Origin of the sequence: Lentzea nigeriaca (assembly GCF_016907955.1) — a bacterium.
GTDB lineage: Bacteria > Actinomycetota > Actinomycetes > Mycobacteriales > Pseudonocardiaceae > Lentzea > Lentzea nigeriaca.
The window spans coordinates 115,343-171,501 of record NZ_JAFBCX010000001.1; the positions used below are offsets into that span (position 1 = coordinate 115,343).

57 protein-coding genes (2 of these 57 running past the window's edge) are annotated in these 56,159 nt (G+C 70.1%); 39 read left to right on the forward strand and 18 right to left on the reverse strand.

Annotated features, from left to right (window positions below; all coding sequences use genetic code 11):
- The 3 genes in view from JOD27_RS00395 to JOD27_RS00405 are tightly spaced (each overlapping or abutting the next) and all read left to right on the forward strand, a layout consistent with a single transcriptional unit that may run on beyond the window.
- Positions 1-844: the 3' portion of an MBL fold metallo-hydrolase gene (locus JOD27_RS00395; protein ID WP_204760103.1), read on the forward strand. The gene continues 500 nt to the left of window position 1, outside the view; only the last 844 of its 1,344 coding nucleotides appear in the window; its start codon lies off the left edge, out of view; it ends in the stop codon at positions 842-844.
- Positions 841-2,079, forward strand: coding sequence for an MFS transporter (locus tag JOD27_RS00400; protein WP_204760104.1), 1,239 nt, complete (start codon positions 841-843; stop codon positions 2,077-2,079). Before JOD27_RS00395 ends, JOD27_RS00400 begins: the two co-directional genes overlap by 4 nt.
- Positions 2,076-3,224, forward strand: coding sequence for a cysteine desulfurase family protein (locus JOD27_RS00405; protein ID WP_204760105.1), 1,149 nt, complete (start codon positions 2,076-2,078; stop codon positions 3,222-3,224). Before JOD27_RS00400 ends, JOD27_RS00405 begins: the two co-directional genes overlap by 4 nt.
- Positions 3,225-3,233: 9 nt before the next feature.
- Here the strand turns inward: JOD27_RS00405 and JOD27_RS00410 are convergent, their stop codons facing one another.
- Positions 3,234-4,214 carry an AraC family transcriptional regulator gene (locus JOD27_RS00410; protein WP_204760106.1) on the reverse strand — a complete coding sequence of 327 codons (981 nt, stop codon included), beginning with the start codon at positions 4,212-4,214 and terminating at the stop codon, positions 3,234-3,236.
- 126 nt (positions 4,215-4,340) lie between these two features.
- Between JOD27_RS00410 and JOD27_RS00415 the strand changes: the two genes are divergently transcribed.
- From JOD27_RS00415 to JOD27_RS46355, 5 genes are all read left to right on the forward strand, one after another.
- Positions 4,341-5,156: a methyltransferase domain-containing protein gene (locus JOD27_RS00415; RefSeq protein WP_204760107.1), complete on the forward strand. Its 816-nt coding sequence runs from the start codon at positions 4,341-4,343 to the stop codon at positions 5,154-5,156.
- A 358-nt stretch (positions 5,157-5,514) separates the two neighbouring features.
- Positions 5,515-6,318, forward strand: a complete 804-nt coding sequence (locus JOD27_RS00420; protein ID WP_204760108.1) for an SDR family oxidoreductase — start codon at positions 5,515-5,517, stop codon at positions 6,316-6,318.
- 119 nt (positions 6,319-6,437) lie between these two features.
- Positions 6,438-7,328: a helix-turn-helix transcriptional regulator gene (locus JOD27_RS00425; protein WP_204760109.1), complete on the forward strand. Its 891-nt coding sequence runs from the start codon at positions 6,438-6,440 to the stop codon at positions 7,326-7,328.
- A gap of 341 nt (positions 7,329-7,669) precedes the next feature.
- Positions 7,670-8,797, forward strand: coding sequence for an MFS transporter (locus tag JOD27_RS46350; protein WP_307829772.1), 1,128 nt, complete (start codon positions 7,670-7,672; stop codon positions 8,795-8,797).
- Positions 8,797-9,594, forward strand: a complete 798-nt coding sequence (locus tag JOD27_RS46355; RefSeq protein ID WP_204760110.1) for a Dabb family protein — start codon at positions 8,797-8,799, stop codon at positions 9,592-9,594. The genes JOD27_RS46350 and JOD27_RS46355 overlap by 1 nt, the downstream gene beginning before the upstream one ends.
- Here JOD27_RS46355 and JOD27_RS00440 read toward each other — a convergent pair.
- Positions 9,587-12,196 carry a helix-turn-helix transcriptional regulator gene (locus tag JOD27_RS00440; protein WP_204760111.1) on the reverse strand — a complete coding sequence of 870 codons (2,610 nt, stop codon included), beginning with the start codon at positions 12,194-12,196 and terminating at the stop codon, positions 9,587-9,589. The genes JOD27_RS46355 and JOD27_RS00440 overlap by 8 nt on opposite strands.
- A 291-nt stretch (positions 12,197-12,487) precedes the next feature.
- On the opposite strand from JOD27_RS00440, the gene asnB reads away from it, so the two are divergent.
- Genes asnB through JOD27_RS00485 form a run of 9 tightly spaced genes read left to right on the forward strand, consistent with a single transcriptional unit; the run spans position 12,488 to position 22,390 of the window.
- Entirely contained in the window at positions 12,488-14,245 is a 1,758-nt protein-coding gene (asnB, locus tag JOD27_RS00445) for an asparagine synthase (glutamine-hydrolyzing) (protein WP_204760112.1), read from the forward strand.
- Positions 14,242-15,288 (forward strand): PrpF domain-containing protein, encoded by a 1,047-nt coding sequence (locus JOD27_RS00450; RefSeq protein ID WP_204760113.1) that lies wholly within the window; start codon positions 14,242-14,244, stop codon positions 15,286-15,288. The genes asnB and JOD27_RS00450 overlap by 4 nt, the downstream gene beginning before the upstream one ends.
- The gene (locus JOD27_RS00455) at positions 15,267-16,349 is read left to right on the forward strand and encodes an acyl-CoA dehydrogenase family protein (RefSeq protein WP_239566263.1); all 1,083 of its coding nucleotides are present in this window, start codon (positions 15,267-15,269) and stop codon (positions 16,347-16,349) included. Before JOD27_RS00450 ends, JOD27_RS00455 begins: the two co-directional genes overlap by 22 nt.
- Positions 16,337-17,758 carry a dihydroorotase gene (locus tag JOD27_RS00460; RefSeq protein ID WP_204760114.1) on the forward strand — a complete coding sequence of 474 codons (1,422 nt, stop codon included), beginning with the start codon at positions 16,337-16,339 and terminating at the stop codon, positions 17,756-17,758. The genes JOD27_RS00455 and JOD27_RS00460 overlap by 13 nt, the downstream gene beginning before the upstream one ends.
- Before the next feature lie 5 nt (positions 17,759-17,763).
- On the forward strand, positions 17,764-18,279 hold the full coding sequence (locus JOD27_RS46360) for a serine O-acetyltransferase (RefSeq protein WP_204760115.1): 516 nt from the start codon (positions 17,764-17,766) through the stop codon (positions 18,277-18,279).
- Positions 18,279-19,535 carry an ATP-grasp domain-containing protein gene (locus tag JOD27_RS00470; RefSeq protein ID WP_204760116.1) on the forward strand — a complete coding sequence of 419 codons (1,257 nt, stop codon included), beginning with the start codon at positions 18,279-18,281 and terminating at the stop codon, positions 19,533-19,535. Before JOD27_RS46360 ends, JOD27_RS00470 begins: the two co-directional genes overlap by 1 nt.
- The gene (locus tag JOD27_RS00475; protein ID WP_204760117.1) at positions 19,522-20,727 is read left to right on the forward strand and encodes an FAD-dependent monooxygenase; all 1,206 of its coding nucleotides are present in this window, start codon (positions 19,522-19,524) and stop codon (positions 20,725-20,727) included. The genes JOD27_RS00470 and JOD27_RS00475 overlap by 14 nt, the downstream gene beginning before the upstream one ends.
- Positions 20,724-21,680: a PLP-dependent cysteine synthase family protein gene (locus tag JOD27_RS00480; RefSeq protein ID WP_204760118.1), complete on the forward strand. Its 957-nt coding sequence runs from the start codon at positions 20,724-20,726 to the stop codon at positions 21,678-21,680. The genes JOD27_RS00475 and JOD27_RS00480 overlap by 4 nt, the downstream gene beginning before the upstream one ends.
- Entirely contained in the window at positions 21,677-22,390 is a 714-nt protein-coding gene (locus JOD27_RS00485; RefSeq protein WP_204760119.1) for a class I SAM-dependent methyltransferase, read from the forward strand. Before JOD27_RS00480 ends, JOD27_RS00485 begins: the two co-directional genes overlap by 4 nt.
- A gap of 57 nt (positions 22,391-22,447) precedes the next feature.
- Here the strand turns inward: JOD27_RS00485 and JOD27_RS00490 are convergent, their stop codons facing one another.
- Together JOD27_RS00490 and JOD27_RS00495 are read right to left on the reverse strand one after the other, a co-directional pair.
- Positions 22,448-23,161: a DUF4386 domain-containing protein gene (locus JOD27_RS00490; protein ID WP_204760120.1), complete on the reverse strand. Its 714-nt coding sequence runs from the start codon at positions 23,159-23,161 to the stop codon at positions 22,448-22,450.
- A 47-nt stretch (positions 23,162-23,208) separates the two neighbouring features.
- On the reverse strand, positions 23,209-24,072 hold the full coding sequence (locus JOD27_RS00495) for an LLM class flavin-dependent oxidoreductase (protein ID WP_204760121.1): 864 nt from the start codon (positions 24,070-24,072) through the stop codon (positions 23,209-23,211).
- A 118-nt stretch (positions 24,073-24,190) separates the two neighbouring features.
- On the opposite strand from JOD27_RS00495, the gene JOD27_RS00500 reads away from it, so the two are divergent.
- On the forward strand, positions 24,191-24,634 hold the full coding sequence (locus tag JOD27_RS00500) for a MarR family winged helix-turn-helix transcriptional regulator (RefSeq protein ID WP_204760122.1): 444 nt from the start codon (positions 24,191-24,193) through the stop codon (positions 24,632-24,634).
- A gap of 7 nt (positions 24,635-24,641) precedes the next feature.
- Here JOD27_RS00500 and JOD27_RS00505 read toward each other — a convergent pair whose 3' ends face one another.
- The 6 genes from JOD27_RS00505 to JOD27_RS00530 form a co-directional block, all read right to left on the reverse strand.
- The gene (locus JOD27_RS00505; RefSeq protein ID WP_239566264.1) at positions 24,642-26,273 is read right to left on the reverse strand and encodes an outer membrane protein assembly factor BamB family protein; all 1,632 of its coding nucleotides are present in this window, start codon (positions 26,271-26,273) and stop codon (positions 24,642-24,644) included.
- A 20-nt stretch (positions 26,274-26,293) separates the two neighbouring features.
- Complete coding sequence (locus tag JOD27_RS00510) at positions 26,294-26,923, reverse strand: NAD(P)-dependent oxidoreductase (RefSeq protein WP_204760123.1); 630 nt, start codon at positions 26,921-26,923, stop codon at positions 26,294-26,296.
- A complete protein-coding gene (locus tag JOD27_RS00515) occupies positions 26,920-28,344 on the reverse strand; it encodes an FAD-dependent oxidoreductase (RefSeq protein WP_239566265.1) in 1,425 nt (474 codons plus the stop codon). Before JOD27_RS00515 ends, JOD27_RS00510 begins: the two co-directional genes overlap by 4 nt.
- A gap of 28 nt (positions 28,345-28,372) precedes the next feature.
- The gene (locus JOD27_RS00520) at positions 28,373-28,768 is read right to left on the reverse strand and encodes a nuclear transport factor 2 family protein (protein ID WP_204760124.1); all 396 of its coding nucleotides are present in this window, start codon (positions 28,766-28,768) and stop codon (positions 28,373-28,375) included.
- Positions 28,765-29,787 carry an alpha-ketoacid dehydrogenase subunit beta gene (locus JOD27_RS00525; RefSeq protein WP_204760125.1) on the reverse strand — a complete coding sequence of 341 codons (1,023 nt, stop codon included), beginning with the start codon at positions 29,785-29,787 and terminating at the stop codon, positions 28,765-28,767. The genes JOD27_RS00520 and JOD27_RS00525 overlap by 4 nt, the downstream gene beginning before the upstream one ends.
- Before the next feature lie 122 nt (positions 29,788-29,909).
- Positions 29,910-30,893 carry a thiamine pyrophosphate-dependent dehydrogenase E1 component subunit alpha gene (locus JOD27_RS00530; protein ID WP_239566266.1) on the reverse strand — a complete coding sequence of 328 codons (984 nt, stop codon included), beginning with the start codon at positions 30,891-30,893 and terminating at the stop codon, positions 29,910-29,912.
- A gap of 694 nt (positions 30,894-31,587) precedes the next feature.
- On the opposite strand from JOD27_RS00530, the gene JOD27_RS00535 reads away from it, so the two are divergent.
- From JOD27_RS00535 to JOD27_RS00545, 3 genes are all read left to right on the forward strand, one after another.
- Entirely contained in the window at positions 31,588-32,349 is a 762-nt protein-coding gene (locus JOD27_RS00535) for a sensor histidine kinase (RefSeq protein ID WP_204760126.1), read from the forward strand.
- Between the two features lie 40 nt (positions 32,350-32,389).
- Positions 32,390-33,046 (forward strand): response regulator, encoded by a 657-nt coding sequence (locus tag JOD27_RS00540; protein WP_204760127.1) that lies wholly within the window; start codon positions 32,390-32,392, stop codon positions 33,044-33,046.
- Positions 33,047-33,145: 99 nt separating this feature from the next.
- Positions 33,146-33,283: a hypothetical protein gene (locus JOD27_RS00545; protein WP_204760128.1), complete on the forward strand. Its 138-nt coding sequence runs from the start codon at positions 33,146-33,148 to the stop codon at positions 33,281-33,283.
- A gap of 215 nt (positions 33,284-33,498) precedes the next feature.
- On the opposite strand, the gene JOD27_RS00550 is transcribed toward JOD27_RS00545, so the two are convergent.
- On the reverse strand, positions 33,499-33,978 hold the full coding sequence (locus JOD27_RS00550) for a nitroreductase family deazaflavin-dependent oxidoreductase (protein WP_204760129.1): 480 nt from the start codon (positions 33,976-33,978) through the stop codon (positions 33,499-33,501).
- A gap of 190 nt (positions 33,979-34,168) precedes the next feature.
- Here JOD27_RS00550 and JOD27_RS00555 point away from each other — a divergent pair, with 190 nt between their 5' ends.
- Genes JOD27_RS00555 through JOD27_RS00620 form a run of 14 tightly spaced genes read left to right on the forward strand, consistent with a single transcriptional unit; the run spans position 34,169 to position 44,942 of the window.
- Positions 34,169-34,489: a TcmI family type II polyketide cyclase gene (locus JOD27_RS00555; protein ID WP_204760130.1), complete on the forward strand. Its 321-nt coding sequence runs from the start codon at positions 34,169-34,171 to the stop codon at positions 34,487-34,489.
- Positions 34,486-36,117, forward strand: coding sequence for a carboxyl transferase domain-containing protein (locus tag JOD27_RS00560; RefSeq protein ID WP_307829776.1), 1,632 nt, complete (start codon positions 34,486-34,488; stop codon positions 36,115-36,117). Before JOD27_RS00555 ends, JOD27_RS00560 begins: the two co-directional genes overlap by 4 nt.
- Positions 36,110-36,562 (forward strand): acetyl-CoA carboxylase biotin carboxyl carrier protein, encoded by a 453-nt coding sequence (accB, locus tag JOD27_RS00565; protein WP_204760132.1) that lies wholly within the window; start codon positions 36,110-36,112, stop codon positions 36,560-36,562. The genes JOD27_RS00560 and accB overlap by 8 nt, the downstream gene beginning before the upstream one ends.
- Before the next feature lie 2 nt (positions 36,563-36,564).
- Positions 36,565-37,932 (forward strand): acetyl-CoA carboxylase biotin carboxylase subunit, encoded by a 1,368-nt coding sequence (locus tag JOD27_RS00570; RefSeq protein ID WP_204760133.1) that lies wholly within the window; start codon positions 36,565-36,567, stop codon positions 37,930-37,932.
- Positions 37,929-38,189, forward strand: a complete 261-nt coding sequence (locus JOD27_RS00575; protein WP_204760134.1) for an acyl carrier protein — start codon at positions 37,929-37,931, stop codon at positions 38,187-38,189. The genes JOD27_RS00570 and JOD27_RS00575 overlap by 4 nt, the downstream gene beginning before the upstream one ends.
- 1 nt (position 38,190) lies before the next feature.
- Positions 38,191-38,649 carry an SRPBCC family protein gene (locus tag JOD27_RS00580; RefSeq protein ID WP_204760135.1) on the forward strand — a complete coding sequence of 153 codons (459 nt, stop codon included), beginning with the start codon at positions 38,191-38,193 and terminating at the stop codon, positions 38,647-38,649.
- A gap of 36 nt (positions 38,650-38,685) precedes the next feature.
- Positions 38,686-39,102, forward strand: a complete 417-nt coding sequence (locus JOD27_RS00585) for a cupin domain-containing protein (RefSeq protein WP_204760136.1) — start codon at positions 38,686-38,688, stop codon at positions 39,100-39,102.
- Positions 39,099-40,361 (forward strand): beta-ketoacyl-[acyl-carrier-protein] synthase family protein, encoded by a 1,263-nt coding sequence (locus JOD27_RS00590; protein WP_204760137.1) that lies wholly within the window; start codon positions 39,099-39,101, stop codon positions 40,359-40,361. The genes JOD27_RS00585 and JOD27_RS00590 overlap by 4 nt, the downstream gene beginning before the upstream one ends.
- Complete coding sequence (locus JOD27_RS00595; protein ID WP_204760138.1) at positions 40,358-41,551, forward strand: beta-ketoacyl synthase N-terminal-like domain-containing protein; 1,194 nt, start codon at positions 40,358-40,360, stop codon at positions 41,549-41,551. Before JOD27_RS00590 ends, JOD27_RS00595 begins: the two co-directional genes overlap by 4 nt.
- The gene (locus tag JOD27_RS00600) at positions 41,548-41,874 is read left to right on the forward strand and encodes an antibiotic biosynthesis monooxygenase family protein (protein WP_204760139.1); all 327 of its coding nucleotides are present in this window, start codon (positions 41,548-41,550) and stop codon (positions 41,872-41,874) included. Before JOD27_RS00595 ends, JOD27_RS00600 begins: the two co-directional genes overlap by 4 nt.
- Positions 41,871-42,341 carry an anthrone oxygenase family protein gene (locus JOD27_RS00605; protein ID WP_204760140.1) on the forward strand — a complete coding sequence of 157 codons (471 nt, stop codon included), beginning with the start codon at positions 41,871-41,873 and terminating at the stop codon, positions 42,339-42,341. Before JOD27_RS00600 ends, JOD27_RS00605 begins: the two co-directional genes overlap by 4 nt.
- 12 nt (positions 42,342-42,353) lie before the next feature.
- Entirely contained in the window at positions 42,354-42,947 is a 594-nt protein-coding gene (locus tag JOD27_RS00610) for an NAD(P)-dependent oxidoreductase (protein WP_204760141.1), read from the forward strand.
- Positions 42,944-43,399 carry a hypothetical protein gene (locus tag JOD27_RS00615; RefSeq protein ID WP_204760142.1) on the forward strand — a complete coding sequence of 152 codons (456 nt, stop codon included), beginning with the start codon at positions 42,944-42,946 and terminating at the stop codon, positions 43,397-43,399. The genes JOD27_RS00610 and JOD27_RS00615 overlap by 4 nt, the downstream gene beginning before the upstream one ends.
- Positions 43,392-44,942 (forward strand): FAD-binding protein, encoded by a 1,551-nt coding sequence (locus JOD27_RS00620; RefSeq protein ID WP_307829779.1) that lies wholly within the window; start codon positions 43,392-43,394, stop codon positions 44,940-44,942. Before JOD27_RS00615 ends, JOD27_RS00620 begins: the two co-directional genes overlap by 8 nt.
- 76 nt (positions 44,943-45,018) lie before the next feature.
- Here JOD27_RS00620 and JOD27_RS00625 read toward each other — a convergent pair whose 3' ends face one another.
- The 6 genes from JOD27_RS00625 to JOD27_RS00650 are packed head-to-tail and all read right to left on the reverse strand — an operon-like array spanning position 45,019 to position 49,452.
- Positions 45,019-45,879: an LLM class flavin-dependent oxidoreductase gene (locus JOD27_RS00625; RefSeq protein ID WP_204760143.1), complete on the reverse strand. Its 861-nt coding sequence runs from the start codon at positions 45,877-45,879 to the stop codon at positions 45,019-45,021.
- 8 nt (positions 45,880-45,887) lie between these two features.
- A complete protein-coding gene (locus JOD27_RS00630; RefSeq protein WP_204760144.1) occupies positions 45,888-46,271 on the reverse strand; it encodes a SchA/CurD-like domain-containing protein in 384 nt (127 codons plus the stop codon).
- An 11-nt stretch (positions 46,272-46,282) separates the two neighbouring features.
- A complete protein-coding gene (locus JOD27_RS00635; protein ID WP_204760145.1) occupies positions 46,283-47,035 on the reverse strand; it encodes an SDR family NAD(P)-dependent oxidoreductase in 753 nt (250 codons plus the stop codon).
- Positions 47,032-47,961, reverse strand: coding sequence for an amidohydrolase family protein (locus JOD27_RS00640; RefSeq protein WP_204760146.1), 930 nt, complete (start codon positions 47,959-47,961; stop codon positions 47,032-47,034). The genes JOD27_RS00635 and JOD27_RS00640 overlap by 4 nt, the downstream gene beginning before the upstream one ends.
- 10 nt (positions 47,962-47,971) lie before the next feature.
- Positions 47,972-48,457 carry a cupin domain-containing protein gene (locus tag JOD27_RS00645; protein ID WP_204760147.1) on the reverse strand — a complete coding sequence of 162 codons (486 nt, stop codon included), beginning with the start codon at positions 48,455-48,457 and terminating at the stop codon, positions 47,972-47,974.
- A gap of 11 nt (positions 48,458-48,468) precedes the next feature.
- Positions 48,469-49,452, reverse strand: a complete 984-nt coding sequence (locus JOD27_RS00650; RefSeq protein ID WP_307829781.1) for a medium chain dehydrogenase/reductase family protein — start codon at positions 49,450-49,452, stop codon at positions 48,469-48,471.
- Between the two features lie 227 nt (positions 49,453-49,679).
- On the opposite strand from JOD27_RS00650, the gene JOD27_RS00655 reads away from it, so the two are divergent.
- Genes JOD27_RS00655 through JOD27_RS00665 form a run of 3 tightly spaced genes read left to right on the forward strand, consistent with a single transcriptional unit; the run spans position 49,680 to position 51,489 of the window.
- Entirely contained in the window at positions 49,680-50,108 is a 429-nt protein-coding gene (locus JOD27_RS00655) for an ester cyclase (protein WP_204760148.1), read from the forward strand.
- Complete coding sequence (locus JOD27_RS46365; RefSeq protein ID WP_307829783.1) at positions 50,105-50,980, forward strand: NAD(P)-dependent oxidoreductase; 876 nt, start codon at positions 50,105-50,107, stop codon at positions 50,978-50,980. The genes JOD27_RS00655 and JOD27_RS46365 overlap by 4 nt, the downstream gene beginning before the upstream one ends.
- A complete protein-coding gene (locus tag JOD27_RS00665; RefSeq protein WP_204760149.1) occupies positions 50,980-51,489 on the forward strand; it encodes a serine O-acetyltransferase in 510 nt (169 codons plus the stop codon). Before JOD27_RS46365 ends, JOD27_RS00665 begins: the two co-directional genes overlap by 1 nt.
- A gap of 261 nt (positions 51,490-51,750) precedes the next feature.
- On the opposite strand, the gene JOD27_RS46370 is transcribed toward JOD27_RS00665, so the two are convergent.
- Positions 51,751-52,587 (reverse strand): GNAT family N-acetyltransferase, encoded by an 837-nt coding sequence (locus tag JOD27_RS46370; protein WP_204760150.1) that lies wholly within the window; start codon positions 52,585-52,587, stop codon positions 51,751-51,753.
- Between the two features lie 183 nt (positions 52,588-52,770).
- On the opposite strand from JOD27_RS46370, the gene JOD27_RS00675 reads away from it, so the two are divergent.
- Positions 52,771-56,159, forward strand: partial view of a type I polyketide synthase gene (locus tag JOD27_RS00675; protein WP_307829784.1) — the 5' portion only. The gene runs 1,546 nt beyond the window's last position; the window shows 3,389 of its 4,935 coding nt (coding positions 1-3,389); its start codon is at positions 52,771-52,773; the stop codon falls past the right edge of the window.

A 56,159-nucleotide genomic window follows, 5' to 3' on the forward strand; every position in this document is an offset into this window, starting at 1 on the left:
CGAGCTACCGGATGACGTGGCCGTCTGGCCGACGCATGGTGCCGGATCCTTCTGTTCCGCCCCTCCTGGTGCGGACCGCACCAGCACGATCGGCCGGGAGAAAGCGAGCAATCCGTTGCTGCGCGCGCCCGACGAGGAGGCCTTCGTGAAGGAGCTGCTCGGATCGCTCGGCAGCTATCCGCCGTACTTCCGCCGGCTCGGCGAGATCAACCGCCACGGTGTCCTCACGGGGAGGCCTGGCCTGCCGCCCCTCGACGTCCGCGCGGCGCGGCGGCTTCTGGCCGACGGCGCGCGACTGATCGACGTGCGCCCTCTCAACGAGTTCGCCGCCGGCCACGTGCCTGGCGCGCTGTCGATCCCGCTGCGGCCGGTGTTCGCGTCATGGCTCGGCTGGCTGGCACCGCATGACCGACCGCTGATCGTCGTGCGTGGCGCCGACCAGGACTCGGCGGAGATCGCCTGGCAGGCCGCCAAGATCGGCTACTTCGACCTGGCCGAGCTCGACGGCGGGATGGACGCCTGGACCGCCGCGGAACTTCCCACCAGCACAATCAAGTTGGTCGGCCCAACCGAGGTACGCGGGCCGGTGCTGGACATCCGGCAAAGTGCCGAGTTCGCGTCCGGACATCTCCCCGGCGCACAGCACGTCGAACTCGGCGACCTGCCCGGCCGGGTCGACGACGTGCCGCAGGAGCCGCTCGTGGTGATGTGCGGCCACGGCGAACGAGCCATGGGCGCCGCCAGCCTCCTGGAGCAGGCTGGGCACAGCGACGTCGCCGTGCTCACCGGCGGACCCGACGACTGGGCCGCCGCGACGGGCGGACGCCTGGAGAGCGGCCGATGAGTCCGCAGCTCGGCCTGCGCGCGAATCTCGCCCAGTTCAGCCTGCTCGTCGCCGTCAACGCACTCGTCGGCGGCGTGCTCGGGCAGGAACGCGCGGTGCTGCCGCTGCTGGCCGAAGACGAGTTCGGGCTCACCGGCTACACGTTCGTGCTCACCTATGTGGTCGCGTTCGGGCTGACCAAGGCGGCCACCAACTACTTCGCGGGCACCTGGTCCGACCGCTTCGGCCGCCGCCCGGTGCTCCTGGCCGGGTGGCTCGCCGCGATCCCGGTGCCGCTGATGCTGATCTGGGCACCGTCCTGGGGCTGGGTGGTCACGGCGAACGTCCTGCTCGGCGTCAACCAGGGCCTGACCTGGTCCACCACCGTGATCATGAAGATCGACCTCGCCGGACCGTCCCGCCGGGGCCTCGCCATGGGACTCAACGAAGCCGCCGGCTACATCGCCGTCGCGGTCACCGCGCTCGCGACCGGCTACCTCGCCGCCCGCTACGGACTGCGCCCCGCCCCGTTCCTGCTCGGACTGTCCTATGTGGTCCTAGGCCTGGGGCTGACGGCGTTCGTCGTGCAGGAGACGCGTGGACATGCGCGGCTCGAAGCGACACAACATCCCGTCGCGGCTGGAGAAGTGCCGAGCGACCGCGAGATCTTCACCCGAACCAGCCTGCGGGAGCCCGCGCTATCGTCGGCGAGCCAGGCAGGAATGGTGAACAACCTCAACGACGGCCTGGCGTGGGGCCTGTTCCCGATCCTGTTCGCCACCGCCGGCCTCTCGATCACCAAGATCGGCATCCTGGCCGCCGTCTACCCGGCCGTGTGGGGCCTCGGCCAGCTCGTCACCGGGCCGCTCTCCGACCGCTGGGGCCGCAAGCACCTCATCACCAGCGGCATGCTCCTTCAAGCCGCCGCACTCGCCCTCGCCGCCCTGGCGGACGCCTTCACCGTCTGGTTGATCGCGGCCGTGCTGCTCGGCGCGGGCACCGCGATGGTCTACCCGACCCTGCTCGCCGTGATCGGCGACGTCGCCCACCCGGCATGGCGGGCACGGGCCGTCGGCGTCTACCGGCTCTGGCGCGACGGCGGCTTCGCAGTGGGCGCGCTGCTCGGAGGCATCGTCGCCGACCTCTGGGGCCTGCGAGCCGCGGTGTGGGTGGTCGCCGCACTCACCGCGTTGTCCGGAGTCGTGGTCGCCGTGCGGATGTACGAAACCCACTCCAACAGGAAGGTCAGCGTGTGACCGTCCCACGTGGACTCGTCGAGGGACCGATCTACCTCGACTACAACGCCACCACACCGATCGACCCGGCCGTGACCGAGGCGATGCTGCCGTACCTGACCGCGGAGTTCGGCAACCCTTCCAGCACCCACCACTACGGCCGGGAGTCGCGGGTGGCGCTCGACCATGCTCGTGACCAGGTCGCCGCTCTCCTCGGCACTTCAGCCGAGCGCATCGTGTTCACGGGATCTGGCTCCGAGGCGGACAACCTCGCCATCCGCGGCACCGTCCTGGCCTCGGGTGTGGACAGGCCGCACGTGATCACCCAACCCACCGAGCACCCCGCCGTCCTGCAGGCGTGCGAGGCGCTGCGCCGCTGGCACAACGCGGAAGTGACGTTCCTGCCTGTGGATGGCGACGGCCTGGTCGATCCGGACGACCTCGCCGCCGCGATCACCCCACGCACCGTCCTGGCGTCCGTCATGGCGGCGAACAACGAAACCGGTGCACTGCAACCGATCGACGACCTTGCTCACGTCGCCCGCGAGCACGGCGTGGTGTTCCACACCGACGCCGCCCAGGCCATCGGCAAGATGCCCTTCGACGCGACCGAGCACGACCTGGTGACCGTGGTGGGCCACAAGATGTACGCCCCCAAGGGAATCGGCGCACTCTGCATCCGGCTCGGCGTGACGCTGGAACCGCTGGTGTACGGCGGCGGCCAAGAGCACGGCCTGCGCGCCGGCACCGAAAACGTCGCACTCGCGGTCGCCCTCGGCACTGCCGCCGAACTCGCGGCCAAGGACCTCGCTTCCGGTAGCCACGACCGCATACGCGAGCTGCGCGACCGCCTTCACCACTTGCTCGACACAGCGCTACCGGGCCGAGTCCACCTCAATGGCCCTGAGAAGGCCCGGCTGCCGAACACCCTCAACATCAGCATCAATGGCATTATTGGTCACGAACTGCTCGACACCGCAACGGAAATCGCCGCGTCCACCGGCTCAGCCTGCCACAGCGGACAACACGAGCCCTCTCCGGTGCTCACCGCCATGGGATTGCCCTCTGGTCGTCGACTGGGCGCATTGCGACTGTCGCTGGGCCGCTGGACCACCACCGAGCAGATCGACCAAGCCGCACACGACATCGTCGAGGCAGCAAACTGACGCCTCCGGCTACGCGCCGGCCGACCGCCTTGCCCGCCAAGCACTGGGGGACAGTGCATTGGCCTGCTTGAACGCTCGGCTGAACGCTTCCTCGGACTCGTACTCGATGCGCCTCGCGACCGCGGCGACCGTCATTTCGGTGGTGGCGAGCAGGTCCTGAGCGACGCGCATGCGCCACTCGTTGACGTAGCGGATCGGCGACAGGCCGAGGACTTCGCGGAAACGAGCGTCGAGCGATGATCGCGAGACCGCCGTCAGCCTGGCGAGGTCCTCGACGGTCCACCTGCGTCCAGGCTGCCCGTGGATGGCCTTCATCGCCGGGGCGAGCACCGGGTCGCGCACGGCCGCGAGCCAGCCCCGGTCAGCCCCAGGCGCGGTTGCCAGGTAGAGGCGCAGCACCTCGATGATCAGCATCTCGGGCAGCTTCGTCCGTCGAATTCCCCCGCCACCGGGAGCTTGCTCGAGGGCGTAGGCGATGCTGGCGTCGAACCACGATCGCGCGGGGCCGTCGGCAGCACGCACGACGAACGCGGGAGGGAATGCCTTCAGGTCAGGGTCGAACAGCGGGTCCTCGGAGTACAGGCACCCGCACACGATGTCCGTCCGGGAGCCGCCCTCGCCGTGGCGCAGCGTCGGCATCTCGTTCCACGGTGGCGGCGGGACGACGGTCATGACCGACACCGGTTCGACCGGGTCCTCGCCGCCAACACGGAATTCGTCGCCGTACGGGAGCACGATCACTTCGCCGGCGTTGGCCCAGGTGCGCTCGCCGTCGGGGGTCGAAACCCAGCAGCGTCCCGATGCCACGACGTGGAACAGGATCAAGCGCTCGGCGCCGGGATGCATCATCGCGGCGAAGCTCGGGCCACCCAGGTCGGACAGTGCCCAGCGTTCGGTGAACTCGCAGCGCATGAAGATGGCGCCCTCGAGGCGGATGCGCTCGAGCGCCTCGTTCAGCGGCTCGACGGGAGCGCTTGCGCCCTCGGTCATCGCCCGACCAACCTCGGCGTCTTCATCAGGTCTTTCGGCTTAACCGTCATGGCCGGCGGCGGACCTCGCCACCACAGTCAACTGTGTCATCAGTCGCATGAGTACGCCATCTGGAGGTGCATCGAGATGACCAGCACGACTACGGGATTGTGGAAGCAGCACAGCGGCAACCCCGTCGAGAACTACGAGCGGTTCTTCGTCCCGACGATCGGAGCCGCCTGGGCCGCCGCCCTGCTCGAAACGGCCGGCCTGCGTGCCGGTGAGCGGGTGCTCGACATCGCCTGCGGCACCGGTGTCGTGGCGCGCCGCGCCGCCGAACAGGTCGGGCCGAGCGGATCGGTGGCCGGCCTCGATCTCAGCCCCGGCATGCTCGAGATCGCACGCGCGATCAGTGCCGAGATCGACTGGCACGAGGGGGACGCTGCCGCGCTGCCGCTGCCCGACGGCGCCTTCGACGTCGTCGTCAGCTCACTCGGCCTGCAGTTCGTTGAAGACAGGCAATCGGCTCTTCGCGAGATGCACCGCGTCCTCGCACCCGGCGGGCGTGTCGCCATCGCAACGGTCGGCCCGACTCCGCCGCTGTTCGCGGTCCTCGAGCAGGCGCTCGCGCGGCACGTGTCGCCCGAAGTGGCGGGCTTCATGCGCGCGGTGTTCTCGCTGTACGACCCGGAACAGCTTCGGACGCTGGCGACCGATGCCGGGTTCGACGACATCGACGTCCGGTCGGAAGTGCTGACGGTCGCCCTGCCCGCGCCGGCAGAGTTCCTCTGGCAGTACGTCCACAGCACGCCCCTGGTTGCCGCGATCGCGCCGCTCGACGACGCGAGGCTGGCCGCACTGGAGCACGACGTCGTGGCCGGATGGCAGTCCTTCGTCAGGGGCGGGGAGTTGGTGTTCGAGGGGAACGCCGTCCTCACGACGGCGAGGCGGCGCAACGGGTAGACCTCCCGCGGTGTCCAAGCCGCCAATGGGCTGGGTTTGGTTCTCGATCACGGTGGGTCCGTCCCCGACAGCGCCGAGGTCTGGGGGATTTCCCGTGGCCGGCTTCTCTTCCGCGGCCAGACGGATAGCCCAGCCCTCAGCATGATCAACATGCACGGAGACGACCCAGTTCCAGGGTCGCAATGCAGATCAAGGCAATCAAGAAAATGACTGTGCAGGAGGGGATTGCGGCGGCGTGAGCCGGCGCGCCAGGAAAGGGAGGCTCTCACAGTACCTGTATCGCCAGGGTCTCCCAGACGTCCAGGACGCCTGTCAACCTGTCAGCACATGCTATCCACGATAGAACGGGCGAAAACCGATGGCGGGCAACCATTTCACCACTCACTCAGACCTTTTCGATCTGAGTGGGAAGTACGCACTTGTCACCGGCGGCACCAGGGGTATTGGGATGATGATCGCGCGTGGCCTTCTGCAGGCGGGCGCCCGCGTCATTGTCAGCTCACGCAAGGCAGACACGTGCGCGGAGGCACAGCGTCTACTGTCCGAATTCGGCGACGTTCGAGCAATCCCCGCCGACCTGTCCAGGGACGACGAGTGTCAGCGCCTCGCTGATCTGGTCAAGGCCGACTCGGAACGCCTGGACATCCTCGTCAACAACGCGGGAGCGATGTGGCGCGAGCCGCTGGAGACTTTCCCTGCCGAGGCCTGGGACGCAGTGATCGACCTCAACCTCAAGTCGCCGTTCTGGCTGGTGCAGGCGCTGCTGCCCGCGCTGCGCAGGGCGGGCACCGCCGATGATCCCGCGCGGATCATCAACATCGGCAGTATCGCAGCCATCCACGTCGCCGAGGCGCCCAACTACTCGTACGCCAGCAGCAAAGCGGCACTCCATCAACTCACCAGGGTGCTTGCCAGGGAACTGGGCCCACAGCACGTCACGGTGAACGCGATCGCCCCAGGAGTGTTCCCGTCGCAGATGATGGCGGCCACGATCGATGCCATCGGCGACACGATCGCGGCGAAGGCCCCTCTGCGCCGGCTCGGCCGCGACGACGACATGGCAGGTGTCGCCGTGTTCCTCGCCAGCCGGGCCGGGTCCTATCTGACGGGCGCCATCGTGCCGGTCGACGGCGGCACCGCCACGACCGCATCGGGTACCTAGCCGTCGGCGCGAGGCTTTGCCAGCGGCCGACGGGCCCTCGTGAACACCTCCAAGTCGGGTCTCAACGGGGGTACCAGCCGTACCTCCCTTCGCCTGCGGACAGGGCCTACCGTGAAGGGGTGGACATGATCGACCTGCGCACTGAGATCAAGGAGTTCCTGCGCTCACGTCGCGCGCGGATCACGCCCAGGCGGGCCGGACTGCCCGCCCACGGCGGCAACCGCCGGGTCCAAGGTCTGCGTCGCGAAGAGGTAGCTCTACTGGCAGGGGTATCGGTCGACTACTACGTGCGCATGGAGCGCGGCAGCCTCACCGGCGCCTCCGACGGGGTGCTCGACGCGTTGGCCTCCGCCTTGCAACTCGACGAGGCCGAGCGTGATCACCTGTTCCACCTTGCGCGGCAGTCCAGGGTGCCAAGCGGTCGACGTCGCCGCCGACGCGCCGTGACGGTGCGTCCGGCGCTCCAGCAAGTGCTCGACGCCATCACCGATGCGCCTGCGTGGATTTGCAACGGTCGTTATGACGTGCTGGCCATGAACCAACTTGCCCGCGCGCTGTATTCACCGGTGCTGGCCGACATGCGACGGCCGGCGAACACCGCGCGGTTCGTCTATCTAGATCCGGAAGCGGCAAGAACGTTCTTCGTGGACTATGACCGAATCGCCCGTGATGTGGCCGCGAAGCTACGCATGGAAGCCGGCCGCAATCCGCACGACGAGGAGCTGATCGCCTTGGTCGGTGAGTTGTCAACGCGCAGTGAACTATTTCGGCAGCGGTGGGCTTCTCAGGACGTTCGGCTCCACCGGTCCGGACGCAAGCGTGTGCACCATCCGGTAGCGGGCCCGCTCGACCTGGATGTCGAGTCGATGGAGCTGCCTGCCGAACCCGGCCTGCTCCTGACCGTCTACACCTCGCCCGCTGGTACGGCGACCGCGGATGGTCTAGCCCTATTGGCGTCGTGGGCGGCTGGTCAGGAGAAGTCGGCGACCGAGATTCAAGTACTCAGCTGATATTCCAACGCTTTTCAGTCCGTCGGGCCCACGCTGGGAAGGCCTTTCGAGTGATCGTAAGTTGATCCGGGCACCGCAGTTGGGGCGCAGGCAAACCCAGTTCCCGGCATTCCGGTCCGGTGTGGGTGGCGATCGCGGCGACCGTCACCGTGCGAACGGTTCAGCGCGGACTGCCGTTCGCGTTGACCTGGTGGGCGTTCGTCTTCCGGCTCGGGACATTGGTGACCGGTACGAGCGCGCTCGTGCTCGCCTGGGTCACCGTGGCCGTGCGGACGCCAGGCAACCGATCTACGTAATACCTACCGACGCGAACGGCCGCCGCCCGCCGCGAAGGTAGTCGTGTGACAACGACAGGAACTGCACCAACGTGGACGGCACGGGCGGTGGTTCTCGCCTCGGCCACGCTGACGATCATGGCGGCGGCGATCATCGCCCCGAGCCTGCCCGCGATGGGCGAGGTGTACGGCGAGGGCGTGCTCGTCCGGCTGGCCCTCACCATCACCTCGCTGGCCATCGCTATCAGCGCACCGATCGCGGGTCTGGTGGCAGACCGGGTCGGCCGGAAACCGCTGCTGGTCACCAGCCTCGTCACCTACGCGGTCGCGGGCACAGCGGGTTTCTTCGTGGACAGCCTGCCCGTGCTGCTGGGCACCAGGACGCTGCTGGGTCTCGCAGTCGGCGGCGTCATGACTTCGGTCAGCGCGCTGATCACGGACTGGTTCGACGGCCAGGAACGAGGCAGGTTCCTGGGGCTCCAGCAAGCTTTCGCGAGTCTGGGCGGCGTGGTCTTCCTGCCACTGGCCGGAATTCTCGCGGGCGTCGACTGGCGGCTTCCGTTCTGGCTCTACAGCGTGGCCGCGGCCATCGCGGTACTGGCGATCGCCGGCCTCGAGCACGAACCTCGCCCGGTCCAGAAGGCCACAACCGCAGCGTTCCCGGCCAAGACCGTCGGCATCTACCTGCTGGCACTCACGGCGACGCTCGTCTTCTACATGGCACCGACGCAGCTGCCGTTCCTGCTGCGCGATCTCGGCGGCAGTCCGGCGGTGATCGGCGTGGTCGTCGCCGGCAGCACCCTGACCAGCGTCGCGGGAGCACTGGTGTTCCCGAAGCTGCCGAAAGGCCGGATCACCGCGGCCAGCGTCGCCCTCCTGGGCCTGGGCTGGCTGCTCATCGGCTACGGCGACACCATCCCGCTGGTCACGGCCGGGCTGCTCGTCGGCGGCTTCGGCGTCGGCCTGGTCGTCCCGAACCTCAACCTGCAGCTGGCCAACGCCGCCAGCCCGGCGCAACGAGGCCGCGTGCTCAGCGGCCTGGTCGCCGGGATCTTCCTCGGCCAGTTCCTGTCACCGCTCGTCATCGCACCCCTCGTCCAGACGGCAGGCATCGCCGCCGCGTTCGGCTGGACCGGACTCGCCACCACCATCGCAGGGGCGGTCCTCGCCCTGGCACACAAGGAGAAGAACTGATGATCTACCACGGCAACCGCTTCACGCTGCGCGCGGACGCTTCGCCCGAGCAGATCGAGGAGGCGCTGGAAAGCCTGCGCAACCAGGGGCGCGTGATCCCTTCGGTGAAGTCGTTCGTCGTCGGACGTGACTACGGCGGCGAGTACGAGTGGGGCGCCACGTTCGTCATCGAGGACCTCGAGGGGTACTGGGAGTACCTGATCCACCCGGCACATCGCAACACCGACCGGGTCGGGCTGCCGCTCGTGGACAAGTTCGTGTCGTTCGACATCACCGACGACGAGGACCCCGAGATGGGCGCGAAGATCGCCGCGCTGCACCAGAAGCGCTACGACGCAGACCCCGAGCTGACCGAGCTCGTGTCCGGTCTCGGCGAGTACTCGGGCAGCGCCGCCCCCGGCCCCCACGGGGAGAACGTGACGAGCGACCTCGCGCAGGCCTGGGCCGACCTCTGGAACGGCGACATCGCCCTCGCCGAGTCGATCGTCAGCGAGGAATTCGTCTCGCACGCCGCGCCGCTGCTCGGCGGGCCACCGCAGGACCACACGGGCCGCGAGAACCTCGCCGAGTGGATCAAGGGCGCGCACGCGAACCTGCCGGGGCTGAAGTTCACCGTCCAGATCGGACCGATCGTGCAGGCTCCGTTCCACGTCCTGCGCTGGCACGCCGAAGCCGGTGACATCTCCTTCTACGGCACGGACATCCTCCGGGTCGTGGACGGCAGGATCGTCGAGTACTGGGCCAACGCCGACAGCCTGTGGGCGGCGCAGCAGCTCGGCCTCGTCCCCGCTAGCTGAAGTGGTCCTTCAGCTGCCGGCGCGAGTTGATGCCCAGCTTGCGGAAGACGTTCCGCAGATGGGCGTCGACCGTGCGGGGGCTGAGGAACAGCCGGGCGGCGACCTCCTTGGACGTCGCCCCGGTGGCCACGAGCCGGGCGATGTGCTGCTCCTGCCCGGTGAGGTCGTCCACGGCCCGCGCGGATCGGCTGCGGGCGATCTCACCGGTCGCCTGCAGCTCCCGCGCCGCCCGCGCGGCGAAGGCACGCATCCCCATGTCGGACAGCAGATCGTGCGCAACCCGCAGTTGTGCACGAGCGTCGACCCGGCGACCGGCCCGCCGCAGCCACTCGCCGTACAGCAGATGCGCCCGAGCCAGGTAGGGCTTGGCCGTGGTGACTTCCAGGTGCGCCACGGCCGCGCGGTGGTCGTCCTCGTCGCCGGAGACCAACGCCCGCGCTGAGGCCGCGACCCCGAGGCCCCACTCGGTGCCCGCCGCCGACGTCCGTTCGGTGAGGTCTTCGAGAGCGGTCAGCGCGGTCTTCTCCTCGCCGCACCGCATCGCCGCCTCGACCAGTTCGGGCAACGAGATGCCGGCGAGGTAGAGATCTCCCGGTTCGACGGCCTGGCGCGCAGCCGAAAGCGCTGCCGGGTAGTCGCCGAGTGCGTTGTGCAGGACGGCAGCGGCCCAATGCGCGTTGGCCACCAGCAGTCCCTCGACCCGGGCCGCCGTCCGGGTCGCGTGCTCGATCTGCAGCAGCAGCTCCTCGCGGCACCCGCGCATCGCGGCCAGGTGCAACCGCGGATAGGGCAGGGGAGTGACCCCGAGCGCGTCCGCGACGGCCTCTTCCTCGGCAATGGCGGACGCCGCCGCCCCGAAGTCGCCGGCATGCACGGCCACCAGCGCCGTCTGCGCCAGGCCGAGCCGGAGCACGAACGGCGATCCGGCTTCCCGCCCCGTCCGCATCAGCCACTCGGTGACGGTGTGGTGCACCTCGGCGTCCCACAGCTCACCGGCGAGCATCGTCGCGAGCGCCGGATGCCCGGTCCAGCTGAGATCGGTGAAAGCCTGCCGCAGCAACGGAACCGCGGCCTGGTGCCCGTCGGTCGCCAGCACGACGAGCGCGTTCAGCACGTCCGGGGCCGCGGGCATCGTCCGGGCCTCGCGGACGACGACGTCCAGGACGCCGCTGGCCCGCCCGACCGTCAACCCCATCTCCACCGCGTCGAGCACGCACTCACGCGCGGCGACGCCAGCCATGCGCCGGGCTGCCCTCAGCACGAACTCGGGCCCGTCGTTGGTGGCGTTGCGGACGAACGCCACCCGTCCGCGCAGCAGGTCGGCACGCGCGAGGCCGGACGGGTCCAGCGAGCCGGCGTCGACCGTGCTCAGCAGCTCGGCGGCGTCGTCCACCGCGCCGGCGTCGAACTTCGCCTGCCCGGCCGCGAGAGTGCGTTCCGCCCGCAGCTCCGGGTCCAGGGACAGCGCCGCCGCACGCTCCAGGAACGCCGCGGCCGCCGCGACGCCACCGCGCGACCGCGCGCGGGCAGCCGATCGCTCCAGCTCGGCCGCCACCTCGTCATCGGGTCCAGTGCCGGCTTGGGCGAGGTGCCACACCCGCCGGTCCGGATCGGCCTCGGCGTCCGTCGCGGCGGCGAGGGCGAGGTGCACCGCACGCCGCTGCGCCGGCGTCGCGGCGAGGTAGCCGGCTGAGCGCGCCAGCGGATGGCAGAACCGCACCCGCGTCGACAGGCTGACCAGGCCGGACGCCTCCGCCGCCGCTGCGGCCGCCGACACGTCCAGCCCGAGCTGCCCGGCCGCTGCCCACAGCAGCGGGGCGTTACCGGTGGGATCCGCGCCGGCCACGATCAACAGCGTCCGCGCGTCCTCCGGCAGCTCGGCGATCCTGCGCTGGAAGCCGGCCTCGACCGCGCTGGGCACCGACCCGGCCGCCGGCAGCGCGAAGCCACCCGCCCTGGGCAGCTCCAGCAACGCCAACGGGTTGCCGCGCGCCTCGGCGAGCAACCGCTCCCGCACCTTGTCGTCCACCGACTCGGCGGCCAGCAACGCCCGTGCCTCGGCGTCGGGCAGACCCGCCACCTCCAGCGCTGGCAGCTCGCTCAACCTGCCGGGTTCTCGTGCGGCGCACACCAGCACGATCGGGTCCGCCGCCAGCCGCCGCCCGAGAAACGCGAGGACCTTCGCCGACGCGTCATCGAGCCAGTGCGCGTCGTCGACCAGACAGACCAGCGGGCTCGCCGCGGCGAGCAGGTCCAACGTCGCCAGTCCGATCTGCAGCACGTCCGGCATCCCGCTCGCCAGTCCGAAGGCGACCTCCAGGGCCGACCGCCGGGCAGGAGCGAGCTTCGCCAGCCGATCCAGCAACGGGACGCACAGCTGGTGCAGCGCCGCGAACGGCAGCTCGGTCTCGAACTCCGACCCGGACGCGTCCAGCACCGCGAACCCGGACGCCGCCGCCCGCACGTGCTGCAGGAGCGCGCTCTTGCCGATCCCGGCCTCGCCGCGCAGCACCAGTGCTCCGCCACGACCGTCGCGGGCCGCGCTGAGCACCCCGTCCAGGCAGTGGATCTCGTCGTCGCGGCCGAGCAGGCGAGGTGGCATGACCGCACAGTAGGTGAACCGGCCGGGCGTCGTTCCGGGCGTCTCCCATCGCCACCTTCATGATCACCCTCGCTACGGCGTGCGCTGGATGGGCGAGAACCTCCGAAGCCTGGGCACCTATCCGAAGGCGTCGAACCTTCGCCGTCCGGTCTCGCGGTGATGAAGCGCCTCCGCGGTGATCGACCCCCGGCCCGGCCGCCGAATTCCCAGCGCCCCGGGACACCTGACCCATGACGTGCGGACTTGCCCGCTGCGAGTGTCGAAGGCACGACGGGGAGGTGTGCGAGAAGGATGTGCCGGATATACGGGCATTTCAACGCTGTTGTTTCGCCGCACGAGATGCGGACCGTCGCGGCGTTGCAGCGGCACGGCGGACCCGACGGGCACGGGAACGGCCGGTGGGCAGGGTGCGCGCTGGGCAGCAACCGGCTGGCCGTCATGGACCCGGCCGGTGAGCAGCAGCCCTACCAGCTCGGCGACGTCAAAGTCGTCTTCAACGGCGAGATCTACAACCACGAGACGTTGCGGCGCCGCCTGGGGATGATGGGCTACACGTTCCCCGACCGGTGTGACGGGTCGATACTGCCCGCGCTCTACCTCGAGTACGGCGACAGCTTCCCCGACCACCTGGACGGCATGTTCGCCGTGGTCGTGCTGGACCTGCGGCACGAGCCGCGGATGGTCATCGCCATCGACCACGCGGGCATGAAACCCCTGTTCTACCGGTGGGACGGCGCGGAACGATCGCTCCACTTCTCGTCCGAGATCGGTTCGCTGCTCGGGTTCGGCGCGGTCTCCAGGGACCTTTGGGCGCCGGGGCTCGACGCCTACCTCGCGACCAAGACGCCGTTCGGCGAACAGACGATGTTCACCGACATCAAGGTCCTTCCCCCCGCGGCGACGGCCGTGTGCGACCAGGCAGGGCTGCGGATCCGCACCCGGCCCGGCCCGGCCGGGCGCAGCGAGGACGTGCGCACGGCGCTCAGCGACGAGGTGCAGAAGCTGCTCATCGCGGACGTTCCGGTCGCGACGATCACCTCCGGCGGCCTCGACTCCAGTCTGGTCACCGAGTTCGCCGCGCAGGTCGAACCGGACCTGCACACGTTCAACATCGCCTATCGCGGCACGTGGCCGCACGACGAGCGGCACTTCGCGCGGCAGGTCGCCGTCGCCACCCGCGCCGCCTACCACCAGGTGGAGATCGATCCCGCGACGTTCCCGCAGCTGTTGTCGGACGTCGTGTGGCACCTGGGGCAACCCAACGCCGACCCGATCACGCTGAGCACGTACGCGTTGTTCCGCGCGGTGCGGGAGGCCGGGTTCACCGTGGCGCTGACCGGAGACGCCGCCGACGAGCTGTTCGGCGGGTACGACCGGATGCGCGACGCCGCGAACGGTGGGCAGCAGTGGCTGCCGCGGTACTTGGACACGTTGGCCGTGTTGCCGAGCGCTCAACGACACGCGTTGTACACCAAGGAATACGCCCACGAGCTGCCGTCCCCGTTGCCGGTCGGTGCGATGGAGATCCTGGGCGGGCCGGGGAGCGTCCTCAAGCGCATCACCGAGTTCGAGCTGCGCTACCGATTGCCCGCCTACCACCTGCGTCGGGTCGATCACCTGAGCATGGCCAGCGGTGTCGAGGTCCGGCTGCCGTTCTGCCAGCAGCGGATCGTCGGCATCGGCCGCGCGCTGCCGGACGAACAGCGGATCAGCGGCGGCAACGTCAAGCGGGCGCTGTACGCGGCGGCGCGCGGGCTGCTGCCGCCGGACGTGCTCGACCGGCCCAAGCAGCCGTTCACGCTGCCGATCGTCGCGATGCTGCGGCCCGGCGCGGCGTTGTGGGAGTTCGCGAGGGACATGCTGGCACCGAGCCGGCTGCTGCCCGCGGGCCAGGTCGCGCCGGACCGGGTGCAGGCGTTGTTCACCAGGCAGGCGGCCGATCCGGATCCGACCACGGCGCTGACCCTGTGGGCGTTGCTGGTGTACGAGGTGTGGAGCGAGCAGTTCAGCGTGGGTGTGCCCTCGCTCGCCGAGATGGCGGCGGCGTGATCGCCCACCTCGCGTTCGCGTCCGGCAGCCCGTGCCCGACGCTCGTGCTTGACGCCCGCTACCTGCCGGCGGAGGACGGTCCGCTGCTGGCCGCGCTCGCCGACGCTCGCCGGTGGCTCACCGATGCCGGCGGCGGGCACGTGCTGAAGATCGCGCTCATCCAGCCGTCCGCGCATCCGTTGCTGGACCTGGACTACCGGTTCATCCAGGCGCTGCCGGACGGGCCGGACCGGTTCGACCTGCGCGGCTCGTGCGGGCACTCGGTGCTGTCCTCGATCACCGCCGCGGCCGAGTGCGGGATGCTGCCCAAACTGGGTCCCGGCGACCGGGTCCGGGTCAACGTGCTCAACAACGGCGACCACCTGGTGTGCGAAGTGGACAGCGTTGGCCGCACGACCGTCGGCTTCACGGTGCACTTCCTGCAGATCCCGCCACGGCCGCTCACCGACCTGTTGCTGGTCGGGACACCGCGCACGACGTTGCGCGTGGACGGCCGCGACGTCGAGGTCTCCCTGGTGTCGGCCGGAAATCCGTACGTTTTCGTCAGCGCTGCCGGTGCGCGGGTGCGTGCCGCGGACGAGCTGTTCGCCGACGACGCCGAGCTCTTCGACCGGCTGGTCCGTATCCGCAGGGCCGCCGCCGAGCACCTGGGCTGGTCGCCGGACGGCGCGTTCCCGAAGGTCGCGGTGACGTTGCCGCTCGACGGGATGCTGGCGGTGCGTGCGATCTCCGTGCCGACCTGGCATCCCACGCTCGCGCTGACCGGCGTCGCGTGCCTCGGCGCCGCCACCGGCATTCCCGGCACGATCCCGTGGCTCACCGCGCGGGAGGCGTCCTGCGCGCCCGGGATGATCCACCTCCGCACGCCGGGCGCCGTGCTCTCGGTCACCGCCGCGACCACCACGCAGGACGACGGTGTGACGTGCCTGAACTGGACGACCGTCGGCGACAAGCGGGTGACGTTCCACGGCTCGTTCTTCCTCGAACCACTGGCCCACTTCCAGCTCAAGGAAATCGCCGAATGTCTCTCACTACCAGCGTGACCGAAACCCCGTCGGCGTCCCTTCTGGACGAACTGAGAGCGTCGGCGGCGCACACCGCGCGTTCCGGTGCACCCGACCTCGAAGCGCTGCGGCTGCTGCGGAAGTCGGGCTTGTTCGCGGCCGGGCCGTCCGGCGCGTCGGTCAACCGGGTGGTCGAGGAGGTCGCCACCGCCAACCCGTCGCTCGCGATCGTGCTGTTCCAGCACTACGCGGTCACCGCACGCGTCGCCGAATGGGGCACCGAGGAACAGAAGTCCAGGCTGCTGCCGGCGTTGACGAGCGGGGAGATGCTCGCGGCGTCGGCGTGGAGCGAGCCCGGCGCGGGCGCGGCGAAGAAGGTGCTCTCCACCACCGCGGTGCGGCAGGGTGGTGGCTGGGTCCTCGACGGCGGCAAGTCGTTCACCACCGGCGCCGGCATCGCGGATCAGTACCTGGTGCTGGTGCAGACCTCCCGCCCGCACGACGACGGGCAGAGCGTCTACGGTTCGGCCGGTCAGTCGTTCTTCCTGGTGTCCGGTGGAAATCCGGGGCTCGTGCCCGACCTCGGCCTCGACCTGGTCGGCATGCGCGGCTCGGCCACCGGTTTCGTGACGCTGAAGGACTGCGTGGTCGCGGACTCCGACCGGCTGGGCCCGCTCGACGAGGCACCGAAGATCATCGCAGGCGTCCGGCGGACCGGCGCCACGCTGGGCGCGGTGTCCGCCGGCATCGCGCGGGCCGCGCTGGAGCTGGCCGAACAACACCTTGCCCGCGCCGGGAAGCTCGCGTCCCAGGCGGTCCGGCACCAGCTGGTCGACCTCGGCGTGCAGGTGGAGGCGGCGCGGGCGGTCGTGGCACGGGCCGGTGAGCTGAAGTCCGGCACGACCACGTTGCGCAGCAAGCTGTTCGCCACCGTCGTGGCCGAACACGTGTGCGTCGAGGTCGCGCGGATGCTCAGTTCGACGGGGTACGTCGTGGCGAACCGGATCAACCAGCTGATCGCCGACTCCCGGGCCGTCGCGCTGATGGGGCCGGCGAACGAGCTGTGCCGGGAACTGGTGGCGGCGTCGTGGCAGCAGTAGATCTCCTCGTCACGGGCGGGCGGCTGGTGACGCCGGACGGTGTGCGGAGCGGTGACGTCGTGGTGTCCGGTGGCCGGGTCGTGGCCGTCGGCGAGACCGGTGGGCGGCGCGGGACCGCGGACGGTGTGCGGAGCGGCGGCGTCGTGGTGTCCGACGGCAAGATCGTTCCCGCTGACCGCGAGGCGCGCCGGGTGATCGACGCCCGTGGCGCCTACGTCCTCCCCGGCCTGATCGACTCGCACGTGCACTTCCGCACCCCAGGCCTGACCCACAAGGAAGACTGGCCGCACGGCAGCAGGGCCGCCGTCGCGGGCGGCGTCACGACCGTGATGGACATGCCCAACACCGTGCCGCCGACGCTGTCTCCCGAAGCGGTGCTGGCCAAGGCCGAGCTGGTCGCCGGGACCTCGCTGGTCGACTACGCGTTCCACGTCGGCGCCGATCCCGACCGGCCGGAGTTGCTGGCGGACATCGATCCCGGTGTCGCGGTGAGCGCCAAGGTCTTCATGGCCGGGCACCACACCGCGCCGACCGTGGTGCGCGATCCCGGTCAGCTGGACAAGATCTTCGCCGCTGCCGCGGCCGGGCGTGTGCGGCTCGTGCTGCACGCCGAGGACGACGCGGTGTACGCGCTGCTCGACCGGTGGCGCGGTGCCCCTGTCCGGCACCGGGACTACGAGCGGTACCGGCCGCGCACCGGGCCGATCTCCGCGGTGGCGCAGGTGGTGCGGCTCGTCGAGCGGCACGGCACTGCCGCGCACGTGCTGCACCTGTCGACGGCGGAGGAGGCCGATCTCGTCACCGCCGCGCGGGCGGCCGGGTTGCCGGTGACGTTCGAGCTGACCGGGCACCACCTGTCGTTCACCGACGTGGACACCCGCCGGCTCGGCGCGAAGACCAGGCTCGCGCCCGCCATCCGGCAGCGAGCCGACCAGGACCGGCTGTGGGAGGCCGTGCGGCTGGGCGAGGTCAGTTCGCTGGGCAGCGACCACGCGCCGCACACCACGGAGGAGAAGTGCCGTCCGGTGCCCGACGCGCCGCCAGGGCTGCCGGGTGTGCAGGAGCTGGCCACCGCGGTGTGGACGGGCATGCGGGAACGGTGGCCCGACGAGTCTCCTGACGTGGCGATGACCCGGCTCGTGCGGCACCTCGCCGAGGAGCCGGCGGCGTTGTTCGGGCTGCGCGGCAAGGGGCGGCTGGAGATCGGGGCCGACGGGGATCTCGTGGTGTTCGAGCCCGACCACCGGTGGTTGTTCTCGGCGCGGGACGTGCGGGCCAAGTGCGGCTGGTCGGCGTACGAGGGCTGGACGATGGCCGGACGGGTGCGCACGACCGTCCGCCGCGGCGAGATCGTGTGGGACGCGGACACCGGCACCTTCGGCTCGCCCACCGGGCACTGGGTGAGGTGACCGGCGTGCGTCTTCCCCGCTGGCTCACCGAGGAGCTGGACGTCGTGGTGGAACGCGACCCGTCCGTGCGGTCCCGCGCGGAGGCGGCACTGCACCCTTCCGTGGTGGCGGTGCTCGGACACCGCGCCGCGCACCGGCTGCACCGCGCGGGCCGGCGGACGGCGGCCGCGGCGGTGGCGGCGTTCGGGCGCCTGCTGTCGGGCGGCATCGAGATCCACCCCGCCGCACGCATCGGCCGCCGGTTCTTCGTGGACCACGGCTGCGGTGTCGTGATCGGGCCGGAGGTCGTGGTCGGGGACGACGTCACGGTGTTCCACCAGGTCACGCTCGCGAGCGACGGTGATCTGCCCGGCCAGCCGCGGCTCGGTGACGGGGTGACGGTCGGGGCGAACGCGACGGTGCTGGGGCCGATCACGGTGGGAGACAAGGCGTTGATCGGCGCGAACGCGCTCGTGCGCGCCGACGTGCGTGCGGGCGCGACGGTGCACGCGCCGGTGGCGAAGGAGAGGACCGGGAACTGATGCGCGACAACGCGATTCTCATGGTGATGCCGTACGAGCAGTACGTGCGCAAAGCGGGCGAGGCCGGGTTCGAGGTGCACTCGATCTGGGACCCGAGCTACATGCCGGAGGAGTACGTCGCCAAGGTCGGTTCCATCGCGAAAACGCAGACGCTGCTCGACTTCACCGACGAGGATCGGCTCCGGTCGACGGTGCGGGAACTGGCGCGACGGCACGACGTCGCGCATGTCCTGCACCTGGGCAAGGAGAGCACGCAGACGATCGTGTGCGAGGAGGCCCAACGGCTCGGGCTCGCGCTCAACCGGCCGGAGTCGCTGACGTTGGTCAACGACAAGGCGGAGACCAGGAAGCTGCTGGCGCGCATCGGGTTGTCGCCGGTGCGCTGTGTCGCGTTCGACCGCGCCGAGGACGTTCGGACGGAGTTCCCCGCGATCGTCAAACCCACCCGGCTCGACGGCAGCAGGTTCGTCCGGCTGGTGACGAACGACGACGAGCTGACCGCGTGGAAACGGGCTTACCAGGGGCCGGCGCTCGCCGAGGAACCGTTGCTGGGGCCGGAGTTCAGCGTCGAGGTGCTCACCGTGCGCGGGCAGCACCACGTCATCGGCGTCACCGCGAAGGAGCTGCTGCCGCCGCCGGGGTTCGTCGAGGCGGGCCACCTGCACCCGGCCACGCTGCCGGACCACCACCGGGCCGCGATGATCGAGATGGTCACGAAGTTCCTGGACGCCACCGGCTACACGTTCGGGCCGACGCACACCGAGGTGATCCTCACCGGTGACGGCCCGCGCATCGTCGAGTCGCAGACCCGCATCGGCGGCGACCTCATCCAGCTGTGCATCGAGATCGCAACCGGGTTCGACGTCGAGTCCGCCGTGTTCACCGCACTGCTCGGCAAACCGGTCGAGATCGGGCCGGCCACCCGCACCGGCCGGGTCGCGTTCTTCCGGTTTCCGCCGGGCGTGCTGGACCGCGTCGACGGCCTCGACGAGATCCGCGCGCTGGAGTTCGTGCGCGAGCTGAGGTTCCCGTTCGAACCGGGGCAGGAGCTGCCGGAGCCGAAGGACTCGTCGACCAGACACGGGCTCGTGGTCGTGTCCGCAGCCGATCCGGAGGAAGCACAACGGCACATCGACGAGGTGCGCGGCCTGCTGAAGGTGCGCGTCGACGGGAAGGACGAGACGTGGACGAACACCGGACCGATTTCGAGCAGTGGCGCGCCGAGCTGGACGGAGGCGGCGAATGGCGACGAATGAAGGCGGTGCTGCCTCCGTTGTCGTGGTGGGTGGCGGTATCGCTGGGTTGTCCCTGTGTGCCGCACTACGAGCTCCCGGAGCCCCACGACGACGAGTGACCGTCGTCGAACGAGCCACCCGGCTGTCCGCCGTCGGCTCCGGACTCGTGTTGTATCCCAACGGGATCAAGGCGGCCGACGCCGCCAACCCGGATCTCGGCGCCCGGATCCGCGCGGCCGGCCACGTGCCGGGGCCCGGTGACGCCCGGCCGCTGGTCGCGCCGGACGGCACGGTGCTGTCGGCCGACCCGATCGGCGGGCTCGCGGACCGGTTCGGCGCACCCCAGGTGAGCTTGCTGAGGTATGCGTTGCAGCAGGCGTTGATCGCCACCACCGGCGACGCGGAACTGATCACCGGCGCCTCCGTCGACTGCCACTCCGACCACGGTGACCACGTGTCCGTCGAACTGTCCACAGGGGACACGATCCGGGCCGACCTGCTCGTCGGCGCGGACGGCGTGAACTCTCGCACCCGACGCCGGTTGTTCGACGACGGCGCGCCCGTCTACCGGGGATACACGTCGCTGCGCGGACGGTCGAGCGTGCCGCGCTGCTACCCGAACGGGGTGACGGTCGCCGGCGACGGCATCGACCTGTTCGTCGCCCCCGTCGGCGGCGGCCGGGTGTACTGGACGGCCAAGGTCGTTGCCGAGCAAGGGGACTGGCCCGCGCTCGACGCCGGCACGGCACTCGCCGCGCTGCTGCGCCGGATCCGCGACTGGCACCCGCCGATCGTGGACATGATCCGCCGCACCGACCGGGAGTCGGGCATCGTCATCACCGACATCTGCGACCGCGATCCGATCGACGACTGGGCCAGGGGCCGGGGCGTGCTGATCGGCGACGCCGCGCATCCGATGTCACCGGCGATGGGGCAGGGCGCGTCGATGGCGCTCGAGGACGCCGCCGAGCTCGGCGCGCTGCTGAACGCCCTGCCGCAGGACGTTCCCGGTGCGCTCAAGGACTTCTGCGCCGTCCGCGCGCCGCGGACGGCCGAGATCGTCCTGGAGTCCCGGCGCAAGGGCGGCGTCGACAGCAAGGCGTCCAGGGGCGCCGACGTGCGAGCGCGCGCGGCGAACGAGTTCACCACGGAAGACGAGCGCCTCGCCGGCCTGTTCGGCTGGCGGCCGCGGGTCTGGGAGGGAACGCGATGACCATCACACCTCATGCCCGGCCGCTGGTCGTGGAGACGGTCGAGGACCTGGTGGGGAACACGCCGCTGATGCGGCTGTCCCTGCCCGGCACCCGCCCGGACATCACGGTCCTCGCGAAGCTGGAGATGTTCAACCCGCTGTCGAGCGTCAAGGACCGTGCCGCGCTGCACATGCTGCGTCACGCCGAACGCACCGGACTGCTCCCGCCCACCGGCGGCACGGTGGTCGAGGCGTCGTCCGGCAACACCGGCATCTCACTGGCCGCCTTGTGCGCGGCCCGCGGCCATCGGTGCATCATCGTCCTGCCGGACAACGCGACCAACGAGCGCCAGGACCTGCTCCGCGCGTTCGGCGCCGAAATCGTGTTCTCGCCGTTCCAGGACGGCCTGGTCGCCGCCATCGCGAAGGCACAGGAGGTGCACCGCTCGCTGCCCGGCTCGTGGCTCGCCGCCCAGGACAAGAATCCGGTCAACGTCCAGGCGCACTACGAGACCACCGGCCCGGAGATCTGGCGCGACACCGGCCACGACGTCGACGTCCTGGTGTGCGCGGTCGGCACCGGCGGCACCCTCACCGGCGTCGCCCACTTCCTCAAGGAACGTACCGACGTCCACGTCGTCGCCGTCGAACCCGCCGGCTCCCCGGTGATGTCGGGCGGCGAACGCGGCACTCACCGCATCCCCGGCATCGGCGGCGGTTTCATCAACGACGTCACCGACATGTCGTGCATCGACGAGATTCTCACCGTCACGGACCTCGCCGCCCACGCCACCACCCGCGAACTGGCCGCACGTGGCCTCTTCGTCGGCATCTCCTCCGGTGCGGCCGTCGCCGGCACCCGCGTGATCGCCTCGCGGGACCGCTGGGCCGGCGCCACCGTCGTCACGATCCTGCCCGACAGCGGCGAACGCTATCTGTCCATCTGGGACTCCCTGGAAACGGAGCAACCATGACCCAGACCCACTGGAACGACGTCGGCATCGACTACGACAAGGTCCTCGGCACCGACGCCTCCAACGTGGCGCTGCTGTCCGCCGCCGTGGAACTGTTGCCGCCCACCGCGAAGGACGTGCTCGACATCGGTTCTGGCACCGGCCGGCTCACCTCACTGGTGCGCGAGGCCCTGCCGCTGAGCACCATCGTCGGCATCGACCCGGCCCCGACCATGGTGCGTGCTGCGGAGGAGAAGTTCGCCGCCGACAGCGGCATCTCCTTCACCGGCGGCGCCGTCGAGGACCTGTCCCAGTTCCCCGACAACAGTTTCGACGTCGCCATCACCAGTTTCGCGCTGCACCACCTGGAACTCGACACGTACGACACCGCCGCGGCCGAGATCTTCCGCGTGCTGCGCCCTGGCGGCCGGTTCATCAACGCCGACCAGTTCTGCCGCGTGATGGGACCGGCCGGTTCGCTCGACCGCGCCCTCGACGTGCTGGACCTGCTGACCGCCAAGGCACGGCACTACCTGCTGCACGCCTCGTTCGAGCGCATGCTGTTGCAGGTCGACCTGCTGCCCCGGTTCATGCGTGAGGACGGCGAGATCCTCACCACCCCTGAGTACTGGACCGACGCGCTGACCCGCAGCGGTTTCCGCTCCGCCATCATCGTTCCCACGCCGCCGGAAGAACTGATGAACCGGGTGATCTGGGCCGACAAACCCTAGCGCCGCAACCGCGAAAGGCACGTCCGGAGCCGGACGTGCCTTTCGCGGCGTGTGCGATCAGGAGGTGGTGGCTGGTTCGCGGTCACCGGTCGGGCGGCGCAGTTCACGGCTGCGGGGCAGCAGGAACGCGGCCGCGATGATCCAGATGAAGCCGGTGAAGCGGCCCAGCGGGATCAGCAGCGCGAGCGGCGTCACCAGCATCGAGAGCAACGAGAGCACGGAGATCGCGGCGATCACCACACCCGCGATGCCCAGCCAGCGCGGCAGTGCGCGCAGATAGACGGCCGTCACCGCGATGCCGGCGATCAGCAGTCCCAGCGCCGCGGTGTGCGCCGGCCCGCCCAGCACGAAGAAGAGGAACTGGAAACCGCGCACCAGTGCGGGCTCCGCGAGCACGTCGGACTGGCCGAGCACCCACTGCAGCAACCCGTTCAGGCCGAGGAACGCGGCGGCGAGGATGCCGCCGACCTCACCGATGACGGGTCCCGGCACGTGGGGCGCGAGGAACCGCATCCGGGACGTGGCGACCGCGGTGAACACACCGAGCGCGATGGCGGCGTCGAACTGGAGGAAGCCGTTCACGCGGGAGGCGGTCTGGCTGTCGGTGAAGTACTGGAGCACCTCCGAGGAGCCGGAGAACGGTGACGGCGTGGGTCCCGCGCCGAGGATCGGCCCGAGCACCAGGCTGGACAGGAACAGCAGCACGAAGGCGAGCGCGGGCAGTGCGAGCGGCGGGCCGACGTGCCGGGCCGCCGAACGGGTCGGGGTCATGACGAGGTCCTTTCAGAGTCCGGCGATGGGTCGGAGTTCGGCGATGGTCAGAGTTCGGCGATGGCCGGGATGACGTCGCGGCCGAGGATCTCGAACGGCGTCAGGTGGTCGGCTCCTGGTACCCGTCCGTACACGGTCTGGATACCCATCGCCGCCCACTTCCGCAGTGTGGCCAGCATTTCGTCGACCTTGGTGGTGTCGAAGTAGAACACGCACGTCTTCTCGATGGCGTCGTAGTCGCGGCCGTACTCGTCGCAGTACTTCTTCAGCAGGTCCAGCTTCTGGGGCAGTTCCGGCACCGGACGCAGGCTGCACGCGTCGGCATACTTCGCCACGAGCGGCAGCGTGCGCTTCTCGCCGTCGCCGCCGATGAGGATCCGCGGCTTCACCAGTGCCTGCGGTGAGTTCAGCACCCGCGTGGCGTTGATGTGCCTGCCCTGGAACGGCTGGTCGGTACCGCGCTCACCGGTCCACATGTCGTTGCAGAACCTCAGCGTCTCCTCGAGGAGTTCGTAGCGGGTGCGCAACGGCGGCGTCGGCATGCCCAGCGCCTCGGTGTCCTCGCCCCAGCCGCCCGCGCCGATGCCGAGCCACGCACGGCCACCGGACAGCACGTCCAGTGTCGTGACGCTCTTCGCCAGCAACGCGGGCGAGCGCATGGTCGGCGAGCTCACCACGGTCAGCAGCTGCACCTCGGACGTGTGCGCGGCGATGTAGGAGAGCGCGGAGTAGGCCTCGAGCATCTCCAGCTCGACGCCGCCCATCATCGGGTGCTGCCACAGGTGGTCGCCGACCGCGATGGACTTGAACCCCGCGGCCTCGGCGGCCCGTGCGATGGAGGCGAGGGTGGCCGCGATGCGCGGCGCGCCGCCTTCCCAGGTGAAGCTCGTGATCTGCAGTCCCAGTCGCATCGTCGACCCCTGGACAGTTAGTTGCGGACGTTGAATAGTTTATGCCGAGAAGCATACTGCAATACAATGATTCAACTCGTGTAATGATGCGCCTTGAGCGGCGGAGGTGGCGGGTGACATGGACTCACCTGAGGCGTTGTCCCCCGTGCTGAGTCAGCTCGCCTTTCACGTCGTGAAAGATTTGCGCGAACGGATCGCGCCGCTGCGCCTCGCGCCCCGCCCGATCCGCATCCTCACCGCGCTGCGCGCCAACCCCGGCCTCTCGCAGCAGGCGCTGGGCGCGTTGCTCGGACTGGCCCCCGCGCCCATGTCCCAGCTGTCCGACGACCTCGAACGGCGCGGGCTGGTCGAACGAGGGCGCCGGCCCGGTGATCGCCGGGCGTACGCGTTGCGGCTCACCGCGCGCGGTGAGGAGGTGGTGGCCGAGGTCGACGCCGCAGCCCGGGAGACCCAGCGGGCGCTGCTGCGGGGACTACGCCCGGAGCAGCGCCACGACCTGCTGGGGTTGTTGCGGCGGCTGGCCGACGTGCATCTGCTGCCCGGCGACCTGCCGCTCGACTGAGGATCGGCTACAGCCCGAACGCCAGTAGCACGGTGCCCTTGCCGGTGGGGTAGAAGGGGTAGTAGCCGGCCTGCACGTAGAGCATGCCGTCGACCACCACCGCGCCGCCGTTGGCCCCGATCGCCCGGCCCGCGCCGACGACCCCGTTGACGCCCTCGAAGTCCCGCACGGCGTCGAACTGCCACAGCAGCTTTCCGTCGGATGCGCTGAAGATCCGCATCTTGCCGTCCGCGCTGCCCTCGTACACCAGTCCCGGTGTGGTGGTCACCGCGGACGGGTAGGCCCGCTCGCACATCTGCGCGTACTTCGCCGCACCGCCGGTGCCGCAGCCGTCAGCCGGGTGCACGGACTTCCACTCGATCCTGCCGGTCGCCGCGTCCAGCGCGAAGATCGTCGCCGGGTTGCCGCGCCAGCTCGCCACGTAGATGCGGCGGCCGTCGAAGCTGCTGCCCCACGGGACGCCGGCGCTGCCGGGATCGGCGTGCGCCATGTCCGGAGTGGACAGTCGCGTGTGCCAGATCGTCTTGCCGGTCCTGGCGTCCAACGCCCAGTAGATGCCCGACTTCTGCGCGATGCCGAGCACCGGCTTGCCGTTGATGGTGAACAGGTTGCCGGTGGCGCCGAAGTCGAAGTTGCGGGCGGTGCCGTCGTAGTGCGACGGGCAGTACTCGGCGGGGTCGGGCCACGTGCACGACTGGTTGTGCACGTCGACGTCCTGCATCTGCCGCTTCCACCGGATGGTGCCGTCGTCGAGGTTCAGCGCCAGCACGCTGTCGATGTTGTCGGTCTTCTCCGCGCCGGTGCCGATGTGGGCGTTGCCGGTGCCGACGTACATGGTGCGCGACCCGGGATCGATGACCGGACTCGACCACACCGCCGCGCCGGCGGGACCGAACTTCGCCGCACCCGTGGGCCAGGTGCCGATCCGCTTGGCCGGTGGCATCAGCGATCGCTTCCACACCACCTTGCCGGTCTTGAGGTCGAGCGCGTCGACGTGGCCGCCGAACGAGCAGCACGGGTAGTCGGGGGCGTTCGCCGAACCCGCCTCGTTGCTGGAGACGCCGACGTAGACGCGGTCGCCGAACACCATGGGGGAGCTGGTGATCCACGTCGCCACGTGCTCGTCGAGCTTGGTGGCCCAGTTCAGCTTCCCTGTGTCGCGGTCGAGCGAGTAGAGGAAGCCGCGGCTGTCACCGAAGTACACGTGATCACCGGAGACCGCGGCACCGTCGCGGACGATGTTCGGGTTCTCCGGTGGCCACGTCCCGGCGACCGGGGTGAGGTCGAAGGTCCACTTCGTCCTGCCGGTCCGCGCGTCCAGGGCGTGGAACTTCCCGTCCGGCGCGCCGACGTAGGCGACACCGCCGGTCACCGCGGGCTGGCTGCCCATCCGGGCGTACGGGACGTTCGGGTAGCTGAACGCCCACTTGAGCTTGAGGTCGCCCACGGTCTGCGGGGTGATCTTCTTCTCGCTCGCGTTGTGCCTGCTGCCGGAGACGTCCTTCTGCCATGTCGGCCAGTCCTGCCCGGTCGGCTGGCCGAGCGGGCTCACGACCGGCTCGTCCGACGAGGGCAGCAGATAGGGGCTGGACAGCGCGAGCCCGGTCGCCGCGACGACGGCGAGCATCTGCATTCGCATTCTGGACAAGGGAAACCCCCTCAGTAGGCGATCTGCACCGCGCTGCGGAACGTGGCCGCGTCGGTGAGACGGGTCAGCATGTAGTGGGCGACGTCCGCGCGGGAGATCGACCAGCAGCCGGGCAGGTCGCTCGCGACCCGGTACCGGCCGGTGCGCCTGCCGTTGGTGAGCCGTGCCGCACGCACGAGTGTCCACTCCAGACCGGAGGCGCGGACCTCCTGCTCCATCAGCCGCATGTCCGCATACGGCCGTTTCAGCAACGGGTGCAGCACAAAACGTGCCAGCGCGTACTCCGCGAACCGGGAACGCGGCGGCAGCCGCACCGAGCTCGTCGACACGGCGAGCAACCGGGACACGCCCGCGTCCCGCATGGCCGCGATGACGTTCCCGGTGCCCGCGGAGTACACCGTCGTGGCGTGCCTGCGGTAGCCGATGCCGAGCGCGGACACGACGGCGGCGGTGCCGTCCACGACCCCGACCACGCTGTCCGGGTCGTGGACGTCACCGCGCCGGACGTGGAGCCGGTCGTGCCGTACCGGCACCGCGCCGGGGTCGCGGGCCAGCGCCACCACCTCGTGCCCGGCGTCGAGCGCCTGACGCAGCAGCTCGACGCCGGTGCCGCCGGTGGCACCGAAGACCGCGAGCTTCACTTCGCGACGAGGTCGGCCGAGACGGCGGCCAGCAGGTCCGCGCGGCTCGCGCCGGGCAGCTGCGGCGGCGGGCCGCCGGAGAGCACCTTGCCGACCCGCGCGCGGATCTCGTCGTCCGCGTACAGGGCGGACGGCGGCTTCAGCATCATCATGACGTTCGCGACGCGGCGCCACACCTCCTCGTCCTGGGACGCGGCGGCGACGGCGGTGCCGAACGTGACGACGCCGGCCGGAGGACGCTGCGGCTGACGGCCGTTCACCGTCGCCTCCCACAGCCCGGCGCGGCCGCGGTCGTTCATCACTGCCTCCTCGAACCACGGCCGCACGAGCCGCGTCGACCGCGCCACGAACTCGCGTGCCTGCGTCTCACCGGGTTCGGGGTGCTCCGCGAGGAGATCCGCGAGCAGGAACGCCTCCTGCAAACCGAGCGAGACACCGCGGCCGTACGCGGGGTTCGTGGTGCACAGCGCGTCGCCGATCGGGAAGAACCCCTCCACCAGCGGCTGGCCCTCGACCGGCAGGCGCAGCGAGTTGTCCAGGCTGCCCATGGAGTACACCGGCGAGATCGGCTCCGAGTTGCCAGGCGCGACCCAGCCCGCGAGCAACGGCGTCGCGCGGACCGCCGCGGTGAACGCCTCCTCCTCGCGCAGGCCCTTCATCTGGGTGTCCTCGGGCAGCACGCCCAGCGAGATGGAGAACGTCCCGTTGTCGCCGAGGAACAGCACGGCCGTGTAGTGGTCCCACAGCCCGCCCGCGCCGAAGCCGCGGTTGAGCGGGCCGGGCGGCCGCTCACTGCGCTGCCGGTAGTACCGGGTGTAGTAGACGATCTTGCAGCTCTCGCTGGTCACGTCCCTGCCGGGCAGATCGGCGTCGGCGAGCCAGGTGTCGGCGGCTGTCTTGCGGCCGGTGGCGTCGACGACCAGGTCGGCCTCGATCGTCTCGCCGTCGGCCAGCCGCACACCCGTGACCCGGTTGCCGGACGCGACCAGGCCACGCACGGTCGCCCCGGTCCTCACCGACACGCCCGGCCTCGCCAGCGCGCGTTCCCGCAGCACGAGCTCGAACGTCGAGCGGCGGCTCAGCACCATCCGCAGGTCGTCGTCCTCCGGCCTGCGGGTGATGCCGCCCAGCATCGGCGGTGGGTAGTCGGCGAGGTTCACCTCACCGGCGCCAGCCGCGCGCAGGCCGTCGTAGACGTCACGGGCCCGGTCGCGCAGCAGGTTGCAGCCGAGCGACGCGAACGCGTGCGACTGCAGGAACTGCGGCACGGTCGGGCGGTGCCACGTCGCCGCACTGTCCACAGTAGAGGGTGGCTCGTCCGTCGACCGCTCCAGGATTCGCACCCGGTGGCCCTGGTCGGCCAGAGCGAGCGCGGCGCCGAACCCGATGACGCTGCCGCCGACGATGATGACGTTGCTCATGCCCAGATCTCCTGTCCTGGTTCCCTTGTCACGAGTTCCAGAACTCGTCGATGGTGTACAGGTCGTTCGGGTAGGTCCAGAACTCCGCGATCTTGCCGTCGACGATGCGCGCCACGTTGACGAACGGCATCTCCAGCGCGACGCCCTTGCGCTCGTACTTGGTGTGCAACAGTGCGAACGCGTGGTTCTCGCTCGCGCCGATCTCCAGCACGTCCATCTGGATCTTGCCGTCGGTCAGCTCGAACATCTTGGTGGCGAAGGCGATCGACTCCTCCAGCCCGTGGTGCTCGCCGGACAGCGGGCTGCGGCCGGGGTAGTGGTGCACGGAGTTCTCGTGCCAGTACGAGCCGGCGGTCTGGACGTCACCGACACCGAAGGCGTCGTAGACCTTGCGCATCAGCTCGACATTGGGGTGATCGGTCATGACGCTCGCTCCTGTCCTGCGAAGGCGGGGATCGTGGCGCGGACCGCGGTCACGATCTGGTCGGCGCCGGGCGTGTACGCGTCTTCCAGCGCGGGGGTGAACGGAACCGGGGCGTGCGGCGCGGTCACCGTGCGCACGGGTCCGCGCAATGCGTGGAACGCGTGCTCCGCGACCAGTGCCGCGATGTCGCCCGCCACGCCGCAGCGCGGGGTCGCCTCGTCGGCCACCACCAGGTGCCCGGTCCGGCGGACGCTGTCGTAGATGGTCTCGATGTCCAGAGGTGAGATCGTGCGCGGATCGACGACCTCGCACTCGATACCCTCGGCGGCCAGCACGTCGGCCGCCTTCTCCGCCTCGGCGACCATGCGGCCGAGCGCGACGATCGTGCAGTCCCGGCCGGGGCGGGCGATGCGCGCCTGGCCGAGCGGCACGACGTACGGAGGCTCCGGCACCTCGCCGTGGCTGAAGTAGAGCATCTTGTGCTCGAAGAAGATCACCGGGTCGTCGTCCCGGATCGCCGCCGCCATCAGACCCTTGGCGTCGGCGGGCGTGGCCGGCAGCACGACCTTGAGCCCCGGGACGTGCGCGAAGATCGGGTACAGCACCTGCGAGTGCTGCGCGCCGCGCCGCATGCCCGCGCCGTACATCGCCCGCAGTACGAGGGGAACCCGCGCCTTGCCCGCGGTCATGTACCGCAGCTTGGCCGCCTGGTTGAGGATCTGGTCGAAGCAGACGCCGGCGAAGTCGACGAACAGCAGGTCCGCGACCGGCCGCAGCCCGGTCGCCGCGGCACCCACCGCGGCACCGACGAACGCGGCCTCGGTGATCGGCGTGTCGAAGACCCGGTCCGGGAAGTGCTCGTGCAGCCCCTGCGTGGGTCCCCACGCGTTGCCGAGCCTGCCGTCGCAGCCGGTGCCGCCGATGTTGTCCTCGCCGAACACCACGACGGACGGATCGTGTTGCATCTCCTGCCGCAGCGCCTCGCCGACGGCCTGTAGGTAGGACAGAACTCGTGTCATGTTCTCCGCCCCAGTTGGTGGACGAATCAGATGGGTGGGCGACTCGGTCCGGTGGGCGCTCGGTCCGGTGCTGGACGAGCCATCCGGTTGCCGGGCGAGTCGCCGCGAGCCGGTCAGCGGGCTCAGTAGGTGACGTAGACGTCGGTGAGCAGCTCGCTGATGTCGGGATCCTTGGCGGACTTGGCTTCCTCGACCGCGTGGTCGATCAGGGCCCGCACGGCGGCGTCGATCTCGGCGATCTCGGCGGTCGTGAGCCATTCGTCCTCGAGCGCGCGGATCGCGAAGAGCTGCAGGCAGTCCTGTTCGGCGCGCAGCCGGTCCACCTCGCCCTCGGCGCGGTAGGCCTGCTGGTCCCAGCCCTCCATGTGGCCGAAGAACCGGTGTGCCTTGCAGTCCAGCAAAGTCGGCCCGCCACCGCTGCGCGCCCGCTGCACCGCGCCGGCGGCGGCTTCCCGCACGGCGAGCACGTCGTAGCCGTCCACGACGGCCGCCGGGATGCCCAGTGCCTCGGCGCGGGGTGCGATGTCCTTGCCGCCCAGGTGGAATCGGGTTCCGGTGGCCTGCGCGTAGCCGTTGTCCTCGACGACGAAGACGATCGGAAGCTGCCAGACCGCCGCCAGGACCAGGCTTTCGGCGAACGCGCCCTGGTTGGCGCCGCCGTCGCCGACGAACGCGACGGACACCTGGTCGGTGCCGCGCACCTTGGCCGACAACGCGGAACCGCAGCTCAGCGGGACCCCGCCGGCCGCGACCCCGTTGGCGCCCAGCATGCCGCGGCCGAAGTCGGCGATGTGCATCGAACCGCCCTTGCCGCCGCACAGGCCGCCGGCCCTGCCGTAGATCTCCAGCATCATCGCGGTGACGTCGCAGCCCTTCGCGATGGCGTGGCCGTGTCCGCGATGTGTGCTCGCGATGTAGTCGTCGCCGGTCAGGACGGTGCACACGCCGGTGGCGACCGCCTCCTGCCCCGCGTAGAGGTGCACCGCGCCGGGGATCTCGCCGCCGGGGAACTCGGTGTGCACTCGCTCCTCGAACTCGCGGATCGTCCGCATGGTGCGGTAGATGTCGATCAGTTCGGCCCGGTCGGGCCTCGGGTGGTCCGGCATGGTTCCACGCCCCTCGATGCCGTTGCGCTGTGTCGGCCCGCGGTCAGCCGCGTCTCATTTCGTCGTGCACTAATATCGTTTGACTTCGCCGGGATATTTGCGCTCCGGCGTTCTCGTCGGCCGAATCTATCCATCACTTCCTGTAACGGCAACCGGCTCTTTCGACTGCACTCCGCAATCATCGCGGGGAGTGCGGCAAGGTCAACTTCAGGAGTGGGACGCGGCGATTGCGAACTGGCTGCTCGCGGTGCCGGCGCAAATGTTGACCGGTGCGCCGGTCCCCGCCGCGGGGGGATTGGTCCCAATCGATCTGGGACGCTCTTCCTGCGGCGAACGGGCGAATTCCCGGACCATCCGGGACGTCACTCTCGGCGTCAATGGTGGTTGCCCGTCCGTGCCGGGGATTCCATGCGGCGACTCGTGTCCGAATTGCCCGGAATTATCCGGAATTTGATTCCGCCCGCCCTGGAATTGGCTACGAACATGGCGGTTCACTCGTCCGGTTGAATCGTCTACTATTCGGCCGTTCGGAGCTGAATGACCCTGCGTGAGATGGGAGTACCGACCGAAGAGGGCGGTGTTGCGCGACGGTGTGTCACCGTTGTAACTGATCGACAGGTCGTAATCGCAGTCCGTTGCAGACCGACAGGGGTGATGCTATTTTGAGATTTGCGTCGATCACATAAATCGGCGCTTGCTGTGGGGTGATCTGCTGGCATACTCGGGGGGTTGGTTCGCAATGAGTGTCGTCAATTGGTTAGCGGCCAGCGACGAGACGCTCGACGATCACAGCCCGTCCGCCCGGCAGAGGTGCCCAGACCGTGACGCGCTCGTCCGTTTGCGTCGTGACCTGCACGACCAGGTGGGCTCAGCGCTCGTCGGCGTGAGCATGCAGGTCGAGGCGGCCCAGCGGTTGCTGGAGACCGACCCGGCCGAGGCGCGGCAGTTGCTCGAGGACGTGCGTGCGGAGACGTTGTCGCTGGTACAGCAGATCAGGGGGATCGCGTCGAGCCGGGACGGTGTCGCCTGCGACGGGCCTACCGGCGCCGGCATCGGCGTCGCGGTGCGGACCATGGTCGCCAGGATGAACCGGGTCGTCGGCGACCGCGTGCGGATCACCGCGGAGGTCGCCCCCGAGGTGGACCGCCTCCACCCGCGCGACCGAGGCGCGGGCGCGGCGGTGTTCTGGATCGTTCGCGAAGCACTCACGAATGTCTTGAAACACTCGAATGCCAGGTTTAGCTCAGTTTCGGTGACGGTGCGTGGCGGCGATTTGTGCGTTCGGGTGGAAGATGACGGTGTCGGATTCCCTGCGCAACGCACATCGCGCGGTTCCGGGTTGATGAACATGGTGGAACGTGCGCGTGAACGCGGAGGCTGGTGCCGGGTCGGCCCGCGACAGCCGCGTGGATTCGCGGTGAGTGCGGCAGTGCCGCTGACCGCACACCGGAGCTGAACAACGAGTACTGGCCGATTGCCTTTTCGCAGGGGATCTCATGAACAGCCATGCAGGTGACCTGGTCGACATTCTGATCGCGGACGACCACCCGGTCTACCGCTCCGGCCTGCGCACATTACTGAGCGGGATCCAGTCACTCAGAGTGGTCGGGGAGGCCTGCACCGGGACGGAGGCGTTGACCATGACGTATCGCCTGCGTCCGCGCCTGGTGCTGATGGACGTCAATCTCCCCCGAATCAACGGCATCGAGGCGACCAAGACAATCGCCAGCAAATGCCCCGACACCTCCGTGATCATCGTGACGATGCTGGAGGACAGAGAAACCTTTTTCGCGGCGATGCGCGCGGGCGCCCGCGGATATCTGTTGAAGGGCGCCACCACCGAGGACGTCAACCGGGCGATCGACACCGTCTGCTCCGGCAGCCTGCTGTTCGACCCGTACGTCTCGGACTGGGTGGTCGAGTACCTGACCAAGCCGCAGGCGTCCGGCAAGCCGTTCCCCGAGCTCACCGACCGCGAACGCGCCGTGCTGGAGCTCGTCGCCGACGGCAAGAGCAACGCGGCCATCGCACGCGACCTCGACCTCTCGATCAAGACCGTGCGCAACTACCTGTCACGGATCTTCGCGAAGCTACGCCTCTACGACCGCACCGAGGCCGCCGTCCAGGCCCGCCGAGCCGGCCTGGGCCACTGACGTTCTCCGCGCGAAAAGCACCGAGCCTCTTCCACCCTGATCTTGTGGGTGGGCGCGGCCGAACATGGCGAAGCTCTGTTCCACCCAGCCAGGATCACGTTGTCCCATCGCACCCTCGACCACCTCGCGCGCCTGATCCGCCGCCACCGTGCCGCGATCGGTTCCCGCCCGCGCCGGTTCACACCCGTCGGCCAAGCCTCCCTTGTACTCGCGCGCCTGCACGACGGCGGCACCTGACGCACCCGATCGCGACGATGGAAAGGCTCGCCACTAGATGTCCCGCGCCGGAAATCCGTAGCAGAAGCCCAGTCTTGCTTCTTTGGCACGCGGGGGCCTTTCGTCCGCTCCGAGAGTACGAAAGCTCCCCGCGTACTCTTCAGCACCGGCGTGTCGTGGCTGGACACGCCGGGTAGTGAGGAACGACTTCGTTGCCGGATCTCCGGCGCGGGACACTAGCGCGTTGGGGTGAGGCGGACGACGGGGATGTCACGGTCCGTCTTGTTCTGCATGGTGTCGTAGAGCCGATAGGACTGCACCAGCTGCGGCCACAACTGCTTCTTCTCGTCGGACGAGAGCAACTGTGCGCGCATCTTGCGGGTGTGCCCGTCGATGGTGAGCTCGACCTCCGGGTTGGCCAGCGCGTTGCGCACCCAGGACGGGTGGTTCGCGGCGCCGGCGTTGGTCGCGACCACGAGCCGGTTCTCGCCGTCCGGGATGGTGATCACCGGATGACTGCGCGGCTGGCCCGACTTGCGGCCGATCGTGGTCAGGATGCCGAGCTTGTTGCCGCCCATGGTGGACATGACCCGGCCACCCGTCAGCTTCAGGATGGCGCGGTGGGTGCCGGTGAAGAACCGTGCGAGCAAGCGGTCGAAGGAGCTGAGCTGCTTGCCGCGCTTGCCCTCTGGCGGCAGGCCGGTGGATCGGTTCATGAACGCCTCCCCTCGGTTCGAGCTTAGGGATACCCACCCGTGCGTCCCACTCAACCTGTCACGTCGTGAAAGACGGTGGCGGGCAAGAAGTCCCACGGCGCGGAGGACGGTCGGCTCACGACGGTGGGATTGAGGGGGAGTGAACTCGAACTCGAGGCGGTCCACAGCAGACACTCGAAGGGCGGGATTCATGAACAGGTCACTGATCGTCGCGAAGATCGCTCCCGGCGCGGAGGAACGCGTCGCGGAGATCTTCGCGGAGTCCGACCGCACCGACCTGCCGGACGTCGCGGGCGTGCTGCACCGGTCCCTTTGGCGGCTCGGCGATCTGTACGTGCACCTGCTCGAGACCGAGCAAACCGGGCAGGAGGCGGTGGAGGAGGCGCGGCGGCACCCCGAGTTCAAGCGGGTGAGCGAGCTGCTGAGCCCCTACGTCACGCCGTACTTGCCCACCTGGCGGTCGCCGAAAGACGCGCAGGCGCAGCGGTTCTACCTGTGGGAGCGGCCGTGACGACCGCGCAGGCGCTCGACTGGCAGCGGTGTGCCGGGTGCCGGACCCTGCACTACGCCAAGAAGCTCGCGCGTTGTCTCGGGGTGTGCCCGGACTGCGAGCACCACCATCGGCTCACCGCCGCCGAACGGATCGAGCAGCTCGTCGACGCCGGCACGTTCGTGCCCGCTGGAACGAGGGCCGTGGTCACCGACCTGCTGCGATTCCCCGACTACCGGGCGCGGCTCGCCAAGGCCCGCGCCGAGACGGGGCTGCCGGACGCGGTGCTGTGCGGCACCGGCCGCATCGCTGGCCGTGCCGTGTCGCTCGCGGTCATGGACTTCCGGTTCATGGGCGGCAGTCTCGGCGCCGCGGTCGGTGAGCTGATCACCAGGGCCGCCGAAACCGCTGTGCGCAAACGTGTTCCGCTGCTGATCGTGACGGCCTCCGGTGGTGCGCGCATGCAGGAGGGCGTGCTCGCGCTCATGCAGATGGCCAAGGTGAGCCAGGCGATCGCCGGTGTCCGCGACGCCGGGCTGCTCACCGTCAGCCTGGTGACCGACCCGACCTACGGCGGCGTCGCGGCGTCGTTCGCGACGAACTGCGACGTGATCGTCGTCGAGCAGGGCGCGCGGATGGGTTTCGCCGGGCCACGGGTCATCGAGCAGACCATCAAGCAGAAGCTGCCGGCGGACTTCCAGACCGCGTCGTTCCTCCTGGCACACGGCCAGGTCGACGCCGTGCTGCACCGGCGGGACCTTCCCGGCTGGCTCGGCGCCTTGTTCGCCGCGACCTCCGGCGGCGCCGAATGGGTGACCGAGCGGGACGACGACGGCCTGGTGCGCTCCGCGAAGTCCCTGCCGTCCCGGGACTCCTGGGACGTCGTCACCGCGGCACGGGACACCGCGCGGCCGACCGCGCTCGACCACATCAGCACCGCGCTGGACGGGTTCGTCGAGCTGCGCGGTGACCGGCTCGCCGCGGACTGCCCCGCGATCGTCGCCGGCTTCGCCACGCTCGACGGCAGGCCGGTCGCGGTGGTGGGACACCAGAAGGGGCACGAGACGGCGGAGCTGGTGGCGCGCAACTTCGGGATGCCGCGGCCAGAGGGCTACCGCAAGGCGTTGCGGGTCATGGAGCTCGCCGCCCGGCTGCGCATCCCGATTCTGGCCTTTGTGGACACTCCCGGCGCCTTCCCCGGCCAGGACGCCGAGGAACACGGCCAGTCGCTCGCGATCGCGGCGAACGTCCTGCGCATGTTCGAGCTGGACACGCCGATCGTGACGGTGGTGACGGGCGAGGGCGGCAGCGGCGGCGCGCTGGCGCTGGCCGTCGCCGACCGGGTGCTGATGTTCGAGAACAGCGTCTACTCGGTGATCAGCCCGGAGGGCTGCTCGTCGATCCTCTGGGGTGACGCCAAAGCCGCTCCGGAGGCGGCGCGCGCGTTGCGGATCACCGCACGTGAGCTGCTCGAGCTCGGCGTCGTGGACGGCGTGCTGCCCGAACCGGCGGACATCCGCACCGCCGTGACGGCGGCGTTCGCCGAGCTGAACGGGCGTGAGGACCTGATCGGCTCACGCAGGGACCGGTTCCGCGCGTTCGGAACGGTCGGCCTGCTCATCTCCGAAGGCGGTGAGGTGGATGGATGAGACCGCGGCACGTCTCGCCGAGCTGCGCGAGCACACCAGCAGGCTCGCGAACGGCCTGCGCGGCACCCTGCGCAGGGTCAGCGTGAGCGTCGGTGACGCGACCATCGAGGTCGAGTGGCAGCCGCAGCCCGAACAGGCTGTCGCACCGGTCGGGACCGGGCAGGTACCGGAACCCGCTCAGGAGGCCGAGGAGACCGACGAGTGCGTGCTGGTGCGCTCGCCCATGGTCGGCACCTTCTACCGCGCGCCGAGCCCGGACGCACCGCCGTTCGTCGAGGTCGGTGCCGTGGTCAAGGCCGGGCAGCCGATCGCGGTGATCGAGGCGATGAAGCTGTTCAACCCGATCGACTCGGACGTGTCCGGAGTCGTGGTCGAGGTGCTGGTCGAGGACGCGGCGCCGGTCGAGTTCGGCCAGCCGCTGCTGCGGGTCAAGGCCGAGGAGTAGAGATGTTCGGCAAGGTGCTGATCGCGAACCGCGGCGAGATCGCGCTGCGGGTGGCACGAACGTGTCGTGAGCTGGGCATCGGCACGGTCGGGGTGCACTCGTCCGCGGACGCCGATCCACGCTACCTCAGGCATTTCGACGAAACCGTCCACATCGGACCCGCGCCGGGTGCGCGGAGCTACCAGAGCATCCCGGCCGTGATCGAGGCGGCGTTGCAGACCGGTGCGGACGCCATCCACCCCGGCTACGGATTCCTCTCGGAGGACCCGGACTTCGCCGAGGTGTGCGCGACGCAGGGCATCACGTTCATCGGCCCGCGTTCCGAGGTGATGAGCGAGCTGGGCGACAAGTCGTCCGCGCGGCGGATCATGCGGGCTGCCGGCCTGTCGTTGCTGCCGGGCAGCGTGGAACCGAGCCCGACCGTCGAGCACGCCCGCGCCACAGCGAACGACATCGGTTATCCGGTGATCATCAAGGCGTCCGCCGGCGGTGGCGGCAAGGGCATGGTCGTCGTCAACGGGGACGCCGAGCTGGACGAGGGTTACCAGCGGGCGCGCCGGACCGCGCGGGTCGTGTTCGGTGACGAACGCGTCTACCTGGAGCGGTACCTGGCCAAGGCCCGGCACGTCGAGGTGCAGGTGCTGTGCGATGGGCAGGGCAACGGCGTGCATCTGGGCACGCGCGACTGCTCGGTGCAGCGCAGGCACCAGAAGCTGATCGAGGAGGGCCCTGCGCCGGCGCTCACCCCGGCCACGGCCGACGCGATGGCCACCGCGGCCGTCGCGGCCGCAACGAAGGTCGGCTACAGCGGTGTCGGCACGTTCGAATTCCTGGTCGACGACCGCCAGAACTTCTACTTCATGGAGGTCAACACGCGGATCCAGGTCGAGCACCCGGTCACCGAGATGATCACCGGGGTGGACCTGGTCCGCGAACAGCTCCTCGTCGCGGCGGGTCATCCGCTCGCGATCACCCAGCAGGACATCGCGTTGACCGGCGTCGCCGTGGAGTGCCGGGTCAACGGCGAGGACCCGGCGCGCGACTTCGTGCCGACGCCGGGAACGCTCGACCGCTTCGACGTGCCCGGAGGTCCGTTCACGCGGATCGACACGCACGCGTTCGCGGGATACGTGCTCGGTCCGCACTACGACTCGCTGCTCGCGAAGGTCGTCGTCTGGGCGCCGGATCGTGAGACGGCGATCAACCGGATGGACCGGGCACTGGCCGAGTTCGACATCGCGGGAGGCGGGGTCGCGACGACGATCCCGTTCCTGCGCCAGGTGATGGCAGAGCCCGAGTTCCGCAAGGCCGAGCACGACACCGGTCTGGTGGAACGGATGCGGGCGAACCAGCAGGAGGTAGCGCAGTGACAGTTTTCCAGGATCGCGGTCTCGTCAAGGAGATCGAGGACATCCTCGTGCGCAGCGCGGGCCTGTCACCCGACCTCATCGGTGACGGCACGCAGGACGCCACATTGGAGGAGCTCGGGCTCGACTCGCTCGCGTGCATGGAGCTGCAGGCCGTGGTGCGGGACCGCTACGGCGTCCGCATTCCGGAGGAGTCGCTGGACATGAGCATCCCGCAGATCGTCGAGCACATCGGCGCCGAGATCGCGGAGGCGAACTGACGTGGCGGGACACACCGAGCAGAGCATCCTGATCGACGCGCCGTTCCAGCTGGTCTGGGACATCACCAACGACGTGGCGGGCTGGCCGGACCTCTACACCGAGTACGCGGCGGTCGAGGTTCTGGAACAGCAGGGCGACACCGTCCGGTTCCGGCTCACCATGCATCCGGACGAGAACGGCAAGGTGTGGAGCTGGGTCAGCGAACGCACCAGCGACATCGCCACGAAGCAGGTGCACGCGCACCGCGTCGAAACCGGGCCGTTCGAGTACATGAACATCCACTGGACCTACAGCGAGGAACCGGGTGGCACCCGCATGACGTGGGTGCAGGACTTCCACATGAAGCCGACCGCGCCGGTCGACGACGACGCGATGGTCAAGCGCATCAACACCAACTCGCGCATCCAGATGGACGTGATCAAGAAGAAGATCGAGACCGTCGCGACGTCGGCCGTCTGACCCTCTTCGGCCGACTCTCTTTGGGAGAACATCGAGATGACCACGACGCACAAGACTGTCGCCTGGAGCGACTGCGAGCCCAATCGCCGGCGTGGCGCGGAGATCCGGGTCGTGCTCGGACCGGCGACGGTCGGGAGCACCTCCGGGTTCATGGGCGTGGCGACCGTCCAGCCCGGCGAGAGCATCGCCGAGCACTACCACCCGTACAGCGAGGAGTTCCTGTACGTCGTGTCCGGGAAGCTGACCGTCGACCTCGACGGCGAGCCGGTCGAGCTGGGACCCGACGAGGGCGTGCTGGTGCCGATCAACACCCGCCACCGGCTGCGCAACAACGGAACCGAGGTCGTGCGGGCGGTGTTCCACCTGGGCCCGCTCGCGCCGCGGCCCGAGCTCGGGCACGTCGACACCGAGACCGCCGAGGAAGCCGCCGCGTTCACCGCGAGGCAGCGGTGAGGCGAACCGTCGTCACCGGCATCGGCGTCGTCGCACCCGGTGGCGTGAACCGCAAGGCGTTCTGGTCGATGCTGACCGACGGACGCACCGCGACCAGACGCATCAGCCTGTTCGACCCGACGCCGTTCCGGTCCCAGGTGGCCGCGGAGTGCGACTTCGACCCCGTGGAGGCCGGACTGTCCGCAAAGGACATTCGGCGATGCGACCGGTACGTGCAGTTCGCACTTGCCGCCGCGGCAGAGGCGGTCGCCGAGAGCGGTCTGGAGTTCGACGAGGAGCTGCTCGACCGCACCGGTGTCGTGCTCGGCTCGGCGGTGGGCGGAACCACAGCGCTGGAGAACGAGTACGTCGTGCTGAGCGACACCGGCCGGGACTGGCTGGTCGACCCGGCCTACGCGAGCCCGTTCCTGTACCAGGCGCTGGTGCCGAGCAGTCTCGCGGCCGACGTCGCGGTGCGCTACGGCGCGCACGGGCCGGTGCAGGTCGTGTCGACCGGCTGCACGTCCGGCATCGACGCGATCGGGTACGCACATCAGCTGGTGCAGGACGGCGAGGCCGACGTGGTGATCACCGGAGCGGCGGAGTCACCGCTGTCCCCGGTCACCGCGGCGTCGTTCGACGCGATCAAGGCCACCACGCCGGACAACGACCACCCCGAACGCGCGTCGCGCCCTTTCGACCGCGACCGCACCGGGTTCGTGCTCGGCGAGGGCGGGGCCGTGCTGATCCTCGAGGAGCTGGAGCACGCACGGCGCCGTGGCGCGCCGATCTACTGCGAGGTCACCGGATATGCCGCGCGCAGCAACGGGTTCCACATGACCGGGTTGCGGCCGGATGGCATCGAGATGTCCGTCGCGATCGATCACGCGATGCGCCAGGCGCGGCTCGACCCGCAGGACGTGTCGTACATCTGCGCGCACGGCTCGGGAACCCGGCAGAACGACCGGCACGAGACCGCCGCGTTCAAGCGGTCGCTCGGTGAGCACGCCTACCGCGTCCCGATCAGCTCGATCAAGTCCATGATCGGGCACTCGCTCGGCGCGATCGGCGCGCTGGAGATGGCCGCGTGCGCGCTGGCGATCAGCGGCAACACCGTTCCTCCCACGGCGAACTGGGCCAACCGCGATCCCGAGTGCGACCTCGACTACACCCCGAACACGGCGCGCGAGCTGCCGGTCGACGTCGCGCTCTCGGTCGGCAGCGGGTTCGGCGGCTTCCAGTCCGCGATGATCTTCCAACGGCTGGAGGCGGTGACATGACCGCGGTCATCACCGGGATCGGCGTGGTCGCACCGAGCGGCCGCAGCGCCGCGGAGCACTGGGACACCGTGTGCGCCGGGGAGTCGCGGGTCGGCCCGATCACCCTGTTCGACGCGTCGCGGTACGGCACCAGGACCGCGGGCCAGGTCGAGGGCGACGTCAAGGGCGATGTCGACGGGCGGCTGCTGGTGCAGACCGACAGGTGGACGTGGATGGGGTTCGACGCGGCAGCCCAGGCGCTGGCCGATGCGGCACTCGACCTGTCCACTGTGGATCCGTACGACCTCGCCGTCGTGCAGGCCGCTTCGTCGGGCGGCAACCAGTTCGGCCAGTCCGAGCTGCAGAAGCTGTGGAGCAAACCGGAACGCCGGGTCGGCGCCTACCAGTCGATCGCGTGGTTCTACGCGGCCACGACGGGTCAGCTGTCGATCCGGCACCAGGCCAAGGGGCCGAGCAACGTGCTGGTGTCGGAGAGCGCCGGTGGGCTGGACAGTCTCCAGCACGCCGCGCGGCTCGTCAGCAGGGGTACACCGATCGTGCTGACCGGTGGGCTCGAGGCACCGCTGTGCCCGTACGCGCTGGCCTGTCAGCTCGCGTCCGGCCGGCTCAGCCCTGCCGACGAGTACCGGCCGTTCGACGCGGCCGCCTCCGGTTACGTGCCCGGCGAGGGCGGCGCGGTGCTGGTGGTCGAGGATCTCGAGCACGCGCTGGCGCGGGGCGCGCCCGTGATCTACGCCGAGATCGCCGGCTGGGGCTCGACCCACGACGGGACTCACGCGGGTCAGCCGTCGTCACGGCAGTACGGCCGGGCGATGCGGCTGGCGCTCGACCGCTCGGCCACCCGTCCGGAGGAGGTCGACGTCGTGATCCCGGACGCGCTGGGCGTCCCGGAGTACGACCGCGCCGAGTCGGAGGCGATCCGCGACGTGTTCGGCTCGGTGCCGGTCACCACGCACAAGCCGCTGACCGGCCGCATGTACCAGGGCGGCGCCGCGCTCGACGCGGTGACGGCGGTGCTGGCCCTGCGGCACAACACGGTGCCGGTCAGCACGGGTGTGACACAGCCGGCACCGGGGTGCGAGCTCGACTTCGTGCCGGCCACCACCTCGTCCACTGTGGACAAGCTGCTGATCGGTGCGCGCGGGTTCGACGGGTACAACAGCTCGGTCGTGTTGAGGAGGGCGGCGTGACCAAGGCGCGGGTGGTGTTCCTGATCAGGGTGCCGGAGGAGCGGGCGGACGACTTCCTCACGGCCTACGAGAAGATCCGCTACGAGGTCGCGGAGGGCGTGCCGGGACACCTGGTGGACCAGGTGTGCCAGTCGCCTGCCGACCCGGAGCAGTGGCTGATCACCAGTGAGTGGGACTCGATCGAGTCCTTCGAGGCATGGGAGCGCAGCCCGGACCATCGCACGCTCGTGCGCCCGATGCGCGAGTGCATGTCCGAGGCCCGCTCGATCCGGTTCAACGTCCGTTGCCAGACAACCCGGCGCGATGCGGAGGACTCGCCGTGAACACGTTGATGGGAATACTGACGGTCTGGGTGCTGGCCGCGGCCGGCATCCAGCTCGGCACGCTGTGGATCATGAAGACGTCCATCCTGCCGATGCTCAACTCCTTGCCGTACGGCCAGTACGTCACCGTTTGCCAACTGATCGACATGCACGTGTTCCACCCAATCGCGGTGTGGAACGGCGTGATCGCGGCCGGCCTCGGTGTCTGGGCGGCGTTCATGGCGCCGTCGGTGGCGGTCAGCGCGATGTTCATCGTTGGCGCGATCGGCATGCTCGTCGTCGGCATCACCTCGGAGGGCTTCAACCGCCCGATCTGGCGGCAGATCGAGAAGTGGAGCCCGCAGCGCACCGCGAACGGCTGGTCGCGCAAGAGGACCAGGTGGTACGTCGCCCACGAGATCCGCACCTACGGCGCGATCGTCGCGGTCGGTGCCTTCGTTGCCGCATTCGTCGGTCAGCTCGCCTGAGGAGTGGTGGAGATGCGTCTCGTTGTCTTCGGCGCCACCGGCCGGATCGGTCGCGCCGTCGTTGCACGGGCCCGTGCCGAGGGCCACGAGGTGACCGGGCTGTCCCAGGCCGACCTGGACGTGCGGGAACCGATCCCGGCCGAGCTCGTCGACGGTGCGGACGCGGTGATCTTCGCCGCGGGCAAGCCCGGCCGCGGGCCGTCGATCGTGCGGTCCATGGGCATGGCCAACGTGGTCGCGGCGATGGACTCGGCCGGCGTGAAACGCGTCCTCGCGGTGATGCCCAGCGCCGTGCACATCGCCCCCGGCGCTCCGCTGACGCGCAAGATCGCGCTGCGGTTCTTCGTGCACAAGCTGTACCGCAACCCGTTCCTCGACCTGGAGCGGATGGAGGACGAGCTGCACCACAGCTCGCTGGACTGGACCGTGGTGCGCACGGCCAGGCTGTACGACGGCCCGGCGACCGGGCGGGTCGTCGCGGTGCCGGGCACCGTGCGCGGACCGGAACGGCCGGTGAGCGTCGCGGACCTGGCGGCGTACCTCGTGTCCCATGTGGACGACAGCTCGCTGTACCGGGGAACGGTCACGCTGACCGGGCAACGATGAACGGCCGACGCAAGGCGCTCGTCGCACTGCACGTGCTCGGGTCGACGCTGAGCCTGGGCATCACGGTCGTGATGGTGGCCCTGCTGGTGTTCGCGCTGTCGTCTGGCGACGAGTCGCTGGTCCGCGTGGACGACCTGTTGCTGAGCACGGTCGCGATCCCGGCGTTGTTCGTGGCCCTGATCACCGGTGTGGTGGCGGCGCTGACGTCGACGTGGGGATTGTTCCGGCACACGTGGGTGGTCAAGAAGCTGGGCCTGCTCCTCGCGACGCTCGGGTTCGCGCAGTTCCTGCTGGTGCCGTGGATCTCGTCCGGCGAGCACTGGCTCGCGTTGGCCGGGCTGGTGCTGCAGCTGGTGAAACTGACCCTGATCACCCTGCTGTCGGTCTACAAACCCAAGGGGCGCTTCGGGAAGAGCGGCACGCGCGAACCGGTGGCGGTGGGCCGTGGCTGAGGTGACGAGAAGATTTCTGCTCGGCGGCGCGATGGCGGGTGGTGCGGCTCTGTTCGCACCGCCCGCCTCGGCGTCGTCGTTCGGGCCGATCTCCGTACGGCCGGATGACATCCGCTATCCGGACCTGGTGCGCGGCGACAACCACCGGTTCGTCGGCACACCCGACGTCGTGCGGCTGGTCGGGTCGACCGACCAGGTCGTGCGCGCGGTGTCCGAGGCGATGCGGGCGGGCAAGCGGATCGCGGTGCGCAGCGGTGGTCACTGCTTCGAGGACTTCGTGGCGAACCCGTCGGTGCGCGTGGTCATCGACATGTCCCCGATGAACGGGGTCTACTACGACACCTCCCGTGGCGCGTTCGCCGTCGAGGCGGGCGCGACGCTCGGCGAGGTCTACGAGACCCTGTTCAAGGGCTGGGGCGTGACGCTGCCCGCCGGCGCGTGGCCGACGGTCGGAGCGGGCGGACACATCCTCGGCGGCGGTTACGGCATGCTGTCCCGCCGACACGGCTGCGTGGTCGACCACCTGTACGGCGTGGAGGTCGTCGTGGTGGACGCCTCCGGCACCGCCCGCACCGTCGTCGCGACCAGGGAACCGGACGACCCCAACCGCGACCTGTGGTGGGCGCACACCGGCGGCGGTGGCGGCAACTTCGGCATCGTGACGCGGTACTGGCTCGGCCCGGAGTTGCCGCGGCCACCCGCGACGCTGCTGTACTCGTCGCTCGTGTGGCCGTGGAGCGGGCTGAACGAGGCCGCGTTCAGCAGGCTGCTGCACAACTTCGGCACCTGGTACGAACGCAACAGCGCTCCCGGCAGCCCGTACACCGGGCTGTTCAGCGGCATGGGCGTGCCGCACCGGTCGTCGTCAGGGGGAGTGGTCGTCGGCACGCACTTCGACGCCGCCACCCCCGACGCCGCCCGGCTGCTGGCCGACTACCACGCCGCGCTTGGCGACGGCGTGCCGTTGCAGCCGTTCGTGACCGGGCCGACGCCGATGCCGTGGCTCTACGCGGCCTCGTGGCGCGGCGGCGGGGACGGTGACCTGATCGCGCGCCGCTTCAAGTTCAAGGCCGCGTACCTGCGCAAGGGCTTGTCCGACGGGCAGATCGCGACCGCGTACCGGTACCTGACCACGCCGGACTACCACAATCCCAACGCGTTGTTCGTCATGATCGGTTACGGCGGCCAGGTGAACACCGTGGCGCCGTCGGCGACCGCCGTGGCGCAACGGGACTCGGCCATCAAGTCCGCCTACCAGGTCTACTGGGCCGATCCGGCGGAGGACGACCGGCACCTGACGTGGATTCGCACGTTCTACCGCGACATGTACGCGTCGACGGGCGGCGTGCCGGTGCCGGACGACACCACCGACGGCTCCTACATCAACTACCCGGACGCCGACCTCGCCGACCTGCGCTGGAACACCTCGGGCGTGCCCTGGCACACCTTGTACTACAAGGACAACTACCCGAGGCTGCAACGCGTCAAGGCCCGCTGGGACCCCCGCAACGTCTTCCAGCACACCCTGTCCATCCGGGCCTGATCAGCCGTGAGGGGTGCCTCCCGAGATCTGGAGGCACCCCTCACGGCAGGTGCCGGTCATCCTGCCCGAAGTCCCGTCAGAGGACCGCGGTCAGGCGTTTGACCTGGTCGAGGTCGGAGGAGCAGGGGACCAGGAGCACCTCGTCGCAGCCGGCTTCCTCGTAGGCGCGCAGGGTTCTGGCCACGGCTTCCTCGCCGATGCTCGTGCCCCTGAGCACTGCCTGCGCGTACGGGGGAGCGAAGCCGTAGTAGTCGTCGATGTAGGCCTTGGCGTTCTCCTCGGCCCGGTCACCGAGTGAGTAGTACGCGAGGGCCAGCAGTCGCGGCTTCCCGGTGCGACCTGCCTGCTGCCACGCGGCGCGGAACGCCGCCGCGCCGCCGGTGAACATGCCGACACCACCGCTGCCGGAGATCCAGCCGTCGCCGAACCGCGCGGCCCTCGCGACCGCGCCCGGCGCGTGCCCGCCCAGGATCAGCTCCGGACCGGTGGGACGGCTGGGTGCGGGGCCGATGGCGCCCGCGATGCCGCGGCGTTCACCTGCCCAGATCCTGCGCAGCTCTTCCAGCTGTGCGGTGAAGTTGCGGCCGCGCCGCGCGTGGTCGGCGCCGCTCGCCTTGAAGTCGTCGGGCCGTGCGCCGACGGCCATGCCGAGCGTGAGCCGGCCGCCTGAGATCCGGTCGACGGTCGCCACCTGTTTGGCCAGCAAGGCGGTGTTGGTGTGCAGCGGGCCGATCAGGATGGCCGTGGTGAGCCGCACTCGTTCGGTCACGGCCGCGGCCGCGGCCAGCGTGGTGAGGCAGTCGAAGTTGTCGTACACGAGCCGGTCGAGGACGGCGAGCGAGGAGAACCCCGCCCGCTCGCCCTCGACCGACCAGTCGAGGAGGTCCTGTGCGGTGCTGCCGGGCACCGAGCTCGGCAGTGCGAGTCCGAAGTCCACTTCGGACCTCAGTTCGCCGTCTCGAGCGGCTGATCGTGCCGGCGAGCCAGCACGCACTCCAGTGCCGCGTCGCGGAAGAACTTGCGGGCGCCCTCGGGGGTGACCATGTCGCGCGGCACCGCCAAGTGCTCCTCGAGCTGCCGCTCGAACTCCTTGACCTCCGGCTGGCGGCTCATGTGCGCGGCCACCAACGGGATCGGGCCCTCGACCTCGATGACCCGCACGGCCATCTCCTTGCCCACGAACGCCATCGTGCCCAGCAGCCGTCCGGCGACGTTGCCCTGGTCGTCACGGACGTCGAACTGAGGCCGCCCACTGGCCTTGAACAGCTCCTTCACAGTCTCCTCGCTGCCCGCCTTGAGCGGGTAGTACAACGCGTGCCACTGCGACATGGCCCTTCCTTTCAGGAACTGGCGGTCACGCCGCCGTCGACGAAGATCACTTGTCCGGTGATGAACCTGGCCAGTGGCGACACGAGGTAGAGCACCGCGCTCGCCACCTCCTCGGCCTCGGCGAACCGGCCGAGCGGGATGCGCTGCCTGATCATGTTCAGGAAGCTGCCGTCGCCGCTGGCCTGCTCGACGAACTCGGTGCGCACGAAGCCGGGCGCGACCGCGTTCACCGTGATGCCGTGTCGCCCCCACTCGGTCGCGAGCTGCATCACGAGGAGGTTCAGGCCTGCCTTGCTGGCGCCGTACGCGGAGAACCCGCGCCGGCCCCCGGCGGCGCTGCGCACGGACGACAGGTGCACGATCCGGCCGGGCACGCCGGCCGCGATCATGTGCCTGCCGACCTCCTGCGACAGCAGGAATGCGCCGGTGAGGTTGGCGTCCAGGATGGCTCGCCACTCGTTCTCCGGGAACTTCTCCGCGGGGATCGTCTCCAGCTTGCTGGCGCAGTTGACCAGCAGATCGATGCCGCCCAGCGTGGCGACGACGTCGGCGACGACCTCGCGGACACTGGCGCTGGAGGTGATCTCGATCTGCCTGCCGATCGAGGAGCCACCCAGTTTCTCCGCCAGCTCAACGGCTTTGTCCCTGGTTCGGCCCGCCACGGCGACGGTGGCGCCGCGTTCGGCGAGCTGTTCGCTGATCACGCTGCCGATGCCGCCGTAGCCGCCGACGACGAGTGCCCGCTGCCCGCTCAGCTCGGTCATGATCCCTCCAACCCGAAGAGCCGCCGCGCGTTCTCGGCGAAGATCAGCCGCTCGTCCGGCAGCGCCCGCACCATGTCCACACCGGACTGGAGCGGAGCGGTGAGCGGCGGCGAGTCGGTGCCGAACAGCAGCCGGTCGGTGCCGAACACCTCGGCCGCCGCCGACAGCGCCAGCGCGGACGGCGTCGCCGTGTCGACGTGGATGCGCCGCAACCAGCCGCTCGCCGGGTCGGTGACCGGAGCCGGCGGCCCCGGTGGTCCCGGCTTCGCGCGGTGCTGGGCCAGGTCGAGCTTCTCCCGCAGCAACGACAGCGCGCCACCGGCGTTGGCCGCGATGAGCTTGAGCGACGGGTACTTGTCGAGCCAGCCGGCGAAGAGGATCGCGGCGATCCCGCAGGTGATGTCGCACGGCCGCGTCACGTGCTCGATGAGCCCGAGGTGGCCGTTCATCGGAGCGGAACCGACGGGTTCGGCCGGCGGGTGCAGCAGCACCGGCGCGCCGGTTTCCGCCGCCAGCGCGAAGAACTGGTCGGCGCGCGGATCGTTCAGGTAGGTGCCGCGCACGCTGGTGTTGGCGATGAGACCGACGAACTCCTGTTGCGCCAGCCGTTTCGCGGCCCGCTCGACCAGGTCCTCGTCGAGCGGGTTGACGTAGACGTACCCGCGCAGGTGCTCGTGGTGCTCCCGCACGGTCTCGCCGACCCAGTCGTGGAACGACTCCAGCTCGTCGGCGGGCTGGGCGTAGTTGTCCAGGCCGGGCATCGGGACCATGGTCCCCGCGCCGACCGGGCTGCCCACGATGGTGAGGTCGATGCCGAGCGCGGCCTTCTGCTCGATCATCCCCGCGACGTCGCCGAGGCTCGGCGGCATCGGGAACCGCTTGAGCAGTGCGGGCGGCGTCACGTGCCCGTGCACGTCGATGATCATCGGGGTCTCCTCACGCGCGCGGCGGGCCGAGGACCTGGCCGCCGTAGCGCTGCACGGACGCGATCACGTCGCCGAAGTCGGGGAAGTCGGCCGGGTCGAACGCCGGCACCTCCAGCCGCTCGGCCGGCTTGCCGGTGTCGAAGAACCAGCCGTCGAACCCACCGGGTGTGCCGAGCACGAGCCAGCGCGCGACCGGCGACTCGACCTTGTAGGAGTGGGGCAGCCCGCGCGGCGCGAACACAGTGGTGCCCGGACCGGCGTTGTGCAGCACGCCGTCGATCTCGATGCTGACCTCGCCGTCGAGGACGTGGAACGTCTCGTCCTCCTTGCTGTGCACGTGCAGCGGTGACGCGTAGCCCTGGTGCGAGGTCTGCTCGGCGAGCCAGAACTGGTTGCCTGTGTCCGCGCTGGTGGCGCGGAACTGCATGAGCGCGCCCATGTGCCAGATGGCCCGGCTCTGCTCCGCAGACACCGTGAACGGTTTCACTTCCGACATGGCTTTCCCCTCTACGGCACGAGAACGATCTTCCCGGTGACCGTGCCGTCCTCGAGTTCCTGTTGGGCCCGTGCGGCTTCGGTCAGCGGCACGGTCTTGGCGATGAGCGGCTCGACCTTGCCCGTCGCCAGCAGACCGAGCACGATGGCGAGGTCTTCGCGGTAGGCGGCGTCGTCGAGGCTCCAGGCGTTGTAGAACGTGGTGCGCTTGCCGTTCGGCACGAGCTTCGGCAGTACGATCCCGCCGAGGAAACCCCTCGCTCCGATCAGCATGTTGGGCTTGCCGTCGACCAACGCGGCGCTCTGGCCGTAGCCGACCATGATTCCGCCGCGCCGCAGCACCGACGACGACCTGTTGAAGTGCGATCCACCGATGGCGTCGAACACCGCGTCCACCGGTTTGCCGTGCAGCACCTGAACGAAGTCCTGGGCGCGGTAGTCGATCGGGATGCCGCCGTACTTGCGCACCACGTCGAGCTTGGCTGCGGAGGCGGAGCCGTAGGCCTCGACCCCGGCGAGCTGCGCGAGCTGCAGGAACGCCACGCCGACGCCACCGGAGGCGCCGTGCACCAGAACTCGTTGTCCCGGCTCGACTTTCGCGACGCGGTGCAGCATCTGGTATGCGATGAAGTAGTTCAACGCGATCGCGGCGGACTCGACGGCGGACGCGCCCTCTGGACGCGGCACCAACCGGTCCGCGGACACCTTGATCCGTTCCGCGTACCCTCCGGTCGGCACGAGCGCGGCGACCGCCCGGCCCGGTGCGAGCGCCACTCCGGCACCGGTTTTCTCGATCACACCGGCGAAGTCGTAACCGGGGACGAACGGCGGTTTCGGCGAGCCGGGAATGACTCCCTTGCGCAGCAGGATGTCCCCGTAGGAGACCCCGGCTGCCTCGACTCGGACGATCACCTCACCCGCCGCCGGCGGATCGAGCGCGGTCGCCTGCGCCTGCATGGTGTCCGGTCCGGTCACGGTGAGATGTCGAGCGAGCACGATGGCCTCCCGGCGATCGGGTTGCGCGCGGAACTTCCCTGCCCCTACTGCCTAGCAGTGGCGCGTCACGCGGTTCAACGACAGCGGCGGCTATTCCCGGCGCCGGGGGACACCCTGCCCGGCCGCGCTGAAGAGCGTTCCCTTCGCCGGTGGGACTCCAGGCTCACGACAGCGGGATGCGCCGGGCGCCACCGTCGAAGCAGACCTGGATCCCACGGAGGTTGCGAATGTCCACAGAGGACAACATGAAGCTCGTCCGGTACATCACCGAGCAGGGGCTGAACGCGGGGGACGTGAGCTTCGTCGACGACGTGTTCGCACCCGACTACGTGGTCCACGCCCGCGGCCTCGACCTGCCGCCCGGCCCTGGCGCGTTCAAGGCGGCGGTCGGCTTCTGGCGTCAGTCGTTCCCCGACTTCCACTGCACGATCGAGCACATGATCGCTGACGGCGAGTACGTCGCGCACCGGTTCAGCACGACCGGCACCCACACCGGCAAGCTGGGCGAGATGCCGCCGACGGGCAAGTCGTTCCACGTGTCCGGCGTCGACATGCACCGCGTCGTGGATGGCAAGGTCGTCGAGTCGTGGATCAGCGACGACATGCCGCGGATCCTGATGGAGATCGGGGTGCTCGCGCCCGGTGGCCGGCCGTGATCGGCTTCCTCGGCCTCGGCTCGATGGGCTCTGGCATGGCGAACCGCCTGCTCGACGCCGGTTTCGAGGTCGTCGTCCACAACCGGACCGCCGCGAAGGCGGAGGCGCTGGCCGAACGCGGCGCCAAGGTCGCGTCCTCACCGGCCGAGGTCGCCCGCGTCGCGGACGTGCTGCTGCTCAGCCTCGCGACCGGTGATGTCGTCGAGGAGATGCTGTTCGGCCCGTCGGGTGCGCTGACCACAGGCGAGAACCTGCTGATCGCCGACATGAGCACGGTCTCACCGGATGCGGCACGCGCGCTGGCGGCACGCGTCTCCGAGCAGGGGCACCGGATTCTCGACGCCTGTGTGCTCGGCAACGCCCAGCACGCCGCGACCGGTGAGCTGCGGTTCATGATCGGTGGCGATGCCGCGGACGTCGAGTCGTTGCGGCCGGTGCTCGACCCGCTGGCGAAGGAGATCGTGCACCTGGGCGACCACGGCATGGGCGCCACCGCGAAGGTGGCGATGAACCTGCTGATGGGCGTGCAGATGCAGGCGCTGGCGGAAGCGGTCGTGCTGGGCGAACGCTCCGGCCTGCGGCGGGACGTGCTGATCAAGATGATCGCCGCCAGCGGCTACAGCTCGCCGGTGATGAAGTTCAAGAGCGGCGTGATGGCCCGCCGGGCGTTCGCTCCCGCGGACTTCCGCCTCGCCCTGATGCGCAAGGACCTGATGCTCGCCCTCGCCGACGCGGCCCGCCTCGGCATTCCGATGCCCGCGACGCAGGCCAGCTACGAGGTGCTCACGTCCGCGTTGAACTCCGGCCACGGCGAGCTCGACTGCGCCGCGGTGCTCGCGGAGGTCGAGCGGATGGCGGGCGTATCGAGCTGATGTTCGCATTGCTGCGCGAGGATTTGCGCACGGTCCGACGCCACACCGGATGCACGGTCGCTCAGGCACTGCTTTACCCGTCGGTCGTGGCGATGTGGACGTACCGGATCGCGCACGTGCTGCGCCGGCACCGGATCCTCGCCCGGCTGCTGTCGAACCTGGGCAGGCTGCTGTCCGGCGGCGTGGAGATCCATCCCGGTGCCACGCTCGGCAGACGGCTCTTCATCGCGCACGGCAACGGCGTCGTCATCGGCGAGACCGCGATCGTCGGTGACGACGTCGTGCTGTGCCAGCAGGTGACGCTCGGCGCCGTGGGGTGGTGGCGGGACAACGCCCGCGCGCCCGGCCAGCGCCGGCATCCGCGCCTCGGGAACCGCGTCGTGGTGCACCCGAACGCGTCCCTGCTCGGGCCGCTGACGGTCGGTGACGACGCCGTGATCGAGGCCCAGTCCCTGGTGCTGCGCGACGTCCGGCGTGGCGCCGTGGTCACCTGCGTTCAGGCGCAGTGATCGCCTGCCTTCAGGCGCGTCGGCGCCGGACTGGTTGGTGAAGCGGACCTTGCGCCAACGGTGTCGCGGGGTGGGGGACACCAGGTCGACGCGGATCGTCAGCGACGAAGGACGCCGACCAGGACGTCAGCGATGGAGGACGTCAACGTGGCGGTGGGTGTGGGGTTCGGTGCCGCCGCGCCCCATTGCTGCCCACCGCCACGTGTCCACCGGCCGGGGTGCGAGCCGCGGCCGGCAGCTTTCGAGGGAACCAGGGCGATCTCAGGCGAACCGGTACTCGGTCAGGTCGCGTACGTGCCGGTAGCCGACCTTCTCCACGACCGCCTGCATCGCCGCGTACTGCAGGAAGTGCAGGCAGGTGCACGCCTCGGCGCCCTCTTCGAGCGCTCGCGCGGTGACCTCGCCGAGCAATGCGGCCGCGTACCCGCCCTGTCGGTGCTCCGGCGCCACGAACACCCCGGACGGCCGCACGACACCACCGATGGGCCGGGCCCGGCCGGCGGCGCCGACGACGGCACCGTCGTGCTCCCACAGGATCAGCCGGTCGCCATCAACCTGGTCGGCGACCATGTGCTTCATGTAGCGCAGGATGTCCTCCTGGGCCATGCCGCTGTCGCGCATGGTGGTGGAGAACCACTCGGCGACCGTGTCGATCTCGTCCGGGCGGCCGAGCCGGGGTGCGCCGGGGATCTGGGTGATCCGAGTGGCGTCGGTGCACACCATGAGCCACTGGTCGCGTTCCGGGGTCGCGGTCTTGCCGGCGACCTCGGCGAAGCGGGTGGCGAAGGTCGCGGTCGCCTCGGTGGGGCCGTTGACGCCCGGCACCCACGGCTCCTGCTTCGCGATCTCCTCGGCGAGTGCGGAGGCCGCGGCGGTGGGCATGTCGGTGATCGTCAGGCGGTACGGCGCGGCGACCCAGGCTGCGCCGAGGACGGTTCCGGAGTCCTCCACCCAGTACGGCTTCGCGGGGCCGTCGCCGGGTAGCAGCCCGGACGGGTCGAACGTGTGATAAAGCAGAATGTTGTTGTCGACCGGGTTTTCCAGCAGTGCCGGGCCGGCTTTCTCCCGGAACTCCTCGATGTCGGTCGTCGACCTCACCCGCATTGGCTTCCTCCCGTTGTCGTCGACGTTTCCGACGCTAGGCATTTCCGAGTTCCGCGGGCAATGGGCTGCAGTCCCAGCCGGACCGGGCCAGGTTCCCAGCCCGGCGGGGCACCTGGCGGATCCACGCGGGACCCCGCCGGCCGCACAGTGGTCGGTAGCCGGACGGGAGGGGTCGACGTGGCTGAAGAATGGTGTGCTCCCGGCGACGGTGCTGATCCGATCGCGGTGATCGGAATGAGCTGCCGGTTCCCCGGTGGGGTGAGTTCCCCCGAGGAGTACTGGGATTTCCTGATCAACGAGCGGTCCGGGATCGGCACGCTGCCGGACGGCAGGTGGGCTGATTACGCGGTGCCCGGAATCACCACCACCGGGGGATTTCTGCGCGGAATCGAGCGGTTCGACGCCGCCTTCTTCGGCCTTTCCCCGCGCGAGGCCGCGTTGATGGACCCGCAGCAGCGGATGGTGCTCGAACTGTCGTGGGAGGCGCTTGAGCACGCCGGCCTCGTGCCCGGCACGGTGGCCGGAACCGACGCTGGTGTCTTCATCGGGGTCAACGCCGACGACCACGGCCGGCGCCTGCTGGAGGACCTGCCGCGCATCGAGGCGTGGAGCGGGATCGGCTCGTCGTTGTGCGCCATCGCGAACCGCGTGTCGTACACGCTGGACCTGCGCGGGCCGAGCATCGCCGTCGACACGGCGTGCTCGGCCTCGCTCGTCGCGATCCACCTGGCGTGCCAGAGCCTGCGCACCCGCGAGAGCTCCGTCGCGATCACCGGCGGCGTGATGCTCATGGTCGGGCCCGGCCTCACCGCCGTGATGGACGCGGCCGGCGTGTTGTCGCCGACCGGGGCCAGCCGGCCGTTCGACGCGACCGCCGACGGGTACGTCCGCAGTGAGGGCGCGGGACTGCTCGTGCTGAAGCGGCTTTCCGACGCGCGCCACGACGGCGACCGGGTGCTCGCGGTGATCAGGGGCAGCGCGGTGACGCAGGACGGCCGCACCGACGGCATCATGGCGCCGAGCCGGCTCGCCCAGGAACACCTGCTGCGGGCGGCCTGCGGGTCGGCGGGCATCACACCGTCCGATGTGGACTACGTCGAGGCACACGGCACCGGCACCCGCGTGGGTGACCCGATCGAGGCGGGCGCACTCGCCGAGGTCTACGGCACCGACCGCGATCGGCCGTGCCTGGTCGGCTCGGTGAAGTCCAACATCGGTCACCTGGAGGCGGCGTCCGGCGTCGCCGGCGTGATCAAGACGGTGCTCGCGTTGCGGCACGGCGTGATCCCGGCGACGGTCAACGTGTCGACGCCGATTCCGGCGCTCGGCGACGGGCTGACCATCGTCACCGGCGCGACGCCGTGGCCACGCACCGGACGGCCACGCATCGCGGGCACGTCCGGGTACGGCTACGGCGGCACGATCGCCCACGTTCTCCTCGAAGAAGCGCCGCTCCAGCCACGAGCGCAGCGGTCGGCGGCCGCCAAGCCGCGGCTGTACCCGTTGTCCGGTGCCTCCGCCGCCGCGGTGACCGCACAGGCGGCGAGGCTCGCCGACTGGCTCACCGGCAGCGGTGCGGCCACGCCGCTGGGCGACGTCGCCCACACCCTCGCGGTACGCCGTGCGCAGCTGCCGTGGCGCGCGACGGTGGTCGCGACCAGCCGGGAAGAGCTCGTCACGCGGCTGCGTGCGGTCGAACCAGGACCGGCCCAACCGGGTGCGGCGCCGGTGTGGGTGTTCTCCGGCCAGGGTTCGCAGTGGCCGGGCATGGGCCGCGAGCTGGCGGCCACCGACCTCGCGTTCCGGACCGTGCTGGACAAGCTGGCGTGGCCGTTCCGGGAGGAGTGCGGCCGCACGCCGATGGACCTGCTGTCCGCCGACGCGCTGGACACGCCCGACACCCAGATGGCGATCTTCGCGGTTCAGCTGGGGCTCGCGGCGTCGTGGCGCGCGCTCGGGGTGCGTCCGGCCGCGGTGATCGGCCACTCGGTCGGCGAGATCGCGGCGGCCGTCGTCGCGGGCGCGCTCACCGAGGAACAGGGCGCGCGGCTGGTGTGCCGCCGGTCCGAACTGCTGCGCCGCATCGCCGGCGCCGGAGCGATGGCTGTGGTGGACCTGCCGTTCGCCGCGGCACGCGAACGCTTGCGGGACGACGAGCACGTCGTCGCGGCCATCGCGGCGGCACCGGGTTCGACCGTGATCTCGGGTGACGCCGGCGCGGTCGCCGAGCTGGTTCGGCGGTGGCGGCCGGAACGGGTCGTGCACGAGGTCGCCACGGACATCGCGTTCCACAGTCCGCACGTGGCGCCGCTGCTCGACGACCTCGCCCGCGCCGCACGGGACCTGGGGCCACGCACGCCCACGATTCCCTTGTACAGCACGGCTTCCGCCGACCCGCGCACGACCGTCGCCCGCGACGGCGACTACTGGGCGGCGAACCTCGGCAACCCGGTGCTGTTCCACCAGGCCGTCGAAGCGGCGGTCACCGACGGGCACCGGTTGTTCCTGGAAGTCTCACCGCACCCGGTCGTCACACACTCCATCACCGAGACCGCACCCGAGGTCACCGTCGCGTACACGTTGCGGCGCAACAAACCCGAGCGTGCCACGCAGCTCGCGCAGCTCGGTGTGCTGCACTGCGCCGGAGCCGAGGTCGACTGGCGGGCAGTGCACCCCGAGGGCGGGCTCGCCGATGTGCCGGGCACGGTGTGGCAGCAGGAGGAGTTCCGCGCCACGCACTCGCCGCACGGCCCGCGTCCGCACGATCCCGCCCGGCACGACCTGCTCGGCGAGGCGGTGACCGTGCACGGCCCGTCGCCCATCCGGTTGTGGCGCACCTCGCTCGACTTCGCCACCCGGCCCTACCCCGGCAGGCATCCGGTGCTGGGCACGGAGATCGTGCCCGCGGCCGTGCTGCTCAACACCTTCCACACCGCGTCGGGGGCGGGCGTGCTGACCGACGTGACACTGCGGACCCCCGTTCCGGTCGAGGAGAACCGGGACCTCCAGGTCGTGTTCGACGGCCACACGCTCAGGCTGAGCACGCGGGTGTCCGAGGACGGCTGGCTCACGCACACCACGGCGACCGCACGGCATGAGGAACCCCACGTTTCCCGGCGCGAGATCCCGCAGTGCGCGGACCGGCTCGACCCGGGACACGTGGTGGACCGGCTGGCACGCGCCGGTGTCGCCGCGATGGGGTTCCCGTGGCGGATCCGGGAACTCACCCGCGAGCCGGGCCGGCTCGTCGCCACCGTGGCGGTCGACTCCCGCACCTCCGCGCTCGACGCGGCGCTCTCGATCGCGGCCACCACGGCCGGTGACCCCGAGGTGCTGCACATGCCCGCACACATCCGCCGCGTCGCCATCAGCGGTGAGCCGGGAGATCAGGTGGTGATCTCCGTGCAGGGCGACGACGTGGAGATCCTCGACCCGGACGGCACCGTGCTGGCCGAGCTGACCGGGCTGCGGTACGGCGTGCTGCAGGGCGAGCAGTCCGCGAGCCCGCGCCGGCTCGTGCACGTCGTGCACTGGACGACGGAGGCACCGCTGCCGCTCACCGAGAC

Bases quoted from the DNA above. Each gene is read 5' to 3' on its own strand.
- JOD27_RS00400 (WP_204760104.1), top strand. From the start codon at position 841: ATGAGTCCGCAGCTCGGCCTGCGCGCGAATCTCGCCCAGTTCAGCCTG.
- JOD27_RS00410 (WP_204760106.1), bottom strand. From the start codon at position 4,214: ATGACCGAGGGCGCAAGCGCTCCCGTCGAGCCGCTGAACGAGGCGCTC.
- JOD27_RS00415 (WP_204760107.1), top strand. From the start codon at position 4,341: ATGACCAGCACGACTACGGGATTGTGGAAGCAGCACAGCGGCAACCCC.
- JOD27_RS00420 (WP_204760108.1), top strand. From the start codon at position 5,515: ATGGCGGGCAACCATTTCACCACTCACTCAGACCTTTTCGATCTGAGT.
- JOD27_RS46355 (WP_204760110.1), top strand. From the start codon at position 8,797: ATGATCTACCACGGCAACCGCTTCACGCTGCGCGCGGACGCTTCGCCC.
- JOD27_RS00440 (WP_204760111.1), bottom strand. From the start codon at position 12,196: ATGCCACCTCGCCTGCTCGGCCGCGACGACGAGATCCACTGCCTGGAC.
- asnB (WP_204760112.1), top strand. From the start codon at position 12,488: ATGTGCCGGATATACGGGCATTTCAACGCTGTTGTTTCGCCGCACGAG.
- JOD27_RS00455 (WP_239566263.1), top strand. From the start codon at position 15,267: ATGTCTCTCACTACCAGCGTGACCGAAACCCCGTCGGCGTCCCTTCTG.
- JOD27_RS00470 (WP_204760116.1), top strand. From the start codon at position 18,279: ATGCGCGACAACGCGATTCTCATGGTGATGCCGTACGAGCAGTACGTG.
- JOD27_RS00475 (WP_204760117.1), top strand. From the start codon at position 19,522: ATGGCGACGAATGAAGGCGGTGCTGCCTCCGTTGTCGTGGTGGGTGGC.
- JOD27_RS00480 (WP_204760118.1), top strand. From the start codon at position 20,724: ATGACCATCACACCTCATGCCCGGCCGCTGGTCGTGGAGACGGTCGAG.
- JOD27_RS00485 (WP_204760119.1), top strand. From the start codon at position 21,677: ATGACCCAGACCCACTGGAACGACGTCGGCATCGACTACGACAAGGTC.
- JOD27_RS00490 (WP_204760120.1), bottom strand. From the start codon at position 23,161: ATGACCCCGACCCGTTCGGCGGCCCGGCACGTCGGCCCGCCGCTCGCA.
- JOD27_RS00495 (WP_204760121.1), bottom strand. From the start codon at position 24,072: ATGCGACTGGGACTGCAGATCACGAGCTTCACCTGGGAAGGCGGCGCG.
- JOD27_RS00500 (WP_204760122.1), top strand. From the start codon at position 24,191: ATGGACTCACCTGAGGCGTTGTCCCCCGTGCTGAGTCAGCTCGCCTTT.
- JOD27_RS00505 (WP_239566264.1), bottom strand. From the start codon at position 26,273: ATGCGAATGCAGATGCTCGCCGTCGTCGCGGCGACCGGGCTCGCGCTG.
- JOD27_RS00515 (WP_239566265.1), bottom strand. From the start codon at position 28,344: ATGAGCAACGTCATCATCGTCGGCGGCAGCGTCATCGGGTTCGGCGCC.
- JOD27_RS00520 (WP_204760124.1), bottom strand. From the start codon at position 28,768: ATGACCGATCACCCCAATGTCGAGCTGATGCGCAAGGTCTACGACGCC.
- JOD27_RS00525 (WP_204760125.1), bottom strand. From the start codon at position 29,787: ATGACACGAGTTCTGTCCTACCTACAGGCCGTCGGCGAGGCGCTGCGG.
- JOD27_RS00530 (WP_239566266.1), bottom strand. From the start codon at position 30,893: ATGCCGGACCACCCGAGGCCCGACCGGGCCGAACTGATCGACATCTAC.
- JOD27_RS00540 (WP_204760127.1), top strand. From the start codon at position 32,390: ATGAACAGCCATGCAGGTGACCTGGTCGACATTCTGATCGCGGACGAC.
- JOD27_RS00550 (WP_204760129.1), bottom strand. From the start codon at position 33,978: ATGAACCGATCCACCGGCCTGCCGCCAGAGGGCAAGCGCGGCAAGCAG.
- JOD27_RS00555 (WP_204760130.1), top strand. From the start codon at position 34,169: ATGAACAGGTCACTGATCGTCGCGAAGATCGCTCCCGGCGCGGAGGAA.
- accB (WP_204760132.1), top strand. From the start codon at position 36,110: ATGGATGAGACCGCGGCACGTCTCGCCGAGCTGCGCGAGCACACCAGC.
- JOD27_RS00570 (WP_204760133.1), top strand. From the start codon at position 36,565: ATGTTCGGCAAGGTGCTGATCGCGAACCGCGGCGAGATCGCGCTGCGG.
- JOD27_RS00585 (WP_204760136.1), top strand. From the start codon at position 38,686: ATGACCACGACGCACAAGACTGTCGCCTGGAGCGACTGCGAGCCCAAT.
- JOD27_RS00595 (WP_204760138.1), top strand. From the start codon at position 40,358: ATGACCGCGGTCATCACCGGGATCGGCGTGGTCGCACCGAGCGGCCGC.
- JOD27_RS00610 (WP_204760141.1), top strand. From the start codon at position 42,354: ATGCGTCTCGTTGTCTTCGGCGCCACCGGCCGGATCGGTCGCGCCGTC.
- JOD27_RS00615 (WP_204760142.1), top strand. From the start codon at position 42,944: ATGAACGGCCGACGCAAGGCGCTCGTCGCACTGCACGTGCTCGGGTCG.
- JOD27_RS00630 (WP_204760144.1), bottom strand. From the start codon at position 46,271: ATGTCGCAGTGGCACGCGTTGTACTACCCGCTCAAGGCGGGCAGCGAG.
- JOD27_RS00635 (WP_204760145.1), bottom strand. From the start codon at position 47,035: ATGACCGAGCTGAGCGGGCAGCGGGCACTCGTCGTCGGCGGCTACGGC.
- JOD27_RS00640 (WP_204760146.1), bottom strand. From the start codon at position 47,961: ATGATCATCGACGTGCACGGGCACGTGACGCCGCCCGCACTGCTCAAG.
- JOD27_RS00645 (WP_204760147.1), bottom strand. From the start codon at position 48,457: ATGTCGGAAGTGAAACCGTTCACGGTGTCTGCGGAGCAGAGCCGGGCC.
- JOD27_RS00655 (WP_204760148.1), top strand. From the start codon at position 49,680: ATGTCCACAGAGGACAACATGAAGCTCGTCCGGTACATCACCGAGCAG.
- JOD27_RS00665 (WP_204760149.1), top strand. From the start codon at position 50,980: ATGTTCGCATTGCTGCGCGAGGATTTGCGCACGGTCCGACGCCACACC.